This is a genomic window from Pseudomonas sp. NPDC090752 (assembly GCF_055584805.1).
Genome location: NZ_JBVJLI010000015.1, coordinates 108375 through 163634 on the forward strand (window position 1 = coordinate 108375; position 55260 = coordinate 163634).

A 55260-nucleotide genomic window follows, 5' to 3' on the forward strand; every position below is an offset into this window, starting at 1 on the left:
GTTCTTCGACCCGCTGCGCCCGCGGCTGCGGCAGGTCGATGTGCCATTGGCCGAGGACCTGCGCGGGGTGGTCGCCCAGTAGCAGGACCCGGTCGGACAACAGCAAGGCTTCGTCGATATCGTGGGTAATCAGCACCGCGGCGGTGTTGTGCGCGGCGATCAGCTGCAACAGCAGTTGCTGCATGTCGGCGCGGGTCACCTCATCCAGTGCACCAAAGGGCTCATCGAGCAGCAGTACCTCGGGTTGGCGGGCCAGGCAACGCGCCAGCGCTGTGCGCTGGGCCATGCCGCCCGACAGCTGCGCCGGGTAGTGATCGCGCGCATGGGCCAGGCCGACGGCGGCGATCGCATGGTCGATGCGCGCGCGGCGCTCGGCCGCGGCCAGCTTGGGCTGACGGGCAAAATCCAGGCCGAAGGCGACGTTCTTTTCCAGGCTCAGCCAGGGCAACAGGCTGGGGTCCTGAAAGGCCACCGCCAGGCGTGGGTGCGGGCCTTGCAACGGTTCGCCGTGCAGGCTCACGCTACCACCGCGCGGTTGCTGCAAGCCGGCCAGCACCCGCAGCAGGCTGGACTTGCCGACACCGCTGGGGCCCAGAATGGTCACCACCTCCCCGCGCGCCAGCTGCAGGTCAAAGCGCGCCAGCACCTCCTGCCAGCCGCCGTCGCGCGGGTAGCCCAGGCTGATGTTGCGGGCTTCGAGCAACAGGTGGCTCATGCGCTGGCGGCCTGGCGGTGCAGTTCGGCGCGCAGTTGCACCAGGCTCGGGGTGACGATCGGCACGAACGCCGACTCACGCCAGCGGCGCGCGAAACCAGCGCCGAATTCGTCCAGATAAGCCTTGCCACCGCTGGCCTGCAGCTCAAGCTGCACGGCGTCGGAGGCGCATTCAGCCAAGGTGATGCGCAGTTTGAACAACGCGGCGGGCTGGCTCTGAAAACGCCCTTCAAGCACGCCGTGCTTGAGTTCGGCCACGGTGTTTTCCAGGCGTTCCTTGAGGACTTGGCGGTGCTCTTCGAGGAACGAAAGACGCCCGTGCAGGTGCTCATGCACTTCGTCCAGCGAGCGCCGTGCCAAGCCGATGGCCATGCCGCACTGCAGCGCGAGGAACGCCGGGCGCACTTTAGGCAAGAACTCTCGGGCGTTTTCGTGCAGCAGCCAGTCGCGGCTCAGGCCTACCTGATGGAATGCCAATGCGGCCGTATTGCTCGATTGCAGGCCCATCAGTGCCAGATCGTCCGAACGTTCCAGGCCGGGGGCATCGGACGGGATGGCCAGCACGAATGGCGCGCCGCCTGCATCGTCTTCAATGGCCGCTGCCACCACGAAGCCGCTTTTACGCAGGTTGGTCACCCAGTGCAGGCGCCCTTCGAGCGCCCAGCCATCGGCTTGAGGGCGGCCGCGCACCTGCAGTGCCTCGATGCCGGAGAGAAATTTCATGGCATTGGAAAGGCCGGTGGCGCCAGCCTGTTCGCCCGTCAGCAGGCCCGGCATCAGGCGTTCGCGCAGGGCCTGGTTGGGGCTTTGCAGCAGGTATTCGATAAAGGCGCGCTGGCCCCAGCAGACAAACGCTGCGGCAAGTGAATGGCTGGCAATGGCGGCAATGGCCTCGACCGCGTCGGTCACTTCGCCACCGCTGCCACCCAGTGCCGGGGCGACACCGACGCGCAGCAATTGCGACTCGGCGATGTGGGCCAGGACCAGCTGCGGGTCGCACTGGCCCTGGTCGATTGCTTCGGCATTGGCATCCAGCCACTGCGCAAATGCTGCATCAAGCATATCCCTACTCCTTTTGATAAGCAGGCGCCGCGGCACCCTGTGCGGATTACGCAGGCTGCCAGCGGTACTTGCTCAGCTCGTCGTTGAGCGGCGTCTGGGCGAACACATTAGCAAAGTTGCACAGGGTTGCGAGGCTCACACCAAGAATCACCTCAAGCGCGTTGCCCTCGGTGAAACCGGCTTCGCGAAACGCCTGGTAAGTGGCTTCGCTGACATTGCCACGGGTGGCGATGACTTCGCGGGCGAATGCAGCCAGCGTCTCGTAGCGTGCGTCCGGGAGTTCGCCACGGGCGCGCAGCGCATCGACCACCTCCTGGGGCAGTTTCGCCTTGTTCAGGGCCACGGCGGTGTGGCCAGCTACGCAGAAGTCGCAGCCGTGCTGGGTAGCAGCGATCAGTTGCACCACTTCACGCTCGGCCAGGGTCAGCTCGGACTTGCCGTTGAGGGCCGAGACGGTCACGTAGGTTTCCAGCGCCGCTGGGGCATTGGCCAGCACGCCAAGGAGGTTGGGGATGAAGCCCGAGGCCTTCTGGGCGTTTTCCAGGAACGGGCGGGCCGCTTCCGGGGCGCTCTGCAGCGTGTGTAAAGTAATGCGCGAAGACATGGAGTGGACTCCTTAGCTGAGTGTCCCTACAGTCTGTTGGTTATAAGAATTACCCTCCATATTCATCAGTCGCCTTTCCTTGCTCCTGAGTCTTTGCATTAGATGATTTCATCCAGCCATCTTGTCGATTGGTTATTAGAAGGGCTTGAGCTAGACGCCAGCCTGTTCCATGTCGGTCGCTATTGCGGTGGCTGGCACGCCAGCACCCAAGGCATGGGCCGGGCCAGCTTCCACCTGGTGGTGCAGGGGCATTGCTGGCTGCACATTGAAGGCAAGGCCGAGGCCGTGCGCCTGGAAGCCGGGGATGCGGTGTTTCTGCTGCGTGACTTGGCTTATCGGTTGTCCAGTGATCAAAACCCGGGGAGCGCTTGCGCCCAGCCGCGCCAGATAATGCAGCAGCTGAATCCCAACGCCAACGACGGTGTGGGGCTGGTGTGTGGGTTCTTTGATTTCCGCCCGGGGCTGTCGTCGCTGATCGTCGAGGGCCTGGCCGACTGGATCGTGCTTCGCGCGGAGGAGCCGGACACACATGCCGCGCGTGCATTGTTCGAACTGATCCTTGAAGAATGCCGACGCTCGCCCTCGCAAACATTGCTGGAGCGCCTGACACACTTGCTGTTCCTTTATGTGCTGCGCCAGCAGGTACATGGCGGGCATGCGCTCGGCGGGCTGGTCGCCCTCGCCCGCCAGCCGGCGTTCGCAGAGTTGCTGGCACAGTTGATCGAACAGCCCGGGCAGGCCTGGACACTGGAAAGCATGGCGGCGTGCACGGGCCTGTCGCGCTCGGCGTTCTTCAAACGCTTCGTTGATGTGGCCGGGCAATCACCGGGGCAGGTGCTGCTGGCCTTGCGCATGCGTCATGCCTGCCAGCTGCTGCAGGCGGGCAACACCGTTGAGCAAGTGGGTGCTCAGGTGGGGTATCAGTCGGTGGCGGCATTCACCCGCGCGTTTGCCAAAGCGGTGGGCGTGCAGCCAGGGGCGTACCGCAGGCAACACGAGGCGCGCTGAGGCTCCACCGCCTTTTCAAGACTGGCTCGCAGGGATCCGCCGCTCGCCCATCCAGTCGTTGACCTGCTGGCCAAATTCCGCCGGCGCCTTACGCCCGAAGCGCCGCGTCAGGTCGAGAATGGTCTGTTGCGCCAGCGCCTCTTCCATACGCTTCTGCGCGCCCAGCATCACTGCATGTATCGCACAGGTGCCTTCGGTCGCCCAGCCCGGTGGCGAGCCTTCGAACAGCGTGCAGCGCTCGCGGATCTCGCGGCAGTCAAAGATCTTTTTCGGTCCGTCGATGGCAGTGACGATATCCAGCACGGTGATTTCGTCAGACGGTCGGGCCAGGCGAAAGCCCCCGCGCACGCCTTCAGTCGCAGCGACCAGCTTGGCACGGGCCAGCTTGGTGAAGACCTTGGCCAGGTATTCCTGCGGCACGCCCTGCAGCTCTGCCAGATCGCGGACGCTGGACTCGCGGGTGTCCCCACGCTCGTCCACCAGGTACAGCAGGCAATGGATGCCGTATTCGACACCCGCACTGTAGAGCGACATAGCAATCTCCGACTAGATTTGTCGCAAATAGTACGCTGGTCGACAGGTATTGGCAAAGTGTCAAAGCGCCGCCCGTCGCCACCCTAACCCAGTAAGAAACCCATAAACCCTAGATAAACTGGCTTTTCAGCGGTTTCACCAGCGACAAGGCCACGCGTTGAACGCAAAAAAAGCTTGCAGGCAATAACTACGATCAATACAGTCGTAGTTATTCGAGAGACACAAAAGCCTCGAAGCCCCATTACCCAAGGAGCACCTTCATGAAATCGAACATCCTGATCATCGGTGCCGGCTTTGCCGGTGTATGGAGCGCCTTGAGCGCCGCCCGACTGCTCGACCAGGCCCAGCGCGACGACCTGAGCATCAGCGTGCTGGCCCCTCAGCCGGAACTGCGCATCCGCCCGCGCTTCTACGAAGCCGATGTGCATGGCATGAAGGCGCCGCTGGGTGAGTTGTTCGAAGCCGTGGGCGTGCAGTTCATCGAAGGCCATGCCCAGGCCATCGACAGCGCAGCGCGCAGCGTCAGCTTCATTGATGCCAATGGCCAACTGCAGCAGATCGCCTACGACCGCCTGATCCTCGCCGCCGGCAGCCAGGTAGCACGCCCGGCAGTCCCTGGCCTGGCCGAGCACACCTTCGATGTCGACCAAATGGAGTCGGCCGTGCACCTTGAGCAGCACCTGGCGGGCCTGGCTGCCCTGCCCGCCTCGCCGGCACGCAACACCGTGGTGGTGTGCGGCGGTGGCTTTACTGGCATCGAGACGGCCACCGAAATGCCCGACCGCTTGCGCGCCGTCCTCGGCGACGCAGCTGTGCGTGTGCTGGTGGTCGACCGTGGCGCCAAGGTTGGCGAAGCGCTGGGCGCGGGCATCACCCCAGCGATCGTCGCCGCCTGCGAGCACGCGGGTGTCGAGTGGCTGGCCGGTACCTCGGTGGTCGCGGTCGATGCCGGTGGCGTGACCCTGGACAACGGCGAGTACATCGCCAGCAAGACCGTGATCTGGACCGTGGGCGTCAAGGCCAGCCCGCTGACCGCGCAAGTGGCCGGCGAACGTGACAACTTCGGCCGCCTCAAGGTCGACGACCATCTGAAGGTGATCGGCCAGGCACACATCTATGCCACCGGCGACACCGCCTGGGCTGCCGTCGACGAACTGGGCAACCACGCCCTGATGACCTGCCAGCACGCCATCCCCATGGGTCGCCACTCGGGCAACAACGCCATGGCCGACCTGCTCGGCGAACAGCCGGTGATCTACCGCCAGCCCAAGTACGTCACCTGCCTGGACCTCGGTGGCTGGGGTGCGGCTTTTAGCGAAGGCTGGGAGCGCGAACTGAAACTCGAGGGCCAGGAAGGCAAGAACCTCAAGCGCCAGATCAACGGAATGTGGATCTACCCGCCAGCCGCTGATCGCGCCTTGGCACTGGCTGCCGCAGACCCGGCAATCGCCATCGTTTAAGCGCAATTTCCTGACAAAACCGTCAACAAATTACGGTTTTGTCAGTTCTGGTCGTTACATTGAATAACTGGTCAATAATGGTGGCCATGTGGCATCATTCAAATCAAAAACTATTCAAAAGGGTGAGGCACACACTTAAATCCGCAGCGCATCGAGAGCCTGGCATCACCCCGGTGACCCGGCCTTCCGTCCATGCTCTTGGCGCCTGCACGCCACCGTCAAGGAGCATTCCATGCAGTTACGGAATATGAAGATCGGCACTCGCGCGGCAAGCGCATTCGCCCTGTTGGGCGTTCTGGTCCTGGCCATGGGCCTTACCGCACTCTACGAAACCCGGCAGATGGACGAGGCCACGGATGAAATCCGCGTGACCTGGATGCCCGCCGTGGTCGCCCTCAGTGAAATCAGCACCAACCTCGGCCGCGCCCGCGCCGTCACCCTGCGCGCCGCGCTGGATGACAGCCCCAGCGAGCGCCTGCGCAACATCGACCTGCTCAAAGGCATCAACCAACAGCTCAACGATGGCTTGAAGGACTATGAGGCGACCATCATCGCTGCCGATGACCGCGCCCTGTTCACTACCTTCAATGCCGCCCATCAGCAGTACCTCGAACTGCAAGCCCGCGTGCTGCAGGACATTGCCGCCGGCCGCATGGCCGAAGCCAAGCAACAAATTGCCGGCCCGCTCACCCAGTACGCCGACGGCATGATGAAGGCCATGACGGCACTGATCAGCTACAACGGCAACGGCGCTGAGCACGCCTCGCAACGCAGCAGCGACGTGGCCGACGAAGCCTTTACTGCCGTCATTGGCGCGCTGCTGGTGATCATGCTCGCCCTGGCCGCCATTGCCACCGCCCTCACCCGCAGCATCGTCGTGCCGCTGGCCGATGCCGTGGCCGTGGCCGAACGCGTGGCCACCGGCGACCTGACCCAGGACATCCAGGTCACCGGCCGCGATGAGCCGGCTCTGCTACTGCGCGCCCTGAGCCAGATGCAGGCCAGCCTGCGCGACACCCTGCGCAAGATCGCCGCCTCGTCCGACCAGCTGGCCTCGGCCTCGGAAGAACTGCACACCGTGACGGAAGACACCAGCCGCGGTCTGCATCAGCAAAGCGCGGAAATCGACCAGGCGGCCACTGCCGTGAATCAGATGACCGCTGCCGTCGAAGAGGTGGCGAACAATGCGGTGAGCACTGCCGATGCCTCCCAGGGCGCTGACCGCACCACCCGCGATGGCCGCGAGCAGGTCAACCAGGCACTGGCCTCGATCCAGCACCTGGTCGATGACGTCACCGGCACCTCCGCCGAGATCGAGCAGTTGGCTAACAATGCCAACGAGATCAGCCGCGTGCTCGATGTGATCGGCGCGATTGCCGGGCAGACCAACCTGCTGGCACTCAATGCCGCCATCGAAGCTGCGCGTGCCGGCGAGGCCGGCCGTGGATTCGCCGTAGTGGCAGACGAGGTACGCGCCCTTGCTCACCGCACTCAGCAGTCCACGGCGGAGATCGAGCAGATGATTGCCGGGATCCAGAACGGTACCGAGCGTGCGGTGACGGCCATGCACAGCAGTCAGGGTCGGGCGACCGGTACACTGGAAGTGGCGCAGGGCGCCGGGCAGGCGCTGGAGGTGATTGCCGAGGCGATTGCATCGATCAACCAGCGCAACCTGGTGATCGCCAGTGCTTCGGAGGAACAGGCGCAGGTGGCGCGGGAGGTGGATCGCAACCTGGTGAACATTCGCGATCTGGCGATGCAGACTTCGGCGGGGGCCAATCAGACCAGTGCGGCGGCGCAGGACCTGTCGCGATTGGCGGTGGATCTGAATGGCATGGTGGCGCAGTTCAAGGTTTGATCTGAAGCACATGGGGCCGCTCTGCGGCCCATCGCAGGCAAGCCAGCTCCCACAGGTACTGCACAGTTTTTGAATCCAGTGCTTTACCTGCGGGAGCTGGCTTGCCTGCGATGGGCTGCGAAGCAGCGCCAATAGCGACAACTCAACTCTATCAGTCGTTGACGCTAACAGCCCCCACAGCCTTCACGGCCTTGCCCCGTGTGGCCAGGCAATAGTACAGCGGCACCGTCACGATCAAACCAAACAGCCAGGACAGGTCCGCCCCTTCGACAATGTTCGAATACGGCCCCACATACAGCGCCGTATTGGCAAACGGCAGCTGCACCAGGATCCCGCAGGCATAGGCAATGATCGCGTGATGGTTGAAGCGCCCGTAGATCCCGCCATCGGCACGGAAGATCGAGGCAATGTCGTACTGGCCCTTCTTGATCAGGTAGAAGTCGATCAGGTTGATCGAAGCCCATGGCACCAGCACCAGCAGCAGCGCCAGGATCAGCCCGATGAACTGGCCGATGAAGTCCGCCGAAGCGTTCAGCGCAACCAGGCCGCACGCCACCAGAATCACCGCAGCCAGTATCACCCGTACCTTGATGCTGGGCGTCCACTGCGCGGCGAAGGTCTGGATCGCGGTGACGATCGACAGCACCGCGCCGTACAGGTTAAGGGCGTTGTGGCTGATGATGTTGAGCAGGAACAGCACCATGAGAATCGGGCCCAGCCAACCGGTGGCCTGCTTGACCGCGTCCATCGCATCAGTGCCTTGCGGCACGCACAGCACCGCCACCGCACCAAAGCTGAAGCACAGGATGGTGCCCAGGGTGGCGCCGAAGTAGGTCGCCCAGAACGGCTTGGCAATCCCCACTTCCTTAGGCAGATAGCGCGAGTAGTCGGAGGTGTACGGCGAGAAGCTGATCTGCCAGATGGTGCCCAGCGATACCGTGGCAATGAAGCCTGACAGGTTGAACGCACCACGGCTGAAGAAGTCGCCCGGCAGGTCCTGGATGAACATCATGATGAAACCGGCCAGCAGCGCCGACCCCATCACCCAGGTACCAATGCGGTTGAGGATATGGATGAAGCGGTAGCCAATCACACCAATGGCCGTCGCGCTCAGGGCACCGATCACGATCGCCCCCGACATCGGCACGCTCGGGGCAATGCCGTGGATGGTCTTGCCCGCCAGAACGATGTTGGAAATGAAGAAACCGACATAGATCAGCGCGGTGAAGAACACGATCAGCAAGGCGCCGTAACGGCCGAACTGGCCGCGGCTCTGCACCATCTGCGGAATGCCCAGCTGCGGTCCCTGCGCAGAGGCCAGGGCGATAACCACGCCCCCGATCAGGTGGCCCAGCACGATGGCGATCAGCCCCCACAACAGGTTCAGATGGAACACCTGGACCACCATGGCGCCGGTAACGATGGGCAGTGGCGCGATGTTGGTGCTGAACCAGAGGGTGAACAGATCGCGCGCCTTCCCATGGCGCTCGGCAGGTGGAACGTAATCGACCGTGTGATTCTCGACAAACTGGTGTTGCGATGACGGTTGGGACATGGTTTTCAGCTCGAAAGGTCGTTTTTATCTTTGTAAGGAAACCGCGTCTAGGCGGCCTCTCAGCTGCGGACCATATTATGGTATTCCAAGCTTTTGACAACACTGCTTCGGCTTAAAAAACTGTAACTGATCCGGTTCAGCAACCGCAGCCAAGGCGCTACAGTTTGTTGGAGCCCACTATTCATGCGGCTTTGCGCCACTCATCGTGATTCTGCTGCGTTGAGAAATTCCGCTTGCAAATCGAGTATTACGGTATACCATCAGACACATCAACGATAAAAAGCGGTCCACCGCTGCCCCCTTCGAGGTACACGCCATGATCGACGCAACCGTCTACAAGAACGTCCTGGGCTCCTTCCCGTCCGGCGTCACCGTCATCACCACTCTGGACGACGACGGCTCGATCGTCGGCCTCACCGCCAGCGCCTTCTCTTCCCTGTCGATGGACCCGCCGCTGGTGCTGTTCTGCCCCAACTACAGCTCCGACTCCTACCCTGTACTGATCAAGAACAAGCGCTTTGCCATTCACTTGCTCTCCGGTGAACAGCAGGCCGAAGCCTACGCCTTCGCCAAAAAGGGCAAGGACAAGGCCGCTGGCATCGAGTGGACCCTGAGCGCGCTGGGCAACCCTATCCTGGCCGGCGCCACCGCCGTGATCGAGTGCGAGCTGTGGCGCGAATACGAAGGCGGCGACCACGCCATCATGGTGGGCAAGGTGCACAACCTGATCGTCCCCGAGCAAGCCCCACGGCCGATGGTGTACTGCCGCGGCAAGATGGCCAGCCTGCCCGCCTTCGCCTGAAGCGCCTAGCCTTATTAATGACGCCTGGCGCGCCAGGCGAGACTTTCAAGCTCCGAGGAATGCCACATGAAATTTTCGTTGTTCGTGCACATGGAACGTTGGGATGAACAGGTCAGCCACCGCCAGCTGTTCGAAGACCTGACCGAACTGACCCTGATGGCCGAGCACGGCGGTTTCAGCACCGTGTGGATCGGCGAACACCACGCCATGGAATACACCATCTCGCCAAGCCCCATGCCGCTGCTGGCCTACCTCGCCGCGCGTACCGAGAAGATCCGCCTGGGCGCCGGCACCATCATTGCGCCGTTCTGGAACCCGATCCGCGTGGCCGGCGAATGCGCCTTGCTCGACGTGATCAGCAACGGCCGCATGGAAGTGGGCCTGGCCCGTGGCGCCTACCAGTTCGAATTCGACCGTATGGCCAATGGCATGCCGGCCACCGACGGTGGTAAGGCCCTGCGTGAAATGGTCCCGGTGGTGCGCAAGCTGTGGGAAGGCGACTACGCCCATGAAGGCGAGGTCTACAAATTCCCTACTTCCACCAGCGTTCCGAAGCCGTTCAACGCCACGCCGCCGATGTGGATCGCCGCCCGTGACCCGGACTCGCACAACTTCGCCGTGGCCAACGGCTGCAACGTGATGGTCACCCCGCTGATGAAGGGCGACGAGGAAGTGCTGGACCTGAAGAACAAGTTCCAGGCCGCCTGCGACAACAACCCGGACGTGCCGCGCCCGCAACTGATGGTGCTGCGCCACACCCACGTGCACAGCCCGTCCGAACCCGAGGGTTGGAAGGTCGGCGCCCAGGCCATCTCGCGCTTCTACCGCACCTTCGATGCCTGGTTCGGCAACAAGACCGTGCCAGTCAATGGCTTCCTGGAGCCGAGCCCGGAGTCCAAGTTCGCCGAAGTGCCGGCGTTCCAGTTGGAGAACATCCGCAAGAACACCATGATCGGCACCCCGGAAGAAATCATCGCGCGCATCAAGTATTACCAGGAACTCGGTGTCGACGAGTTCAGCTTCTGGTGCGACAACAGCCTGCCACACGCCGAGAAGAAGAAGTCGCTCGAGTTGTTCATCAAGGAAGTGGTACCGGCGTTCGCCTGAATTCCCATTACCTGAAGTAGTTGCGGGATCAGCCCGCTCCCGGCGGCCGTCATGGCCCTCGCGAGCGGGCATTTTTTTGGATTCGCGCTGACCTCTTCGCGGGCAAGCCCGCTCTCACAGGTACGCCACCGCTCTTGGGTTCAGTGGTGAACCTGTAGGAGCGGACTTGCCCGCGAAGAGGCCATTACAGACAGCAACAAAAACCCAGGTACAGCCAACCTTTCGTCCCCCGCCAAGAGATTTTTCCCGCACCCTCTTGCACAACAAATATTATGGTATACCATCAGACAACAAGAGCTGATAACCCTCACCAGGAGCCACCCATGAGTTTCGAAATCCGCAAGATCGTCACCTACTCCGAAGAGACCCGCATCGAAGGCGGCAAGGCCACCGACAAGCCGGTGACCATGGTCGGCCTGGCCGTGGTCATCAAGAACCCATGGGCCGGTCGCGGTTTCGTTGAAGATCTGAAGCCTGAAATCCGTGCCAACTGCTCCGAGCTGGGTGCGCTGATGGTCGAACGCCTGACCGCCGCCATCGGCGGTGCCGACAAGATCGAAGCCTACGGGAAAGCCGCCGTGGTCGGCGCCGACGGTGAAATCGAACACGCCTCGGCGGTCATCCACACCCTGCGCTTCGGCAACCACTACCGCGAAGCCGTGCAGGCCAAGAGCTACCTGAGCTTCACCAACAAGCGCGGCGGCCCGGGCACCTCGATCCAGATCCCAATGATGCAGAAGGACGACGAAGGCCTGCGTTCGCACTACATCACCCTGGAAATGCAGATCGAAGACGCCCCGCGTGCCGACGAAATCGTCGTGGTCTTGGGCGCCGCCGACGGTGGCCGCCTGCACCCGCGCATCGGCAACCGCTACATCGACCTGGAAGAACTGGCTGCCGAAAAAGCCAACGCTCAATAACAACAACCAAGACGGGCCTGGGCGTGGCGTGAATACCCGCCGCGCCCGACCTTCAAGGAGCGCCCTCCATGATTCAGCCTGTCGCTGAACGTACACCGGCCGGCACCAGTTACCTGGTCCAAGGCCAGGGCCAACCCGTGGTGCTGATCCACGGCGTGGGCCTGAACAAGGAAATGTGGGGCGGGCAGTTCGTGGGCCTTGCCAACGACTACCGCGTCATCGCCTACGATATGCTCGGCCACGGCCAGAGTGCACTGCCTGCCGCCGAAACCGGCCTGGAAGGCTACGCCGCGCAGCTGGCCGAGCTGCTCGACCACCTGCAGATTACCCAAGCGACCGTGATCGGTTTCTCCATGGGTGGCCTGGTCGCGCGCGCCTTCGCGCTCAACTACCCGCAGCGCCTGTCTGCGTTGGTAGTGCTCAACAGCGTGTTCAATCGCACCCCGGAGCAGAGCGCCGGCGTCATCGCCCGCGCCGCCCAGGCTGCCGAACAGGGCCCCGACGCCAACGTCGATGCCGCCCTCGACCGCTGGTTCAGCCGTGAATACAAGGCCGCCAACCCGGCGCAGGTCGCGGCGATTCGCCAGGTGCTGGCGAGCAACGACCCGCAGGGCTACCACACCACGTATTCGCTGTTTGCAACCCAGGACATGTACCGCGCCAGCGACCTGTGCAGTATCCAGGTGCCGACCCTGATCGCCACCGGCGAGCTCGACTCAGGTTCCACCCCGGCCATGACCCGCCAGCTCGCAGCCAGCATCCCCGGCGCGCAGAGCGTGGTCCTCGCCGAGCAACGGCATATGATGCCGGTGGAAGCCCCGCGCGAAGTCAACAAGATGCTGCTGGACTTCCTCAAGCACGCCCGCACCCTCACCGAATCCGCCAAGGGGATTGTTGCATGACCCTCGTTCGTTTCCAGATGTGCATCGACGGCCAATGGCTCGATGCCCAGAGCGGCAAGACCTTCGACAGCCTCAACCCGGCCACGGCCCAGGCCTGGGCGCAACTGCCCGACGCCGACGAGGCCGATGTGGAACTGGCCGTGCAGGCCGCCCAGCGCGCTTTCGACAGCAAGGCCTGGCGCAGCATCACCGCCACCGCGCGGGGCAAACTGCTGCGTCGCCTGGGCGATTTGATCACCGAAAACAAAGAGCACCTGGCCCAGCTGGAAAGCCGTGACAACGGCAAGTTGATCCGCGAAACCCGCGGCCAGGTCGGTTACCTGCCGGAGTTCTTCCACTACACCGCGGGCCTGGCCGACAAGCTCGAAGGCGGCACCCTGCCGCTGGACAAGCCGGACCTGTTCGCCTACACCGTGCACGAGCCAATCGGCGTGGTGGCCGGGATCATCCCGTGGAACAGCCCGCTGTACCTGACCGCGATCAAGCTGGCCCCAGCCCTGGCCGCTGGCAACACCATCGTGCTCAAGCCGTCCGAGCACGCCTCGGCGACCATCCTCGAACTGGCCCGCCTGGCCCTGGAAGCCGGCTTCCCGCCGGGCGTGGTCAACGTGGTCACCGGCTACGGCCCAAGCACCGGCGCGGCGCTGACCCGCCACCCGCTGGTGCGCAAGATCGCCTTCACCGGCGGCGCCGCCACTGCTCGTCACGTTGTACGCAGCAGCGCCGAGAACTTCGCCAAGCTGTCGCTGGAGCTGGGCGGCAAGTCACCCAACATCATCTTCGCCGACGCCGACCTGGACAGCGCCATCAACGGCGCCGTGGCCGGTATCTATGCGGCTTCCGGGCAGAGCTGCGTGGCCGGATCGCGGCTGTTGGTGCAGGACGAGGTCTTCGACGAATTCGTCGCCCGCCTGGTCGAGCGCGCCAAGCGTATCAAGATTGGCAACCCGCAAGACGACGCCAGCGAAATGGGCCCGATGGCCACCGCCCAGCAACTGGCTGTGGTCGAAGGGCTGGTCGCCGCCGCCAAGGCCGAAGGGGCCAAGCTGCACCTGGGCGGCAAGCGCGCCGAGGTCGAGGGTGACGGCTGGTTCTACGAGCCGACCCTGTTCGAGTGCGACAGCAACTCGATGACCATCATGCAGGAAGAAGTGTTCGGCCCGGTCGCTGCGGTGATCCGCTTCAAGACCGAGGAAGAGGCCCTGGCGATTGCCAACGACTCGCAGTTCGGCCTGGCCGCCGGCATCTGGACCCGCGATCTGGGACGTGCCCACCGCCTGGCCCGCGACGTGCGCTCGGGGATCATCTGGGTCAACACCTACCGCGCAGTGTCGGCCATGGCGCCGATCGGCGGCTTCAAGAACAGCGGCTACGGCCGTGAAAGCGGCATCGATTCGGTGCTCGCCTATACCGAGCTGAAGACCGTGTGGATCAACCTGTCCACCGCGCCGATGCCCGACCCGTTTGTGATGCGTTGAGAGGTAGCACGAGATGATCGAACCAGGCATCTACAAAGACGTGATGGGCTCCTTTCCGTCCGGGGTCACGGTGGTCACCACCCTGGACGCCGACGGCGGCATAGTCGGTATCACCGCCAGCGCGTTCAGCGCGCTGTCGATCGATCCGGCGCTGGTGCTGTTCTGCCCCAACTACGCCTCCGACACCTACCCGATCCTGCGTGACAGCAAGCAGTTCGCGATCCACCTGCTGTCCGCCGACCAGACCGCCGAAGCCTATGCCTTCGCCGGCAAGGGCAAGGAAAAGGCCAAGGGCATCGAGTGGCACCTGAGCGAGCTGGGCAACCCGTTGCTGGCCAAGGCCACCGCGATCATCGAGTGCGAACTGTGGCGCGAGTACGACGGTGGTGATCACGCGATCATCGTCGGCGCGGTGAAGAACCTGGTGCTGCCGGCCGACCCCGCCACGCCGATGGTCTACCACAAAGGCAAGCTGGGCGCCCTGCCGCCGCTTGGCTGACACCGTGCGGGCCTTTTCGGGGGCAAGCCCGCGCCCACAGGTACTGCAAAGCTCTCGAGAACTGTGCAGTACCTGTGGGAGCGGGCTTGTCCCGCGAAGAAGCCACCACCGATCCCCCTGTTTTTAGGGGCCGCGCGACCCTCTCACCCTCGGTTGCGGCCCCTGTTTTGATTCGGAGCTAGGCAATGAGCAACGAAAAGTACGAGAAAGGCCTGCAGATCCGCACCCAGGTGCTGGGCGAAGAGTATGTGAACCGCTCGATCCAGAACGCCGACGCGTTCACCCAGCCGTTGCAGGAGCTGGTGACCGAGTATTGCTGGGGCCACGTCTGGGGCCGTGATGGCTTGTCGCTGAAAGAGCGCAGCATGATAAACTTGGCCATGATTTCCGCGCTCAACCGGCCCCACGAGCTCAAGCTGCACATTCGCGGCGCATTGCGTAATGGCCTGAGCCGTGAACAGATTCGCGAGATCCTGCTCCAGGTCGGCATTTATTGCGGCGTGCCCGCGGCGGTGGACAGTTTCCGCCTGGCCCGCGAGGCGTTCGCCGAAGCCGATGCGGAGTCAACCCGTTAACAACGGGCTGTTCGAACCACTGCAAGGAGTGCCTCGGTTCAGGGGGCTCCGCGATGTTGGCGCAACAGCCTCATAAAGAGCGCACCTGATGAAACGCCAGCCACTCGACGACAGCTTCAAGGTCAACCGCAACCCCGTTACCCTGCGTGAAATCGTGCTCGACAAGCTGCGCGGCGCGATCATGAACTTCCACCTGCTCCCGGGCGACCGCCTGGTCGAGCGCGACCTCTGCGACCGCCTCGGCGTCAGCCGCACCTCGGTGCGCGAAGCGTTGCGCCACCTGGAGTCCGAAGGCCTGGTTGAATTCGCCGACGCCAAGGGCCCACGCGTGGCCATCATCACCCTGGAAGACGCCCGGGACATCTACGAACTGCGCTGCGTGCTCGAAGGCCTGATCGTGCAGCTGTTCACCCTCAATGCCAAGGCCAAGGACATCCGTGCCCTGGAGCGGGCGCTGGAGGTCAACCGCGAAGCGCTGGAGGAAGGCGAACTGCAACAGGTGCTGGATTCGGTGCAAGGTTTCTACGACGTGCTCCTGGAAGGCTCCGGCAACCAGGTCGCCGCCCAGCAGCTACGCCAGCTGCAGGCCCGCATCAGCTACCTGCGCGCCACTTCGGTGTCGCAGGAAAACCGCCGTGGCGCCAGCAACCGTGAAATGGAAAAAATCGTCGAGGCGATCAAAGGCGGCGACCCGTTGGTGGCCCACCAGGCCTCGGTCGACCACGTCCGTGCCGCCGCCAAGGTGGCTCTGGACTACCTGCGCCAGAAGCAGGACGACAACACCAAGGTGCGCGACATCGTCGAGCCCCTGGCCCTGAAGGAACCTCGCATAGGCCGCTGACCATGCCCAACGCCCCGCGCTACTGCCCGCACTGCACAACGGAGCTCGCCCGGGGCGTTCCCACTGGCGACACCCACGAACGCCTGCACTGCACCGGTTGCGGCTACATCCACTACATCAATCCGAAGATCATCGCCGGCTGCATCATCGAGCGCGATGGCAAGTACCTGCTATGCCAGCGTGCAATACCGCCGCGCCCAGGCACCTGGACCTTGCCGGCCGGCTTCATGGAGGCCGGCGAAACCACCGAGCAGGCGGCGCTGCGCGAGGTGTGGGAAGAAAGCGGCGTGCGCGGCGAAATCGTTTCACCCTACTCCATTTTCAGCGTGGCCAAGATCAGCGAGGTGTACATCATCTTCCGCGCCATCGCTATCGAAGAAACAGGGCAATACGGGCCGGAAACACTGGATTACAAGTTCTTCACACCGGATGAGATTCCCTGGGAAGAAATCTACTACCCGGCGATTCGACAGATTCTCGAACGCTACATTCTGGAGCGGCAAGCCGGAGTGTATGGGATCTACATGGGAAATGACGATACCGGCAAGGTGCACTTCATTCGCTGAGATGCCGCGGCAGGTTAGCAGCGCCTGGTGGCTCCCACGATTCGTGCTGATTCATCCGGTAACCTTGCCAGATTCTCCCCCAGTGGCAGGCTGATAACGTCCTATCGATCGCGGGCAAAACGAGGCCCGCACGTGATGGAGGTGAGTCAGATGCGTCATTGGTTGCCGGTCTTCGTACTGCTGGCAGTATTGCTAGGGCTCTGGACTGCCTGGTTGCCCGGTCGGGTTTTCCTTTCGACTGAACTCACAAACAATACGTCTCGTGCACCCTGGATCAGCGAGCGGTGGACAGCCAACATCGCCGTCGACTCGCTGGCGGAAGATACCGGGCAACTGGACCTGCGGCTTGCCGAATCAGAGCGCCTGATCGCGCACAAGCTACGCGCACATCGCCAGCCTGACGGCACGCTGACGTGGACAGGTGTGCTAAGCGTCGAAGGCAAACCTCTTGCCAGTACGCAAACGCTGGAAGCAGCAATGAACACGGTCATGTTGATCCGTTCGAACGGACAAATGACCGGCACGTTGCGCTGGAACCAGCAGCTCTATCAACTCAAACCTGCTGGAGACGAGCATGTTCTGGTTAAAGTGGTAGAAGACACGCTTGCCCCAGACCACGGTCCAAAACCGCCCCCTGACTTCTTCAGCAGTCAGGAATCCGTGGCAGGCCAGCCAGCGGCGCAAGGCCAGGTAACCGAACAACCGTCAGCCTCCCCAAATAGCCTATGGCGTGCCGATGGGCGATGCCGAAAGCGCCGACAATCGCCGTCTGCTTGAAGAAAACAAATGGATCATGGCTGGCTTTCGCTAACCCTCCGATACCTTTCTTTCGCTGAGCCTGGGCCGGCCCTTTCCGTGGCACAGGCGAAACAATTTCCTCGCCAATTCACCATTCTCAGTGCACCCTTATCCTCCCCGGCTTAAGGATCGGCAAAGCACATGGCAAAGTGGCTAGACGGCGGCGGTCTCATGGCCGAGCGCATCCGCCAGCATGACTGGAGCAACACCTCGCTTGGCCCGCTTGAGGTCTGGCCGGGCCCACTCAAGACCACGGTCGCCCTGTGCCTGGCCTCGCGCTTTCCGCAAGCAGTGCTCTGGGGCGGGGAGCTGATCACCCTTTACAACGACGCCTTCGCCCCGATCCTGGGCAGCAAACCGCTGGCTCTGGGCCGCCCGTTCAGCGAGGTGTGGAAGGAGGCCTGGGGCGACATCAGCGCCATGGCCGACCGTGCAATGGCCGGCGAAGCGGTGTATATCGAAGACTTCCCGCTGATCATCGACCGCAATGGCGGCCCCGAGCGCGCCTATTTCACGTTCTGCTACAGTCCGATCCGTGGCGAGGACGGCAGCGTGCTAGGCATGCTCGATACGGTGACCGAGACCACTACCAGCGTGGTCAACAGCCAACGCCTGAACTTCCTCGACAACTTGGGCCGCGAGGTGGCCAACGCCACCGATCCGGAACGGATCATGGCAATTACCACGCACATGTTGGTGGAGCATCTGCAATTGTCCAGCTGCGCCTATGCGGTAATGGACGCCGACCAAGATGGCTTCAATATCTGTGGCGACGCCGTCGCGAAAGGTTCCCCGCGGCTGATCGGACAGTACCGCCTGGCCGACTTCGGCCGCCTGGCGGTCAGCCATCTGCGGGCGGGTGAGGCGCTGGTGATCAATGACAACCTCGTTGAGCTGGCAGCCGAGGAAGCCGCCACATTCCAGGCCATCGGCATTACTGCGACGATCTGCATGCCACTGATCAAGGACGGCCGCCTGACCGCGTTGATGGCGATCCACGACAAGGTACCGCGCGTCTGGACCGGTTACGAGCTGCGCTTGATCAGCGAAGTCACCGAACGTTGCTGGTCGCATATCCAGCGGGTCCAGGCCCACGCTGAAGTGCGCGAGGCGATGTCCGCGCTGGAGGCGCTCAATGCCACCTTGGAGCATCGTGTCGAAGAACGCACCACTCAGTTGCTGCACACCGAGGCCGTGTTGCGGCAAACGCAGAAGCTCGAAGCCATCGGCCAACTTACCGGCGGCGTTGCCCACGACTTCAACAACTTGCTGACCATCATCCGCTCGTCGCTGCACTTTCTGCAGCGCCCCAACCTCGATGAATCCCGCCGCGAGCGTTACCTGAAGACCATGGCCGACACCGTCGACCGCGGTGCCAAGTTGACCGGCCAACTGCTCGCCTTCGCCCGTCGGCAGGCCTTGAGCCCGCAAGTATTCGAGGCCGGGCCACGCCTGCAGGCCATGGCTGACATGATCGATACGGCCACCGGGGCGCGTATTCGAGTGGCACTGGAGTTGCCAGAAGCCCCTTGCTATATCCGCGCCGACCTCAGCCAGCTGGAGACCGCGGTGATCAACCTGATGCTCAACGGCCGCGATGCCATGGCCGGCGAAGGCACCTTGTGCCTGCGCCTGCAAGGCGACCAGCATATGCCCGGTTTGCGCGGGCAGCCCGCGCAAACCGGGCCGTTCGCGGCCATATCGGTGATGGACAGTGGCGCCGGCATCGCCGCCGAGTTGCTCGATCGCATCTTCGACCCGTTCTTCACCACCAAAGCGCCCGGTGAAGGGACCGGCCTTGGCCTGTCCCAGGTGTTTGGTTTTGCCATACAATCCGGCGGCGATGTCGAGGTGGCCAGCGTCGAGGGCCAGGGCACGACTTTTACCCTTTACCTGCCTCAAGAGGCGCGACCCACCGAACAAGCCGATACGCCCGTGCTCCTCAGCCAGCCCGAGGTGAGCGGTGAGCGACGGCGGATACTGGTGGTTGAAGATAACCCCGACCTCGGCATATTCACCGCGCAAATTCTTGAGGATCACGGCTACCAGATCAGTTGGGCAAAATCGGCGGAAGACGCCTTGGCACAGTTGGCCGGCGAGGCTGGAGATTTCGATGCCGTTTTTTCCGACGTCGTCATGCCCGGCATGGGCGGCCTGGCGCTGGCCCGTGAGCTGCGGCGCCAGTGCCCGCAACTGCCGGTGATCTTGACCTCAGGCTATAGCGACGCAATTGCCGATGGCGGGCACCAGGGGTTCCCATTCCTGGCCAAGCCGTACTCTGCCGAGCAGGTGTGCCAGATGCTTGGCAAGGTCCTGGGGGGCCTTACCAGCCGTTAGCGCTGCCGTGCCAGCAAGCTCGCCACACTCTGCGCCAGCTCGGCGCGCCGGTAGGGTTTGCGCAATACCTCGAAGCCCTTGAGCTCCCGGGGTGTCAGGTTGGCGTAGCCAGTGATGATCAACACCGGCAGGTCAGCCTGACGCTCGCGCATAAGCTGGGCAAAACGAACGCCGGTCATCTCCGCCATGACGTGGTCGGTCACCAGTACGTCCGGCAGCCAGCCCTGCTCCACTCGCTGCAACGCTTCAGCGGCGCTGGCGGCTTCGGTCACGTCGTAACCCAGATCGCGCAGTTGTAGAGCCGTTGCATGGCGCACGATGGCTTCGTCATCCACCAGCAATACCCGGCTGACACCGTCGGCCAGCGGCGCATCGACCATCTGGCAGTCTCGGCAGACCGCCGCGACATCGCTGACCGGCAGCCACAATGTGGCGACGGTCCCCTCCCCCTGGTGCGAACTGATCTCGAAACCACCACCCGACTGCATGGCCAGGCCCTGCACCATTGGCAAACCGAGGCCGGTGCCTTTGCCCACGCCCTTGGTGGAGTAGAACGGCTCGATGCAGCGACGCAGCTGCTCCTCGCTCATGCCGCTTCCACTGTCGCTTACCTGCAGCCAGACCATCCGCCCCGCAGCCATCCCTGCTGGCCTCTGAGGGCCGCTGTCATCGAGACCGGCAACGATGCTCAAGGCACCGCCGTCGACCATCGCATCGCGAGCATTGACCACAAGGTTGAGCACCGCCAGCTCCAGTTGGTGCGGATCGACCACCACTGCAGGCAATGTCGGGGCGATCCGCACCTGCACGGCGAGCGTCGGACCGAGAGAGCGCGCCATCAACTCGCGCATGTCTTCCACCAACGCAGCTAACGACACGGCTTGGGGCTTCAGGGTCTGGCGGCGGGCGAAACTGAGCAAGCGCCCGACCAGATTACGCGCCCGTTCGGCCGCCTGCAGGCCCCCGTCGATCAGGCGCGGAGCTCGCTCGGACTGGGGGTGTCGGCGCATCAGCTCGAACGAAGCGATGATCGGCGTGAGCATGTTGTTGAGGTCATGGGCAATGCCTCCGGTCAACTGCCCGATCATCTCCAGTTTGTGCGCTTCGTGCAGTTGCAGCGTCGCCGCCTCACGCTCAGCCAATGCGGCCGCCACGCGCCCCTCCAGGCTTTCGTTGAGCAGGTGCAAGGCACGCTCCGCGCGGGCATGGGTAATGGCGGCCCACGCTTGCTTGGCAACGTCTTCCACCAGCGTACGAGTGTCTTCGACGCACGGATACGGGTTGTGAAAGTGAACGACGAGCATGGCTTCCAGTCGGCCTGCACGCAGCACCGGCATATGCAGCGTGGTGCGCAGACCGCTGTCAAAAGGCTGTTCTACCACCTGGCCCGCCACCAGCTGCTCGCGCAGGGAGGCGCCGTAAGTGGCATAGCGGTGCAGGCCAACCATCGAAGGCACGCGCTCGGCCCACTCGCACGCCACCCTGAAGCCCGCTCCGTCGCCCTGGTCTTCACCGAAATAGACCTGCGCCGCGCCAAGGTGCTGGGCCAGCCGACACACCGCGTAGGCCTCGATGCGTTCTGCCTCCCCCAACCCTGGCAAGGTCCGGCCCAGCTCCAGCAGAAACGCCTGACGTTGCTGGAAGCGCACTCGCTCAGTGGTTTCGGTGACCAGGCACAAAACCCCACCGACACTGCCATCAGCTTCGCGCACGGCGGAATAGGACACGTCGAAGTACACGGTTTCGCCGACGCCGCGGCGTTCTATGTAGAACGGGCGATCCTTGGCCGAGAACGTCTGGCCAGTATCACGCACGCCTCGCAGCAGGGGTTCGAGGTCGTCCCACAGCTCACGCCAGTTTTCCTTGCCGGGCCGGCCCAGGGCCTGAGGATGCTTGGTGCCGATGGTCGGCGCATAGGCGTCGTTATAAAGCGCCACATAGTCCGCCCCCCAGAACAGCACGAACTGGGCCTGGGCCGGCAGCAAAGTGCTCATCACCGCCTGCAAGTGCGGCGACCAGGCGGCGGGCGGGCCGAGCGGCGAATCGCGCCAGTCCATCGATTGCAGCAGGCTGCCGATGGCGCCACCGTTGAGCAGACAATGCAGTGGCGGATTCTGGGTTTCGGGTTGCTGAAACACGTTCATGTCTGGGAAGTCCCGGCCACATTGCCATCCATCTGAGGATAGGAGATGTGCAATCAACGGTTCGTTCCACAGGATTTCAACGACCGATCAACGGCGTCCTTCGGCCAGCATGCGCAGGGCCAGGCCGGCCAGCACGGTACCCATCAGCCAGCGTTGAACCTGCTGCCACACAGGCCGCCCGGCGAGGAACACGGCAATGGAACCGGCCATCACTGCGATCAACGCATTGACCGTGACACTGATCGCGATCTGCGTCGAACCCAGCACCAGCGACTGGGTCAGCACGCTGCCGTGGCTTGGCACGATGAACTGCGGCATCAGCGACAGGTACATGACGGCGATCTTGGGGTTGAGCAGGCTGGTGGCCAGGCCCATGCCGAACAGCCGCCGCGGGCTGTCCGCTGGCAGGTCGCGCACCTGGAACGGTGAGCGCCCGCCGGGGCGCAGGGCTTGCCAGGCCAGGTACAGGAGGTACAGCGCACCGCCAACGCGCAGTGCGTCGTAGGCGAACGGCACCGCCATCATCAGCGCGGTGATACCCAGCGCGGCACTGCACATGTAGATGACAAAACCCAGGGCCACACCGCCGAGCGATATCATCCCGGCCTGACGCCCCTGGCAGATCGAGCGGGAGATCAGGTAGATCATGTTCGGGCCGGGGGTCAGGACCATGCCCAGGCAGATCAGGGCGAAGGTCAGCAGCTGGGCGGTTTCGGGCATGAGGCAAGTCGCTGTCAGGGGATCAGGAACGCCAAGTGTATCCGCGAATGCGCCTGAAGGCTCAGCCTAGCTGGCCGACGATCAATACCCCTGCCACCAGGATCATCGCCAGCCCCGACACCCGCCCGACCACCTTCGCCGCCCCCGGCCGGGTACTCAATACCGCTTTGGCGCCATAGCCCACCAGCGAATAGACCAGCAGTGAACTGCACAGGTGCACCAGCCCCAGCAGCAGGATCTGCAGCGGCACCGGCCAGCTCGACTGCGGGTCGGTGAATTGCGGCAGCAAAGCCAGGAACAGCAAGAACACCTTGGGGTTGAGCCCACTCACGCAGAAGCCCTTGAATGCCCAGCGCGAGCCACTATCGCCCACACCGCCCTGCCCGGCTTCCGGCACCGCCGGGCTGAGCAGCAGGTTGCCGCCCAGCCACAACAGGTAAATACAGCCCGCCAGTGTCAGCAGCAACAACGCCAGCGGGTGCCCGGCCAGCAGGCTGCCCACCCCTGCCGCCACCACCAGGGTGGCCAGGAAATGCCCGGACAACATGCCCGCCACCGCCGGCATTACCCAACGCCCTCGCATGCCAGCCGAGATGGCGTAGGCCCAGTCGGCACCGGGAGTGATCACGAACAGCAACGACACGGCCCAGAACGCCGTCAGCACACTGATTGCCACTTGAGTCTTCCTTCACACGATTTCGGGATGAAGAAAGCGTACGGATTCCAATGAGGGATTATCTTTCGTATATTTCCTTGAAAACCTTAATTGCTGGAATATTCTTCTCAGTGGACAGAACAGACCGCAAGATCCTTGCCGAGCTGCAAAAAGACGGTCGCCTTTCGGTCACCGAGCTCGCCGACCGCGTGGGCCTCAGCCTGTCGCCCTGCCATCGGCGGCTCAAGGCGCTGGAAGAGACTGGCGCCATCCTCGGCTACCACGCGCGCCTGGCGCCTGCGGCGTTGGGGCTGAACTTCGCCGCGCTGGTGTTCGTCACCCTGCGTGAAGTCACCCGCCAGCCGGTGGCGGATTTCGAGGCGGCGCTCGGCGAAATACCACAGATCGTCGAAGCGCAGCGGCTGTTCGGCGACCCGGATTACCTGCTGCATGTGGTGGCGAAGGATCTGCCAGCGTTCCAGAAGCTGTATGACGAGCAGCTGACCAGCATTCCCAATGTGAAGCGCTTGAGTTCGACCCTGGCCATGAAGGAGGTCATCCAGGACCGAATGTTGCCCATGTAGCCTGCACTTCAATCGCGCACCCCGCACCATCACGACACACCCGTTCGGCCGGGTACCCGCTCGCACACGCCAAGTCCGGGCCTTGCAGCCCGGTGGCCCGCTCCTTGCTACCACTCGTCCCTTAACCTTTTGTCAGCCTTAGGTTTTTTAAGGTTTATGGGCACATATTTACTAATTTCTCGTTCCCCCCGCACCCTCCATCATCGCTCCAACAAGAACGCGTTGCCCTTCGCCGGCACGCACCCGGGCAGCACCCGATGCCCCACCTTGCCTTGGAGTCAGTCATGACCAGTGCAGCCAATTCGGCACCCCTCATAGAAAAACACACGATCGGCTACGTGCCCCCGCAAGACCGCCATGGAAAGGTTAGGGATCTGTTCACCCTGTGGTTCGGCGGCAACATCGCGCCGCTGCCCATCGTTACCGGCGCGCTGGGCGTGCAGCTGTTTCACCTGAACCTGCTATGGGGCATCGTCGCCATCCTGGTCGGCCACCTGGTCGGCGGCGTATTGATGGCGCTGCACTCGGCGCAGGGCCCGCAAATGGGCATCCCGCAGATGATCCAGAGCCGCGCCCAGTTCGGCTCGCTCGGGGCATTGCTGGTGGTAGTGATCGCGGGCGTCATGTACATCGGCTTCTTCGCCTCCAACATCGTCCTGGCCGGCAAGTCGCTGCATGGTGTGGTCGACGCCGTGCCAGTACCGGTCGGTATCGTTGTCGGCGCACTGGGTTCGGGGATCATCGGCATCATCGGCTACCGCTTCATTCACGTGCTCAACCGCATCGGCACCTGGGTATTGGGCATCGGCATCGTGGTCGGCTTCGGCTACATCTTCAGCCATGTGCAGAGCGACGACTTCCTGACCCGGGGCAGCTTCAACCTGGCCGGCTGGCTGGCCACGGTGTCGCTGGCGGCGCTGTGGCAGATTGCTTTCGCCCCCTACGTGTCGGACTACTCGCGCTACCTGCCGGCTGACGTGAAAGTCAGCTCGACCTTCTGGACCACCTACCTCGGGTCTGCCCTGGGTTCGAGCCTGTCGTTCATCTTCGGCGCCGTGGCGGTGCTGGCGATCCCGGTCGGCATGGACACCATGGACGCGGTCAAGCTGGCCACCGGTACCCTCGGCCCGGTCATGCTGGTGCTGTTCCTGCTCAGCGTGATCAGCCACAACGCCCTCAACCTGTATGGCGCGGTGCTGTCGATCATCACCCTGATTCAGACCTTCGCCTACCGCTGGATCCCCACCGCCAAGAGCCGCGCAGTACTGTCGCTGATCGTGCTGGCGGGCTGCAGCGTGGTGGCGGTGTTCGCCTCGGCAGACTTCATCGGCCACTTCGTCGACATGGTCCTGGTGCTGCTGGTGGTATTGGTGCCGTGGACAGCGATCAACCTGATCGACTTCTACGTGATCCATAAAGGTGACTACGACATCCAGTCGATCTTCAAGGTCGATGGCGGGATCTACGGGCGTTACAACCCACAGGCGCTGATTGCTTACGCGGTAGGGATCGTGGTGCAGATCCCGTTCATGAACACGCCGCTGTATGTTGGGCCGATCTCCGAGCACATCAACGGGGCTGACCTGTCGTGGTTGGTGGGGTTGTTGATCACTTCGCCGCTGTACTGGTGGCTGGCTAGCCGTGACAGTGCCTATCGTCGTCGGCAGAGCAGTGCCAAGCTGGCGGCTGCCGCTTAAAACGCCAGGGCTGCTTTGCAGCCCTTCGCGGGCAAGCCCGCTCCCCCAGGTTCAGCGGTGGCTATGAAACTGCACCGTACTTGTGGGAGCGGGCTTGCCCGCGAAGGGCCGCAAAGCGGCCCCAATTGATGAATCAGTACTGGGTTTGGCCCGGCACCCAGGCGGTCCCAGCCAATGGCACCCTGGCCATCGCAGCCGCCTCCACAGTCAGCGCCACCAGGTCCTCGGGATCGAGGTTATGCAGGTGCGACTTGCCGCAAGCCCGGGCCATGGTCTGCGCCTCCAGCACCAGTACCCGCAGATAGTTGGCCAGGCGACGACCCGCTTCTTCGGGGTTCAGGCGCTTGGCCAACTCCGGGTCCTGGGTGGTGATGCCGGCCGGGTCGCGGCCGTTTTGCCAGTCGTCGTAGAAGCCCGCCGCCGAGCCGATCTTCTTCAGCTCGCTGTCCAGGCGCGGGTGGTTGTCGCCCAGGGCGATCAGCGCGGCGGTGCCGATGGCCACGGCATCAGCCCCCAGGGCCATGGCCTTGGCCACATCGGCGCCATTGCGGATACCGCCCGAGACGATCAACTGCACGTTGCGGTGCATGCCCATCTCCTGCAGCGCCTGCACGGCCTGCGGGATGGCGGGCAAGATCGGGATGCCGACATGTTCGATGAACACTTCCTGAGTCGCCGCAGTACCGCCCTGCATGCCGTCGAGCACGATCACGTCGGCGCCGGCCTTGACCGCCAGCTTGACGTCGTAATAAGGCCGGCTTGCGCCGATTTTTACGTAGATAGGTTTTTCCCAGTCGGTGATCTCACGTAGCTCGGCAATCTTGATAGCCAAGTCGTCAGGGCCGGTCCAGTCCGGGTGGCGACAGGCACTGCGCTGGTCGACGCCGATCGGCAAGGTACGCATGCCGGCGACGCGTTCGGTGACCTTCATACCCAGCAACATGCCGCCGCCGCCCGGCTTGGCACCCTGGCCGAGGACGATCTCGATGGCATCGGCCTTGCGCAGGTCGTCGGGGTTCATGCCGTAGCGTGACGGCAGGTACTGGTAGACCAGATGCTGGGACTGGCCGCGCTCCTCCGGGGTCATGCCGCCGTCACCCGTGGTGGTGCTGGTGCCAGCGATGGTCGCGCCACGGCCCAGGGCTTCCTTGGCATTGGCCGACAGTGCACCGAAGCTCATGCCAGCGATGGTCACCGGGATTTTCAGGTGGATCGGCTTCTTGGCAAAGCGGGTGCCGAGCACCACGTCGGTGCCGCACTTTTCACGGTAGCCTTCCAGCGGGTAGCGCGACACGCTGGCGCCGAGCAGCAGCAGGTCGTCGAAGTGCGGCACGCGGCGCTTGGTGCCGCCGCCGCGGATGTCGTAGATACCGGTTTCGGCAGCGCGCTGGATTTCCTGGATGGTCAGGCGATCGAAGGTGGCTGACTCACGCAGTACTGGGGGAAATTGTTCGCTCATGGGGTTGCTCCTGGATCAGTACGCGCTGGCGTTGTCGACTTTGAAGTTGTACAGCTGGCGGGCCGAGCCGTAGCGTTTGAAATCAGCAGCCTTGTGCGCAAGGCCCGCCTCGTTCAACAACGCTTGCAGCTCTTGCAGGTGTTCGGCGCGCATTTCTTTTTCGATGCAGTCCGAGCCCAGCGACTGCACCGTACCTTTGACGTAGATGCGCACCTCGTACAGCGAATCGCCCAGCGCATCCCCGGCATCACCGCACACCACCAGGCGCCCGGCCTGGCCCATGAAGCAGCTCATGTGGCCGATGCTGCCGCCGACCACGATGTCCACGCCCTTCATCGATATACCGCAGCGCGCGCCGGCATCGCCCTCGATCACCAGCATTCCGCCATGGGCGGTGGCACCGGCAGCCTGGGATGCGCTGCCCTTGACCCGGACAACGCCGGACATCATGTTTTCGCCCACGCCCACGCCGACGTTGCCGTGCACGGTGACGCTGGCCTGCTGATTCATGCCGGCGCAGTAGTAGCCGGCGTGGCCGGCGATATCCACCGATACCGCCTGGTCGATGCCCACGGCCAGGTTGTGCTTGCCGTCAGGGTGGGTTACACGCCATTCGCGGTCCTGCACATCGCCATGCAGGGCCTGGTTGAGTTCGCGCACCGAGGCGCTGGAAAGGTCGATCGTTTTCATGAAGGTCTCCAGTGATCCGATGGGGGTCAGGCGCTTTCGCGCTCCCAGACGTACAAGGTGGCCGGTGCCGGTTCCCAGACCTTGGCCTTGTCGATGCCCGGCAGGCTGGCCAGGGCTTGGTACTCGGAGGCCATGGCAACGTAATCCTCGGTTTCGGCGAGCACCGCCGGCTTGCAGGCGATCGGGTCGCGGATCACGGCAAAGCCGTTGCGGGTACCGATGGCGAAGGTGAAGAAGCCATCCAGGTCCTGCAGCGCACCATCCAAAGCCTGAGCCAGGCTGTCGCCCTGCTGCAGGCGCCAGGTCAGGTAGCCGGCCGCCACCTCGGTGTCGTTGTCGGTTTCGAAGCTGATGCCTTCGCGCTTGAGTGCCTGACGCAGGCGGAAGTGGTTGGACAGTGAGCCGTTGTGCACCAGGCACAGGTCGGCGCCGGTGGAGAATGGGTGGCTGCCTTCCAGGGTCACAGCGCTCTCAGTGGCCATGCGGGTATGACCGATGATGTGGCTGCCCTTCATGCCAGCCAGGCCAAAACGGCTGGAGATTTCGGCCGGCAGGCCCATACCCTTGAGAATTTCAATGCTCTGCCCGGCACTCATGATGCGCACGCCTGGCGCCACTTCGTTTACAGCGGCCCGCGCAGCAGCTTCGCTGGTGTTGACCTTGAGCACGGCAGCGCTGGCGTTCTGGAACCAGTCCAGCGAACAGCCCAAGCGCCCTTCCAACTGGCCCATCAGCTCGGCCCAGGGGTAATTGATATCAGTGGCCTGCAGGGTCAGCTTGACCCAGCCATCAGCCACTTCGTCACCATAGATGGCGAAGCCGGCGCTGTCCGGGCCGCGGTCGGTCATGGCTTCGAGCATGGGCTCGAACAGCTTGCCGAGCTGGGCCTCCAGCTCCGGTTTCTTCAGGTATAGACCTACGATTCCACACATGTGATGCTCCTTACTAGGCAGTGGGCGACCGTTGTCGTGCGGGCCGCCCAGGGGATGGGGCGGTCAGAAAAATTCGGTGTAGCGCTGGATTTCCCAGTCGGAAACATGGCGGCAGTACTCCACCCACTCCATGCGCTTGAGCTTGATGAACTCGTCGACGATCTCGGCGCCGAGTACCTCGCGAAACAGCGGGTCGGCTTCCAGCGCATCTGCGGCTTCCTTCAGCGACTGCGGCAAGGTCTTGATACCGCGTGCGGCGATGTCTTCCAGGCTCAGGTTGTAGAGGTTCTCGTTGCACATCTCGCCAGGGTCCAATTGGCGGTCGATGCCATCGAGGCCGGCGGCGATGATCGCAGCGGTGACCAGGTACGGGTTGCAGCCGGCATCCGGCAGGCGGAACTCCAGGCGGCCGTAGGGGATGCGCACCATCGCCGAGCGATTGTTGGCGCCGTAGGCGACGAAGGCCGGTGCCCAGGTGGCGCCGGACAGCGAGCGGCCGACCACCAGGCGTTTGTACGAGTTGACCGTCGGTGCGGCGAATGCACACAACGCCGGGCCGTGGGCCAACAAGCCTGCGGCAAAGTGGTAAGCCAACTTGGACAGCCCCATGCCGCTGCTGTCGGCGGGGTCGTGGAACAGGTTCTTGTCTGTGCTGCTGGCCAGCGACAGGTGGAAGTGCATGCCATTGCCGGCGCGCTTGGGGTCGGGCTTGGGCATGAACGAGCAGATCATGCCCAGGTCGTTGGCGATCTCACCGGCGGCCATGCGGAAGAAGGTGAAGCGGTCAGCGGACTGCATGGCGTCGCTGTAGGTGTAGTTGATCTCGAACTGGCCGTTGGCGTCCTCATGGTCGATCTGATAGATGTCGAAGCCAACCGGCTGCAGGGCTTCGGTCAGGCGTTCGAGGAACAACCGCGAGCGTGACAAGCCTTTGTAGTCGTAGCACGGTTTGTCGAGGTTGTCGGAGGCGTCCACCAGTTGCAGCTTGCCCTGTTCGTCACGGCGGAACAGGCTGAACTCGGGCTCAAGGCCGGTATTCAGGGTCCAGCCCTTGTCGGCCAGGCGCTGCACTTGCTGTTGCAGCACGTAACGGCTGTCGTAAGGCCAGGGCTGGCCGTTGACATGGCCGACACACACCACGCGCCCGTAGCCGGGCTGCCAAGGCACCGGGATCAAGGTAGCCAGGTCGCCACGGGCCATGAAGTCCGGGCCGTGCGGCTCCATGCCCATGCCGCAGATGGCGAAGCCGGCGAACCCGGCACCCTCCTCGGCCACCATCTTCAGGCCCGAGACCGGCACCGATTTGGTTTTCGCCGAGCCATGGATATCGACGAACTGCGCCAGCACGTACTTGATGGCGTGCTGGTCGAGGGTGCGCTGGGTTTCTGCTGGCAACATGGGTTGAACACTCCTAGTTGAGGGGCACTAATTCCACACGGGAAAATTACTTTCCTACCAGGAATGCAATGCGCTTGCCAACACTCGCCAGCGTTGGCCCATTACGGCTAAAGCCGCTCCCACAGGGGCGTGGAGATATGGGAAACTTGTTTTCACCTGAGGAAAGAAGCAGCCATCGCAGCTGCCTTTCGCACTTTCCCAGTGCGAAATCTTTATTCTTGAACTGAAACCGTGCAGGACATTCGATGCCAACCGAAACCGAACCTCGCCTTCGCCTGGAGCAATACCTGGGTATGCAGATCAAGCGCCAGCGCCAGGCGCAGTCCCTGAAACTCGCCGATGTCGCGCGCATCGCCGGTATCAGCCAGGGCATGCTGAGCAAGATCGAGAACGCTCAGGTGTCCACCAGCCTCGACACCCTCAGCCGCCTGTGCGACGTGCTGGGCATGCCCATGGCCAAGCTGTTCAGCCAATATGACCAGCCCGACGGCAATGCGCTGCTGGTCAAGGCCGGCGAAGGGCTGGAAGTGGTGCGCCGCGGCACCGACAAAGGCCATACCTATCACTTGCTCAATCACGCCAGGGGGCCGAAGAAGCATTTCGAGGCGTACATGGTGAGCATGGACGACGCCAGCGAGGAGTTTCCGACCTTCGCCCACCCGGGCACGGAGTTCCTGCATTTGCTGGAGGGGGAACTGGTGTACCGCCATGGCAACCAGCTCTACCGCATGCAGGCCGGCGACAGCTTGACCTTCGATGGCGAAACTCCGCACGGCCCGGAACAGCTGGTACAGGTGCCGATCCGCCTGCTGTCGATCATGAACTACGGAGACGAGTAAGACGGCGCAACGCGGCAATTCACGATGTCGCGATCAGACAAGCACACGTCGCCCGTGATCGGCTTCTTTATGCTGTATACAGAAAGAATACACCCATCGACCAGCCCCGCGCCGTGGGCTGGTGGACGCGGTATTTGCGAGTAAGCAGCCTCGCTTCACAATTCCAACGCTGTGGCGCCTTTTTGCACCGGGCAGTTCGTCCGGGCTCATAACGATAAAACTCCCAGTATTAAAGACCCGCGTCGCGCAGCCGGGAGTGTATGCGCGCGCCACATTGTGAAGACTTGACTGCCATGATCGCGACTTCAATCCCCGTAGCCGGTGCTGCCACCGGCCACCGTAACGCCCTGCTCGTTGCCCACATCGCCGCGGTGCTGTTCGGCCTGACCGGCATCCTCGGCCACCTGATCGAGGCCGACGCCAGCATCATCACCTTCGGCCGCGCCACCTTCGCCTTCATTGCCCTGGGCTTCGTCGCCGGGCTCAAGGGCACCCGCCTGCTTGATGCACTGACCCTGCGCAACCTGCCGATCCTCGGCCTGACCGGCGCCCTGTTGGCCACCCACTGGGTGACCTTCTTCATTGCCGTCAAGGTGGGTGGCGTGGCTGTAGCCACCCTGGGCTTCGCCAGCTTCCCGGCCTTTATCGCGATGATCGAACGCGGCGTGTTCGGCCAACGCATCGGCGCCGTGCAAGGCTTGCTGTTGCTGATGGTGACGGCCGGCTTGGTCATGGTGGTGCCGTCCTTCGACCTGCTCGACAGCGGCACCATCGGCCTGCTCTGGGGCCTGGGTTCGGGCCTCGCGTTCGCTGTGCTGACCGTGGCCAACCGCCGCAATGCATCGAGCATGAACGCCATGCAGGTGGCCTTTTGGCAGAACGTGGTGGTGGCCGCACTGGTCGCGCCGTTCGCCTTCACCCACTTGGCCAGCACCAGCCTGAGCGGCAACGACTGGGTCAACCTGGCGCTGCTGGGCGTGTTCTGCACCGGGCTGTCGCAGTTCCTCTTCGTCAAGAGCCTGGAGGGCCTTGAGGCCCGCACGGCTGGCATGATCATCGCGCTGGAGCCGGTGTACGCGATTCTCGGCGCCTGGTGGCTGTTCGGCGAGCAACCGAGCCTGCGCATGGCGGTAGGTGCCGGGCTGATCGTGCTGGCGACGATCCTGGCGGCAGCACGCAAGGCGCCGGCCGAGCAAGGTGATACCAGCCGCTGCGCGCATTGATTTGCGCGCTTCATGGCTGCACTGGAGGAGCGGCTTCAGCCGCGAACACCGGCGAAGCCGGTGCCATCCACCGCGTCGCTTGCTTCGCGGCCAAGCCCGCTCCCACAGGGAAGGTGTTCAGCCACCCTCAGGCAACAGGCTGCGGTCGAACATGAACGGCCGCTCCCCCTGCGGGGTGTATTGATACAACTGCTGCGGCCGACCCAGCCGCGGCTGATTCTTCTCCCCGGTATCCCTCACCCACCCCAGCTCACGCAGGCGCTCCAGCCGCTTGCGCAGCGAGGTGTTGTTCACCGCCTGCCCCAGGCACGCCTGCACCGCCCCCAACGCATCCAGCACCGTGAACTTCTCACCGAGCAGGTTCAACGGCAGGCTGCTGTATACCGTCTTGCTGGCCAGCCGCTCACGCGCGCGCTCCACCAGCAGGTTGTGATCGAACGGCAGCAGCATCTTGCGGCCCAACACACTGTTCAGGTCGAAAAACGCCAACTGGTCGCCCTCGACCTGTTGCTGCGGGTCGAGCAAGGCCAGATAGTAGGTGCTCAATGACCAGCCGCGTGGGTCACGGAAGGCATTGCCTTCGGTGCCCACTTGCTCCAGGTAACGCGGCAGCACCTCTGCCTTTTCAGTCAAGGCGCGCTCGGCGGCAGCCTCCAGGCTTGTATCCGCGGTGCGGCCATTGACGATCACGCCGGGCAGCGCCCATTGGGCGGCGTGCGGCTCACGTTCGCGGCGGTGCAACAACACTTGCAGATGCTGGGCTTCGGGAGCCAGGCGCAAGGCGACGATATCGACGCTGGCCAGGACTTCGGCTGTATTCACCACATGGCTCCAATAGTCGATTACGCAATATTCCACCAGAGCAGCTAAGTAACCGCAAGCGTAAAAACCAAAATACAGAACGCTTGACACATTTAATACACCAGGTGAATTATATAGGCATTCCAGCGAGGAGAGCCCCATGAAAATCGCCAGTTTCGATGTCGACGCGCAAAACGGCTTCACCGCCAATGCCCCACAGGAACTGCCGGTGCCCGAGGGCAATGAAATCGCCGCCGACCTCAACGCCATGGCCCTGCGTGCCGACCTGCGCCTGGGCAGCAAGGACGCCCACCCCGCCAACGCCGCCTGGGTGGTTGCCGAAGCTGGGCAAATGCTCCAGCCGCTGGCACTGGCCAATGCCGACCTGACCTGGGTCAGCCACTGCGTACCTGGCACTCCCGGCTTCGAGCTGCTGCCTGGCCTGCCCGCCCCTATCGACTACGACTACTTCGTCTGGAAAGGCGTCGAGCCCGACCTGCACCCCTACGGCGCCTGCTATCACGACCTGGCCGAGCGCCGCTCCACTGGCGTGATCGAGTACCTCAAAGTGCAGCAGGTGGATGCCGTGATCGTCGGCGGCCTGGCTCTGGACTATTGCGTGAAGACCACCGCCCACCAGCTGCGCCAGGCCGGCTTCCAAGTGCTCCTTTACCTGCCCGCCTGTCGGGCCCTGACCCATGAAGGCGCCATTACTGCCTGCGGAGCGCTGGCAGCCGAGGGCGTCATCCTCTGCGGCGACGAAGCCGCACTCGACCACCAGCTCTCTCTGATCAAGGAAGCCCGCCCATGAGCGACAGCGTCTTCGGCCCACGGATCATCCAGAACCTGCTGGACACCGACTTCTACAAGATCACCATGATGCAGGCGGTGCTGCACAATTACCCCAACGCCGAGGTGGAGTGGGAGTTCCGCTGCCGCAATGGCGAGGACCTGGCCCCGTACTTGGCTGAAATTCGCTACCAGGTGCAGCAGCTCGCCGAGGTCTCGGTCACCCACGACCAACTGGCGTACCTGGAAAAGATCCCGTTCATCAAGCCGGACTTCATACGTTTCCTGAGCCTGTTCCGTTTCAACCTGCGCTATGTGCAGGTCGGCCTGGATGACGCTGGGCAACTGGCGATCCGCGTGCGCGGGCCGTGGCTGCACGTGATCCTCTACGAGATTCCGTTGCTGGCGATCATCAGCGAAGTGCGCAACCGCTACCGCTATCGCGAAGTGGTGATGGAGCAGGTGGGCGAGCGGCTGTACCAGAAGCTCGACTGGCTCAAGGCAGAGGCCAGTGCCGATGAACTGGCAGGCTTTCAATTGGCGGACTTCGGCACTCGGCGGCGCTTTTCTTATCGGGTGCAGGAAGCCGTGGTCCACACCCTCAAGCGCGATTTCCCAGGCCGCTTCGTCGGCACCAGCAACGTGCACCTGGCCCGCGAATACGCGCTCAAACCCATCGGCACCATGGCCCACGAATGGTTCATGGCCCACCAGCAACTCGGCTCGCGCCTGGTCGACAGTCAAATTGCCGCGCTGGAGTGCTGGGTGCGGGAATACCGGGGGCTATTGGGTATCGCGCTTACCGACTGCATCACCATGGATGCATTCACCCACGATTTCGACTTGTACTTTGGCAAGCTGTTCGATGGCCTGCGCCACGACTCGGGCGACCCGCTGACCTGGGCCGAGAAGGCCATCACCCACTACGAAAGACTGGGTATCGACCCACGCAGCAAGACGCTGATCTTTTCCGACGGGCTGGATTTTGCCAAGGCGCTGGGGCTGTACCGCGCCCTGCATGAACGGATCAATGTGAGCTTTGGCATCGGCACCCACCTGACCTGTGACATCCCCGGCGTCGAGCCGATGAACATCGTGATCAAGATGACCGCCTGCAACGGCGCCCCGGTGGCGAAGATCAGTGACAGCCCTGGCAAGACCCAATGTCGGGACGAGAACTTCGTGGCGTATCTCAAGCATGTGTTCAAAGTGGCGTAATCCCGGCTTGTTGGCCATGAGGCTTTTACGACGCAATACATCCGACTACTAATCCTTTCGTGCACCCCGTCCGGTATTACGAAAACAGTGTGAGCAAGCCTCTGGCTGCCAGCCTCTGAACTGTACACAGCCTTTCTGTGTGAACTTCACGAGGTGCGAGATCATGGCTAACGATCAAGGCAAAGGTGGACAACAAGGCGGCATGCCAGAACAGAATCCGGATCAGGCCACCAATGACCCAAATAAAAAGTGGGACACAGGCCGTCAGGGTGGACAGACGCCGGATGACAAATGGGAAAAGGATTCCCAGCGTTCAGGCGGTGCAGGTCAACAGGGTGGGATGGGGGGCCACGGCGCGGGGAGCAGATCTGACGGCGACCGTGAGCAAGGTATGGACCCCGGCACTCAGGTCAATGACGAAGAAGACAGCGGTATGAGCAAGGACGATCGCTGAGCATCTCAGGCCAGGGTTGCAGGAGCGCCTTGGCCTTCACACAACTCCATGAACCGCGCCGCCGCTCGCGACGGCGTGGCTGCATGCGGCAACAAGATGGAAAAGCGCCGCCCCAGCGGCTCTGGGGCGATATGCAAGCGCCGTAACGCGCCGTCCTCATGCCTGATCGACATCGCCGATACGAAGCCGATGCCCATCCCCGCCCGCACCGCCTCCTTCACGCCTTCCACACCGGCGATCTCGAGCGCCACGCGCATCGCCACACCGCTGCGAGCAAACGCGCGCTCGACGATCTGCCGCACGCCCGAGCCGCTTTCGCGCAGTACCAGCGGGTAGCTGCCAAGCGATTCCAGGGTCTGCTGCTCAACAGCCGCTAATGGATGTCCGCTGGGTACGATGGCAACGATCTCGTCCTCGCGCCAGGGCGTAACACCGGTGCCCAGCGGCAATTCCTGGCCGGGTGGACCTTCGATCAAGGCAATGTCGACGCTGTCCAGCGCCGCGACGATTTCGGCTGTATTGCCGTGGGAAGTGGACACCACTACTTCGGGGTAGCGTGCGTGGAAGTCGGCAATCAAATACGGCAACAGGTAGCTGGCGGGCGTGGTGCTGGCGCCGATTCGCAACGTGCCGCGTTCCAGCCCGCGCATGGCCTCGCGCAACGCCTGGGCCTGGCGGAAGGTTTCACGCAGACGCTCGGCGTGGGCCAACAACTGTTCACCTGCCGCGGTCAGCCGCACACCTCGCCCGGCGCGCTGATATAGGGGCTCGCCAAACGCTTCTTGCAGCAGTTTGAGCTGGCCGGAGACAGCCGGCTGCGACAAATGCAAGGCCAGGGCCGCATGGCTGATGTTGCCATGCTCGGCAACGGTGGCGAAAGTTATCAGCTGTTCCGGGGTCATCCCATCAAAATATCAGCTGCACGGATACTTGGCATCCTGAATTACGATTTTTTATAAGCTTATAACCAAAATAAAATAGGCCCTGTCAAAACGCCTTTTCCGGAGGACTCACATGGCCACGGTTCCGTCCAACCCCGCCTTTGCCCCTACCCTCTCCACCCGAGGGCGGCTCAACGGCATTCTGTTCGTCGCGCTGTTTGCGTTCGCGGTCACCCAACTGGCCGCACTGCCTGCCATTGCCAACGTGGGCATCAGCCCGCTGATCGTCGGCATCGTCGCTGGCGCCTTGTACGGCAATGCCCTGCGTGACGGCGTACCCGCCAGCTGGGCAGCCGGCATCAACTTCTCTGCGCGCGGCCTGTTGCGCATCGCCGTGGCGTTCTTTGGGCTGCGCGTCAGCTTGCAGGAAATCGCCGAAGTCGGCTGGTCCGGGCTGACGGTGTCGCTGCTGGTGGTGGTCAGCACCCTGCTGATCGGCCTGTGGTGTGGCATGAAAGTGCTCAAGCTTGACCGCGACACTGCCTTGCTGACCGCCGCCGGCAGCGCGATCTGCGGCGCCGCCGCCGTGCTGGCGTTCGAATCGGCGCTGCGCAGCGCGCCGCACAAGAGCGCCATGGCGGTCGGCAGCGTGGTGCTGTTCGGCACCCTGTCGATGTTCCTCTACCCGCTGGCGATCAATGCCGGCTGGCTACACCTGGATACCCTGGGCGCCGGCCTGTTCCTCGGTGGCACGATCCACGAAGTGGCCCAGGTAGTCGGCGCGGCGAGCAACGTCAGCCCCGAAGCCACGCACATCGCAACGATCGTCAAGATGACCCGGGTAATGCTGCTGGTGCCGGTACTGCTGGTGGTCGGTCTGTGGATCAGCCGCTCGCGCCAGCCGGGCCAGGCTCAGGGCAACGGCCGCATCGCCATGCCCTGGTTCGCCTTCGGCTTCCTTGGCCTGGTGCTGGTGAACTCGCTGCAGGTCCTGCCAACCAGTGTGACCCAGGCGGTCAACAGCCTCGACACCTTCGCCCTGACCATGGCCATGACCGCGCTGGGCATGGAAACCCGCTTCAGCCAGATCCGCCAGGCCGGCCCGCGGGCGCTGGTCACCGGGGCTATTCTCAACCTGTGGCTGCTGGGTGGCGGCATGGCAATTACGCTGGGTGTGCAAAAGCTGTTCGCATGACTTATGGTGTTGGAAAGAAGGATGTTTTACCTGCACAGGAAAGACTTAGATGCCCCAACGCCATGTCATCAATGCATCCGTCAGCCCCAAAGGCAGCCTGGAGACGCTGTCGCAACGTGAAGTCCAGCAACTGAGCGAAGTCGGTACCGGTACGCTCTACACCCTGTTCCGCCAGTGCGCCCTGGCCATCCTCAACACCGGTGCGCACGTTGACAATGCCAAGACTATCCTCGAAGCCTACAAAGACTTCGAGGTGCGTATCCACCAGCAAGACCGTGGCGTGCGCCTGGAGCTGCTGAACGCGCCGGGCGACGCCTTCGTTGATGGCGAAATGATCGCCAGTACCCGCGAGATGCTGTTCAGCGCCCTGCGTGACATCGTCTACACCGAAAGCGAACTGGCCAGCCAGCGTATCGACCTGGAAAGCTCCCAGGGCATCACCGACTACGTCTTCCACCTGCTGCGCAACGCCCGCACCCTACGCCCAGGCGTGGAGCCGAAAATGGTGGTGTGCTGGGGCGGCCACTCAATCAGCAGTGAAGAGTACCAATACACCAAGAAGGTCGGCCACGAGCTGGGTCTGCGCAAGCTGGACGTCTGCACTGGTTGCGGCCCCGGCGTGATGAAAGGCCCGATGAAAGGCGCTACCATCGCCCACGCCAAACAGCGCATGCACGGCAGCCGCTACCTGGGCCTGACCGAGCCGGGCATCATCGCCGCCGAGGCGCCCAACCCGATCGTCAACGAACTGGTGATCCTGCCGGACATCGAGAAGCGCCTGGAAGCCTTCGTCCGTGTCGGCCATGGCATCATCATCTTCCCCGGCGGCGCCGGTACCGCCGAAGAGTTCCTCTACCTGCTGGGCATTCTCATGCACCCGGACAACCAGGACCTGCCCTTCCCGGTGGTACTGACCGGGCCGCGCAGTGCCGAGCCGTTCCTGCTGCAATTGCATGCCTTCGTCGGCGCCACCCTCGGCGAAGCCGCCCAGCGCCATTACCAGATCATCATCGATGACCCGGCCGAAGTGGCGCGGCACATGGTCGAAGGGCTCAAGGAGGTCAAGCAGTTCCGCCGCGAGCGCAACGACGCCTTCCACTTCAACTGGCTGCTGAAGATCGACGAGGGCTTCCAGCACCCGTTCGATCCGACCCACGCCAACATGGCTGAACTGGACCTGCGCCGGGAACTGCCGCCGCACGAACTGGCGGCCAACCTGCGCCGGGCGTTTTCCGGGATCGTCGCGGGCAACGTCAAGGACAAGGGCATCCGCCTGATCGAACAGCACGGGCCGTACCAGATCCGTGGCGACAGTGCAGTGTTGGAGCCGCTGGGACGCCTGTTGCAGGCGTTCGTCGACCAGCACCGGATGAAGCTGCCGGGTGGCGCGGCGTATGTGCCTTGCTATCAGGTTGTGACCTGAGACCATGGGGCCGCTTTGCGGCCCCATTGCTATCTGGCGGGACTCACTTCCGTGCGGTCAACCAACCGAATGCTGTCACGCCCGCCCCGCTTGGACTGATACAGCGCCACATCCCCCTGTTCAATCAACGCTGCCAGGCTCGCCGGCGGCTGGTCGAACAGACTGGCGCCGATGCTCAGGGTCACCGCCTGTGGGGTGGGCATGGCCTGCTCGGCAAATTGCTGGAATTGGCCGCGCAACACACTGCCCAGTTCCACCACCCGCTCACTGCTGGCAGCGCTGAGCAGAATGACGAACTCATCGCCCCCCAACCGCGCCGCCAGCGCCCGCTCCGGCAGCACCGTGCGAATCATTTCGCTCAGCGCGACAAGCAAGCGGTCACCGGCGGCGTGGCCGTGCAGGTCATTGACCAGCTTGAAGTTGTCGATGTCGATCAGCAGCAAGGCGCCAGGCCGGGCCGGGCTCACGTCCTTGAACAGGTGTGTGGCACGGACTTCCAGCGCGCGGCGGTTGTACAGTGCCGTCAAAGGATCGCGCGCGGCCAGGCGGGCAATCCGTTCTTCACGGCGATAGCGCACGGTACCGGTCATCGACAGGGCGATCAGCATGATGGCCATGGCCCCCTCGACCAGCGATATCTGGATGATCAGGCCACCAAAGGTGGCCAGGTCGATCAGCGTGCCGGGGGTGACTGCGATGATCGCCTTGGCCACGTAGAACAGGCCATGGATCATCAGCACATAACGCAACTGCACCGCCCCCACGCTCAGCGACTTGCCGTGCGGGCGCAGCAGCAAGCTACCCTTGAGCGTGAGCAGCGCCACCAGCAGCGAGTTGGCCATCAGCATGACTTTCGACCACTGCGGCCCCGGTGGCAGCAGCAACAAGGCGAACCACAGTGGCACAATCAACAGCCAGGCCCATGACAGCCGTGCCTGGGTAAACCTCACCACGCCCAGCAGGAAGAACGCGTGCGCCACCACCAGCAGCCCGTTGGCGAACCAGATACCGATCAGCAGCAAGCCGATGCCGCGCAGCAGGGCCAGGGTCGAGCCGACCGTGATGGTGGCGAAACCGGCACTCCAGAACAACAGCGAAGGTTCGCGGACACTGCGCCATTCGATCGCCAGATACAGCGCAGCGGCGGCGGCCAAGGCAACGGTGATGGTCAGCATCGTGGGTGGATCAAGCGCCATAGACGGATTGGCCTGTCGGGTTAACAAAGAAAAGGCGTGATTGTATGCGCTTGAGACGAGTTTTCAGAGGGACGAAGCGACGCGCTGCATGCAAATGAATGTAACGCGTCAAGGCACGACCCGCTCCGTGGCCATTGCCGCCTCCATCAAGCGCACCAACGCCTGGTCTTCCACAGGCTCACTGAGCAGGAAACCCTGCACCTCATGACACTGGTCGACGCAGAGCAGCGCCAGCTGTTGCTCGGTTTCGACGCCCTCGGCGGTCACCGTCATGCCCAAGGCATTACCCATGTTGATGATAGCCTGTACCACGCTGCGATCTCTGTCGCTTTTGCCCAGCGCCTGCACGAAACGCTTATCAATCTTGATACTGTCGAACGGGTAAGTGCGCAGGTAGCCGAGTGACGAATAGCCGGTACCGAAATCGTCCATGTTCATGCGCACGCCCAATTCCTTGAGCGCATTCATGGTGTGCAGCGCGCCTTCGACATCGTTGAGCATGACGTTCTCGGTGATTTCCAGCTCCAGGCGGTGCGCCGGCAGGCCGGTATGTTTGAGCGCTTCGGCAACGTCGCGCACCACATCGCTGCGGCGAAATTGCACAGGCGACACGTTCACTGAAACCATCACCTCCAGCGGCCAGGCGCGGGCGCGGTTGCAGGCGTCGCGCAGTACCCAGTTGCCCAACTGCACGATCAGGTCCGACTCTTCGGCCAGCGCAATGAAGCGGTCAGGGCGCAGCAGGCCGAGGCGCGGGTGATGCCAGCGCACCAATGCCTCAGCGGACGCCACCGTGATGCCATCGACCCTGAAGCGCGGCTGAAAATGCAACACCAGCTCATTACGCGGGATCCCTTCGCGCAGTTCACGTTCGAGGGCGCGCTTTTCCAGCAACGCGGCATTGAGCTGCGCCGAAAAGTAGCGCCAAGTATTCTTGCCGGCCTGTTTCGCATTGTACAGGGCAACGTCGGCATAGCGGATCAGATCGCCCGCTGTGCCGGGATAATCGGCCGAAAGCACCACGCCGAGACTCGCACCGACCTGCGCGCTATGGCCATCCAGCTTGATGGGTTGGCGCAACGTCTGGATCAGCCGACTGCAGAAACGGTCCACGTCCTCGCGCTGGCCAGGGCGCGCCAGTACCACGATGAATTCATCCCCGCCCAGGCGGGCTACCAGGTCGCTATCGCGGGTCACGTGCCCCAGGCGCTGGGCGACTTCCATCAACACTGCATCGCCGGCCGGGTGGCCAAGGCTATCGTTGATCGGTTTGAAGTTGTCCAGATCGAGCATAAGCAGCGCCAAGGGAACGGGCGCGTCTTGTTCGAGAAAACGGAACAACTTGTTGCGATTGGGCAGGCCCGTGAGGGCATCGTGCATGGAAAGGTGCTGAATCTGCGCGTGGGCGGCTACTTCATCGGTGATGTCGCTGCAGGTGCCGCGAAAGCCTTTGCAGATGCCCTGTTCGATGATCGGTCGCGCCGCGATTCGACATTCACGCCGCTGGCCTCGGCGGTCGCGATAGTGGCAGCGCAGGTTAGCGCTCGATTCGCTGGCGGCGAGGCCGTGCAGCCAGGTTTCGATGTGGCAGGTTTCGCACTCCAGCAGTTGGTTGAGAGAGCGCTGCAGCCATTGTTCGACATCATGCCCGGTCAACTCGGCGAAGCGAGCCGACAAATAGGTCATGCGTTGCTGGACATCGGTTTCCCAGATCCAGTCCGAGGCAGCCTCGGCCACCGCCTTGAAACGTGCCTCGCTGGTTTCCAGCGCGTTCCTGGAAGCCGCCAGCTGGCGGTGGCCGCGGTCGATGCCGGCACTGGCGCGCATCGCATGGCGGGCGAACCCGGCCATGAACAAGGCGATAACCAGCACGGCCAGGGCCAGCGGCAGCACCACTTTGCGAAGCAGTTCCGTGCCGGGCTGCTCGATATGCCAGGTCAAGGCATGGCCGCTGCCGTCGAGCGGCAGATAGCCGCGCTCGGCCTCGAACTTCCCTGCGGTGGGAACGGTGAAATCCGCCAGGCCCACCGTCTTGGCCAGGGCGTCGAGCATGGCCGGGTCGAATGCGCGGACAAACACCAGAACCGCAGTGGGCGTTGGCAGATGGTGTGGCAAGGACGGTGGCCGAATGACCGCTGCAGTAAACAACGCCGGCTGGCCTCGGAACAACAAATAGCCGGATGCGGCCTGCTCCTGCTCGGCGGCCTTGCGCGCCTGTTGCCGTACGCGGGCGCTGCTGGCGCTGTAGCGCTCGAAACGCTGCGCGCTCAGCTGCCCATCAATTACCGCGTAAAGGGTGCCATCGTCATCCAGCACAAATACGCCCTCGTAGCCATCTTCGCTGTAGAGGGTCTGCCCGACGTTGTCTTCTTCGTAGGCCCAGTGGCTGTTCACCGGGCCGGCCAAGTGGTCGTAAGCGGCCTGCCAGAAAGCATGGGTCAGTAAAAAGCTGCGCTCGGCTTTCTGCAATTGAACCAATGCCGACTCGGCGAGAAAACGGCTCTGTGCCTGCTCTCGCTCATCCAGGGTCTGGGCGATGCGATATAACGAGACCAGGCCCAGCAGCAGAGCCAGGATCAGCACGCCAAAGAAAGCCAGGGTGAGCTGGCGGATCACATGGCTGCGCGGCGAGCCATTGCCAAGGGTTGCATCCATTCGGGGCGAGCCTTTTGCCAGGGAATTATCAAAGTTGACTGACAATCGGCTGGCAATGATCGCAACAACTGACGACTGGTGCGCCGCAGCGCCGACCTCAGAGCACGCGTTTGATCAACGGTTCCAGTCGGCTGTAGCGCAGGCGCCGCAAGAACTTGCGCACTTCCTTGGGGTGCTCGGCCTGCGCGCCCAATTCATCCGCCGCACCGATCTGCGGTGCATGCCGGCGAATGCTCTCAAGCTCCACCGCTCGCGGCACCAGCCACTGGCCGTGCGGGTCGTCGATCAACAAGCCGTTTTCCAGGTCCAGGTTGAACCCGCGTGGATTGAGGTTGTTGCCGGTCAGCAGCGAATAGCGCTGGTCGACCCACACCCCCTTGGCATGGAAGGTATGCCCCGGGTCGTTCCAGACACGCACCAGCAATTGGCCGCTGGTGATGGCAGCGTGGCGCCGCCGGGCAAAGGCGCGCAGGGTGTCTTCGTAAAGGTAGGGCAAGGCACCGCTGGCGCTGAACGGTTCGCCCGGGGCGATATAGAAGTCGTTGGCGGTACGGTGGCCGACAATCAGTTCGATCCGCACCCCTCGTTCAAGGGCTTGGTCGATCTCGCGCATCACCACCCTTGGTGGGTTGAAATACGGCGTACTGATGATGATCTGCGCACGTGCCGCCGCCAGCAATGCGCACAGCGTGCGGTTGAGCGGATTGCCACGGCCGACGCCAAGCAGCGGAATCACCCGCAGCCCCTGCTCCGGGGTGGCTGCGGGTGCTTCATAGGCCATGCGCCGCAAGCGTGCCCGCAGGCGCCGGATGTCGCCACGCAGGTTGCGGGTTTCGGGTGGCGCGGGCAGGTCCAGGCGCGGTGTGGCGGTGTGGTGAAGCAGGCGCCGCACGAGGTCGACCATGGCATCGGCCAGCCCCGGCGACTGGAACAGGTGGTAGCGATCCAACCGGTAGCGATCGAACCGGTGCAGGTAAACATTGTTGAGGCTGGCGCCGGTGTAGATCACGCAGTCATCGATCACGCTGCCTTTCAGGTGCAGCACGCCAAACAGCTCGCGGGTTTGTACCGGCACGCCATGGATTACCACATCCAGCCCACGCAGCTGGCGCTGGGCCTGGTACCAGGCGGCATTGCCGGGCTGACGCCCTGCCCCCAGCAGGCCGCGCCGGGCACGAAACCAGTCGACCACGATGACGATCTCCAGGCCTGGCCGCGCGGCCTTTGCCAGGTACAGGGCATCGAGCACTTCCTGCCCGGCCTGGTCCTCCTGCAGGTACAGAGCAACGATGACGATGCGCCGGGCCGCCGACGCGATGCGCTCGAGCAGGCAGGCGCGGTAGGCCGCCGCATCCGGCAGCACCTGGATGGCCTCGGGCGCAATGGCGAAACCTGGCAGCACCGCCAGCATGGATTCGGGGTTCACGTCGTTTCACCTTCTGTTTGCATGCAGGTCCACTCCTGTAGGCCCAGCTTGCACAGGAAGCGCGCAATGGTCCACCCGTTCTTGCGCCAAACCTGGGGCGCAAAGCACCCCAGGTTGGTACGACGCTATTTCAGATCAAAACGATCGAGCTCCATGACTTTCACCCAGGCCGCAACGAAGTCCTTGACGAACTTGTCCTTGCCGTCGCTGCTGCCATACACCTCGCTCAGCGCCCGCAACTGGGCATGCGAGCCGAATACCAGGTCGACACGGCTGCCCGTCCACTTCACCTGCCCGGTCTTGCGATCCCGGCCTTCGAAGGCTTCGTTGTCATCTGAGGTCGGCTTCCACTCCACGCCCATGTCCAGCAGGTTGCGGAAGAAGTCGTTGCTCAGGGTGCCCGGCTTGTCGGTGAACACGCCATGCTTGCTGCCGCCATGGTTGGCGCCGAGCACCCGCAGGCCGCCAATCAGCGCGGTCAGCTCGGGCGCGGTGAGGGTCAGCAGCTGGGCCTTGTCCAGCAGCAGTTTCTCGGCCTTGACGCTGTAACGGGCCTTGGTGAAGTTGCGGAAGCCGTCGGCCAATGGTTCGAGCACGGCGAACGACTCGACATCGGTCTGCTCCTGAGAAGCGTCGACACGGCCCGGGCGGAAGGCTACGTTCCCGGTATATCCAGCATCCTTGGCCGCCTTCTCGACAGCGGCGGTACCGGCCAGCACGATGAGGTCGGCCAGGGAGACCTTCTTGCCGCCGTTGTTGAACTCGCGCTGAATGTTCTCCAGCGCCGCCAGCACCTTGTCCACGCCCTGGTTGGCAGCCCAGCCCCTCTGCGGTGCCAGGCGCACACGGGCGCCGTTGGCACCACCACGCTTGTCGGAACCACGGAAAGTCGAGGCTGAAGCCCAAGCCGTGGAAACCAGCTCGCCCACGCTCAGGCCCGAGGCCAGGATCTTGGCCTTGAGCGCAGCGATATCCTGCTCGCTCAACGGTGCCTGATCGGCTTTGGGCAGCGGGTCTTGCCACAGCAGTTCTTCACTGGGCATTTCCGGCCCGAGATATCGCGCCAATGGCCCCATGTCGCGGTGGATCAGCTTGTACCAGGCACGGGAGAACGCGTCCGCCAACTGCTCGGGGTTGTCCTTGAAGCGCCGGGCGATCGGCTCGTAGATCGGGTCGAAACGCAGGGCCAGGTCGGAGGTGAGCATGGACGGTGCGTGTTTTTTGCTCGGGTCGTGGGCATCCGGCACGGTGCCAACGCCTTTGCCCTCTTTCGGCCGCCACTGGTGAGCGCCGGCCGGGCTCTTGGTCAGTTCCCATTCGAAGTTGAACAGGTTGTTGAGGTACTCGTTGCTCCAGCGGGTCGGGGTCGAGGTCCAGATCACCTCCAGGCCACTGGTGATGGTATCGCCCCCCTTGCCGGTGCCGAATTTATTGGCCCAGCCCAGGCCTTGCTGCTCAAGCCCGGCGGCTTCCGGTTCGGCGCCGACGTTGTCCGCAGGGCCGGCACCGTGGGTCTTGCCGAAAGCATGGCCACCGGCGATCAGGGCCACGGTTTCTTCGTCGTTCATGGCCATGCGGCCGAAGGTTTCGCGGATGTCCTTGCCCGATTTAACTGGGTCGGGCTCACCTTCCGGGCCTTCCGGGTTGACGTAAATCAGGCCCATCTGCACAGCGGCCAACGGGTTTTCCAGGTTGCGCTCGGCAGACAGGTCGCGGTTCTGTTCCTCGCCATGCTTGGCCGGCTCGGCCACCAGGTCGCCCTGTCCAGGCGGCTGGGCCTTTACCTGGTCCTTGCCGTAGCGGGTGTCACCGCCCAGCCAGACCTTTTCCGAGCCCCAGTACACGTCTTCGTCCGGTTCCCACACATCGGCGCGGCCGCCGGAAAAACCGAAGGTCTTGAAGCCCATCGATTCCAGGGCAACGTTGCCGGTGAGCACGATCAGGTCGGCCCAGGAGATCTTGTTGCCGTACTTCTGCTTGATCGGCCACAGCAGGCGCCGGGCCTTGTCCAGGCTGACGTTGTCGGGCCAGCTGTTGAGCGGGGCGAAGCGCTGCTGGCCAGAGCCTGCGCCACCGCGGCCATCACCGATGCGGTAGGTGCCAGCGCTGTGCCAGGCCATGCGGATGAACAACGGGCCATAGTGGCCGAAGTCGGCCGGCCACCAGTCCTGGGAGTCGGTCATCAAGGCGGTCAGGTCTTGTTTCAACGCCTGGAAGTCGAGGCTCTTGAACGCCTTGGCATAGTCGAAGTCCGGGTCGGGGCTGGACTTGGACGAGTGTTGGTGGAGGATTCTGAGGTTGAGCTGGTCAGGCCACCAGTCACGGTTGGTGGTACCGCCACCTGCGGTTTGATGGAACGGGCATTTCGATTCGTTCGACATCTGCTATTACCTTTGGGTCGGTTATCCAGATTTCCGGTCTATGCCAGGTGTTCTTTCAGCCGAGCACATGGGCTCATGCCTACCCCTCATCAGGTCAGGTCGGTCACGTTCCGACACGGGGCTGGCGAAGCTGTCACGGTGTGGCGGCAGGGTCTTGCATACACGTGCTCAGGCGCCGCCTGCATGCGCAATTCGCAGGGCCAGAGTCAAGACTAGCCGAGCTTGGGCAGACTTCTAATAGAGTGGCTATTAGGGGGTGATAGGTTGGCTCTGTTACAGGTCCGCACATCCATACAAGGCACAAGGGCCAGCGCCGTGCTTCAATACCCCGCCCCCTCCTTGCCGTGAGCCAAGCACCATGAACCGCAACGACCTGCGCCGCGTCGACATGAACCTGCTGGTGCTTTTTGAAGCCCTGATGATCGAACGCAACCTCACCCGCGTCGGCGAAAAGCTGTTCATCACCCAATCCACCGTCAGTGCCGCCCTCGCCCGCCTGCGCGAACTGTTCGACGACCCGCTGCTGATCCGCAGCGGCCGGGCCATGGAGCCCACCCCGCGCGCGATGCAGATTTTCGCCGAGCTCGGCCCGGCCATGGATGTGATTTCATCGGCGATCAGCCGCGCCCGGGAATTCGACCCGGCCAACAGCTGCAACGTGTTCCGCCTGGGTCTCTCCGACGATGCCGAGTTCGGCCTGTTCCCGGCCCTGCTTCAGGCCCTGCGCGAGGAAGCACCAGAGATCAGCGTGGTGGTGCGCCGGGCCAACTTCCTGCTGATGCCAAGCCTGCTGGCCAGCGGCGAGATCTCGGTCGGCGTCAGCTACACCACCGACCTGCCCGCCACTGCCAAGCGCCGTAAACTGCGCGATATTGGCGTACGCGTGCTGCGCGCCGACGACCGCCCAGGCCCGCTGACGCTCGACGAATACTGCGCCAGGCCACATGTGATGGTGTCGTTCTCAGGTGACATGAGCGGCAATATCGACCTGGACCTGGCGCGCATCGGCCGCTGCCGCAAGGTGGTGCTGGCGGTGCCGCAGTTCGGCAGCCTGCGCGCCCTGCTGCGCAACACCGAGATGATCGCTACCGTGCCGGACTACGCCGCCTGTGCCCTGGCCGACGACGGCAGCCTGCGCGCCGACCCGGCGCCGTTCGAGATCACCGAGGCGGAGTTGTCGATGGTCTGGAGCGGCGCCCAGGACAACGACCCGGCCGAGCGCTGGCTGCGCGAGCGGATTCTGCAGTTCATGGCCCGGTAGCGGTTCACTTACTACGCTGCATCCAGGCGGCACCCAGCCCACTCAAGCAGATGATGGCAATGCCCGCCAAGCTCGCACTGTCCGGCACCTGGCCGTAGATCAGCAGCCCCAGCAACCCGGCAAACACGATCTGGCAGTAGCTGAACGGCGCCAACAATGCGGGCGCGGCATGGCGGAAGGCCTGGGTCAGCAGCAAATGCGCGCTCATGCCGAAGCCCCCTAACGCCAGCATCAGCAATGCATGGTCCCAACGCGGCAGTTCCCAGAAGAACGGCACCAGCGCACTCATCACCAGGGTGTTGCACAGCCCAGCGTAGAAATTGCTGGTGGTCGGGCTGTCGTAGGCCGAAAGGATGCGCGTCAGCAACTGATAGAAGCAGAACCCCAGCGCCGAGCCAAACGGGTACAGGATGGCCGGCGTAAACATCGCGCCGCCGGGGTGCACTACCACCAGCACGCCGATGAAGCCCAGCACCACCGCTACCCATTGCCCTGCAGTCACCCGCTCCTTGAGCAACGGCGCCGACAGTGCGGTGACCAGCACCGGGGCGAGAAAGTTGACCGAAGTCGCCTCGGCCAGCGGCAGGTATTGCAGGCCAGTGGTGAACAGCAGGCTGGTGCTGAGCAGGCTCAGCGCTCGCAAGGTCTGCAGCACCGGGCGCCGGGTGCGCAATACATTGAGGCCGGACTTGGGCAGGAAGATCCCGGCCATCAGCAAGGTGTGCACCACATAGCGGGCCCACACCACCATGACGATCGGGTACAGGCCACCAAGGAATTTGGACAAAGCATCGTGGCTGGCGAACAGGAGCGTCGCCACCACTACCAGAACGATGCCGCGCAGGGGGTGATTGACTCCGGACAGCGGTGTGCTGGAACTCATGGCGTTCTCGATGGCGGCGCGGCGGCATGCAGCGCCAGGTGAAGGCAGGTGCGACAGCAGGGATTCTAGAAGAGATACGACGACTTGAGAAAGGCCAATTGACGCGCCGGTTCAGGGCGCGATGTTTTCCGTTCGCTGATCGACCACTTTTGCGGGTGGTGAGCTCGGGCTTTGCGCCGGACTGGGATAGCTGAGCATCTGGGGCCGCTTTGCGGACCCGCTGGCACTCAACCCGCCGCCACAGCCACTTGCTTCAACCGCTCGCCCGCCGGTACCGGCCGCCCATACAGATACCCCTGGAAGTGCGAGCAACCCTCTGCCCTCAGGCGCTGCATCTGCTCTTCAGACTCGACCCCCTCGGCCGTGGTCTTGATCATCAGGCTGTTGGACAGCTCGGTGATCGCTCGAATGATCGACATTGCCTCACGGCTCTCGCACATATCATGCACGAACGACTTGTCGATCTTGATCCGATCGAACGGGAACGAACGCAGGTAACCCAGCGACGAATACCCGGTACCGAAGTCATCCAGCGAGATCGACACGCCCAGGTCCTTCAGCGCGCGCAAGGTGCGCACATTCTCTTCGCTGTTGCCGAGCAATACCGACTCGGTGATTTCCAGCTCCAGGCGCCGCGCCGGCAGGCCCGAGTCGGCCAGGGCCAGCGCCACGGTCTGCACCAGGTTGGCATTCTTGAACTGCACCGGCGACAGGTTGACCGACACCGTCTGCTCACTGTCCCAGGTGGCCGCCTCCTGGCACGCCAGGTTGAGCGCGCGGATACCCAGCTCGTGGATCAGCCCGGTCTCTTCGGCGATGGGGATGAAGTCCATCGGCATGACCATGCCCCGGGTCGGGTGTTCCCAGCGCAGCAGCGCCTCGTAACCGGTCACGCTGCTGGTCCGTTGATCCACCACCGGCTGGTAATGCAGGTGCAACTGGCCCAGGTGCAACGCGGTGCGCAGGTCGGTTTCCACCAGCCGGCGCTGGCGCGCGGCGACATCCAGCTCAACCTGGAAGCACTCATAGCGATTGCGCCCGTTGCGCTTGGCCTCGTACAACGCCATGTCGGCATAGCCCAGCAGTTGCTCGGCCTGTTCGTTGTCATCGGGCGCGATGGCGATGCCGATGCTCACGCCAACGGTAAACTGGTGGCCCTCGATCTGAAACGGCGGGCAGACCGCGTCGATCAGACGCTGCGCGGTATTGCAGGCGGCATCGCGGTCATCCAGGTGGGTAAGCACCACGGCGAACTCGTCGCCGCCCAGGCGGGCCAGGGTGTCGTGTTCACGCAATTCGCGGCGCAAGCGCTTACCCAGGGCGCGCAGTAGCTTGTCGCCGAAGGCATGGCCGAGGGAGTCGTTGATGTTCTTGAAATTGTCCAGGTCCAGGCACAACGCTGCAGTCAGCTTGTCGCCCTCGTGGCCGCGCACCAGCGCCTGCTTGAGCCGCTCGTTGAACAGCGTGCGGTTGGGCAGGCCGGTCAGCGCGTCGTGATGCGCCATGTGGTGGATCTGCGCGTGGGCGGCCAGCTCTTCGGTGGCATCTTCGGCGACGAACAGCACGTAGTCGGCCTGGCCTTCTCGATGCTGGCTGAGCAGTGCACGGCTGCGCAGCGTACGTGGCCCGCAGGCGGTATCGACGCGGGTTTCAGCGGCGTAGCCCTTGGCATTGCGGGCGCCGCGGCTGAGCTGTTGCTCCAGGTAATCGGCAGCGGCCGGCGCGAGGCATTGGCCCGGGAGCTGGCCGATCATGCTGCTGCCACGCCCGCCGAACAGGCGCTCGGCCTGCTGGTTGGCCAGCAGGATGCGCTGGCTTTCCAGGTCCTGGACAATGACGCTGGCGGGAATATTGGCGATCACCGAATCGAGGAACTGCGACAGCTTGGTCATCTCCTGGCTGTACTGCTCGGCCAGTTCCTTGGCCTGCAACAACTCCAGCTCCTGTTGGCGGCGCTCCGAAATGTCGCGGGTGACCTTGGCGAAACCGACCAATTGGCCGTTGTCATCGCGCACGGCATCAATCACCACATGAGCGTGAAACGCGCTGCCATCCTTGCGCAGGCGCGAGCCGACTTCCTCGAAGCGACCGGTGTGGCGCGCCTGCTCCAGGTTCTGCTCGGGCAGGCCAGCGGCGCGCTCGGCTTCGCTGTAGAACAGCGAGTAATGCTTGCCAACGATTTCGTCGGCAAGGTACCCCTTGGCCCGTTGGGCGCCAGGGTTCCAGTTGGCGACAATACCGTCGGGGGTGAGCAGGTAGATGGCATAGTCCACCACGCTTTGAATCAACAGCCGGTACATGATGTCGGGGCTTGCGACTAGCGACATGAAATTTACCTGAACCTGCAGCGCGCACGAAAAGGAGCCCCAGCCCAGAGCGGCTGAGTCTTGATCAGAAGTGCTGGCATTATGCCGCGTAGGTTGATTTTGTGAAGTGGTTCACAAAATTTTGCTGCTCGCTCAATGCAGCGCGGCGGTGACCTTGTAGGTCAGCAGGTTGGGATCGTCGTCCAGCACGATTTGCTGCACCCGCCGTGGCAGGTCGGCCACCACGGCCGTGCAAAAGGCGACGGCCACGGGGTCCGGCGCGTAACAGCGCAGCAGCCAATCGCCCGGGGCACTGAGCATCTGTTGCGCCACGGCGCGGCCGATGCCCTGGCGACGATAGCGCTTGAGGATGAACAGATCGGCCAGTTCACTGGCGTCGAAGCCTGGTAGCTCGCTGCGCTCGACCAGCACGAAACCGGCAATGAAGCCGTCCACCAGCACCAGGCTGGCGCTCCAGCCTGCGGACAGCCAGTAGCGCTGCAGGTGCTCCTCATGGACGTAGAAGCGCCCATCCACCTCGACATCTTCCTGCTCCCAATCAGAGGATTCGTAGGCGTAGAACTGATAGAGGTTGCGGATCAGTTCGGCCTGGTCGGCGGTGGTCGGGAGCAGTTCGATGGGCAGCATGATGGGCTCGGATGAAAAAGCGATTCTAGGCTGTGTACGAAAAGTTTGAAACGCAGGTTAGGCAAGGCAAAAACCGGCGAGGAAGCGGAGTGGACTGGTTGTCAATGAGCTTTCCGAGCCGGTTTTTAACGCAGCATAACCAAGTTTCAAGCGATTTCGTACATAGCCTAGGGCTGGTGCTCTGTAATTATCGCTGCAACTGCCTCAATCTCAACCAACATCCCATCCAGCGCCAAGCGCGGTACCGGGATCAGTGTGCAGGTCGGCTTCATGTGCGCACCCCAGGCCCGATCGGCCTCGGCCACCCACTGGCGCAAGCGTTCTTCGCTGTGGTCGACGATCAGCAAGGTCAGCTTGCACACCTGGTCAAGCCGAGCCCCTTTAGAGGCAAGGGCCGTCTCGACATTGGCCAGTGCGCGGCGTGCCTGCTCGGCGAACAGCGGCGACAACTGGCCTTCGGTATCTTCGCCCCCTTGCCCGGCAACGAACAGCAACCGGCTGCCGGCGCGTACTTCGGCCACATGGGAATAGGCATTGCCGCTGGGGTCGTACAAGCCTTGCGGGTTGGACAGCTGGAAAGCAGGGATCATGGCGCGCTCCGTCGTGTAAATGAGCACCCGAGTCTGCGACCTTGAGTTAACTGGAGGTCAAGCCGCGTGTAGGTCATTTCTATACGATCGGTCAAACGGACCAACACCGCGTATGTTTGCCCTGCGTGATTTGCTCGTTAGATTGCAGTCTCCGGCACGGAGGCCAGCACTCAGCCAAGGACATTCCATGAGCCAAACACACGCGTTCCAACTGTCGTACACCATCAGCCCTATCAAAAGGATTCATGAACCCGAAGCCGAAAAGGCGCGTGCACACATGCGCGAGAAGATGGGCTGGGCCACCGTCGATGACGTACAGACCACGCTGCTCGGCGAAATCCCCCTGGCGTCGGGTACCCAGACCGAAAAACGCCACGAGGCCCGTAACTGGGTGCGCAAGCAGCTCAGGACCGCGTTCAAGTCGCTGGAGGTCGAACACCTGATCAACTTCTCGGGGAGCTTGATGGTCAGCAGCTTGACCGAGGCCATCGAGGTGGACATTCCCTGACAAGCACCACAGGCATCAGGCACCCAGCACCTGATGCCTTGCCCCTCATTTTTCCTGCAGCACCGCCCTGCCCTTCACCGCTCGCGGCCCGCGCCACGCCCAGAACAGCAACCCGGGGAACGGTGCATAGACCACAAAGACGATCCACAGCATCTTGCGCTCGGCGCGCCGATCGCTGCCGATGATGTGCCAGATGGCGAAGATCTCCAGCAGGATGACCACGGCCGCGACAATGATCCAGATTGTTCCGATTTCCATGAGCACTCTCCCGTTGGCATGTACTGGGTTGGGTAACTGCTCGCGGTGAGGGTTCATTCGGATATCCTGTCTGCACCCGCCCACTTGCCTCAACACGACCTTGAACACGACACTCCCACCCTGGCGATTGTCTTTCCCTCGGCCACCCGCCACACTCTCACGGCCAGCCAGGAAGCGGAGTCCAGAGTGCCCACCCCACGTCAGTTCAGTAAGAAGACTAGCACCAGCAACATGCTGCGGCTCAAATCCGTGGCCGGCAGCCCGCAAGCGCCCTACCGGGTCGACTTCGTCCTGCTCAAACACTTCTCGATGGCGAGCTTCACCGTGGCCATGGACGTGCTGGTCACCGCCAACCTGCTGCGCGCCGACAGCTTCGCATTCACCCCCCTGTCGCTGGACGGCGATCGGGTGCTGAGCGACCTGGGCCTGGAGCTGGTAGCCACCGAGCTTGCCGCCAGCGAATTGAAGGAACTCGACCTGCTGATCGTCTGCGGTGGCTTGCGTACCCCGCTCAAGTACCCCGAACTCGACCGCCTGCTGGATGACTGCGCCGCCCACGGCAAAGCATTGGGCGGGCTGTGGAACGGTGCCTGGTTCCTCGGCCGCGCCGGGGTGCTGGACGACTATGGCTGCAGCATCCACCCCGAACAGCGCGCCAGCCTGTCCGAGCGCAGCCCGCAAACGCGCATCACCCCGGCCAGCTTCACCCTCGATCGCGACCGCCTCAGCGCCGCCAGCCCCAACGGCGCCATGGAGCTGATGCTCGGCCTGGTGCGCCGCCTGTATGGCGACGGCCTGGCCGAAGGCGTCGAAGAAATCCTGTCGTTCTCCGGCGCACGCTATCGCCAGGTCGGCCCAGGCGCGAAAAAGTCCATGAGCCTGCACCTGCGCACCATCGTCGAGCTGATGGAGAACAACCTCGAAGAAACCCTCAGCCTCGACCAGCTGGCCGCCTACAGCGACCGCTCACGCCGGCAGATCGACCGCCTGTTCCAAGCCCAGCTGGGCACCTCGCCGCGGCGCTACTACATGGAACTGCGCATCACCAAGAGCCGCCGCCTGCTGCAATACTCCGACCTGTCGGTGATGGAAGTGGCGGTGGCCTGCGGCTTCGTCTCGGTGTCGCATTTCAGCAAGTGCTATGCGGCCTACTTCGGCTACCCGCCGTCGCGCGAACAACGGCTGGGCGAGTGAAGGGCCTTCAGACCTTGATGTAGCGCATCACCGCTTCGCAGATCACCGCCTTGTGGCGCAGCTTGATCTGCTCGTCGAGCAGGTCGATCTGGAAGATGTCGCCAAAGGTGTGACGGTTCGACACCCGATAGAAGCAGAACGAGCTCATCAGCATGTGCAGGTCGATCACCTCGATGCCCGGGCGGAACACGCCCTCCTGCACACCGCGCTGCAGCGTGCGGCCCAGGGCCTGTAGAACCAGGCTGCTCATCTCGCGAATGACCGGGGTTTTCTTCACGTACTCGCCGTAGTGGATGTTTTCGTTGCAGACCATGCGCACGAAATCAACGTTGCGGTCGTGGTGGTCGAAGGTGAACTCGGTCAGACGCTGGATCGCCTGCACGGCCGGCAGCGACTCCAGGTCCAGGCGATGCTCGGTCTTGCGGATGTCACCGTACAGCTTGACCAGGCACTCGACGTACAGCTGCTCCTTGCTGCCGAAGTAATAGTAGATCATGCGCTTGGAGGTGGCCGTGCGCTCGGCGATGGCATCCACCCGCGCCCCGGCCAGGCCCTGCTGGACGAACTCGTTGATGGCGGCCTGGAGGATGTCCTCGCGGGTTTTCTCGGGGTTGTTCTTGCGCGATTTGCGTGTCCCTTCGGTCTCGGGCTGGCCGAGGGGGGCTACGGGGTGGCTCATGGCTGCTCACGGGATGTTTATTGGGATTTGCCGGGGATTATCCGTGAGGTAGGCGGCGCAGGGAAGCGCGCTGTTGGTCGAGTGGTCAGGATTGGGGCATGAATTATTGAGGCACATGGTAGCGGTTTGAACTTATCGATAGGTGCTGCCCCCTAATCCTGCGTTAGGCCCACAGCTAAATCACAGGAAGGTTTCCAACCATGAAGCGTGAACAGATCGAAGGGATTGTAGAAAAGGCTGCAGGCAAGGCACAGAGTGCGGCGGGACAGTTGTTCGAAGACCCGTCCCTGGAATCCGAGGGTGATGCGCGCCAGGCGTCGGGGCAGCTTACGAAGAGCTATGGTGATGCGGTGAACACTGTATCCACCTTCGTGAGGGAGAAGCCGCTCACTGCACTCGCAGTGGGCGCAGGTATTGTGCTGGTGCTGAATCGCCTGCTACGTCGCTGAGCCCTCCCCGTGGGAGCAACTGTCTTCCACAAAACTTAGAAAGCTGCGCGATCCCTGTGGGAGCGGGCTTGTCCCGCGAACACGGGCGAAGCCCGTGCCATCCA

51 protein-coding genes (1 of these 51 cut by a window edge) are annotated in these 55260 nt (G+C 63.2%); 27 read left to right on the forward strand and 24 right to left on the reverse strand.

The window, feature by feature from the left end; translation table 11 throughout:
* The 3 genes in view from ACZ6YA_RS19625 to ACZ6YA_RS19635 are tightly spaced (at most 46 nt apart) and all read right to left on the reverse strand, a layout consistent with a single transcriptional unit that may run on beyond the window.
* On the reverse strand, positions 1-715 hold the 5' portion of the coding sequence (locus ACZ6YA_RS19625) for an ABC transporter ATP-binding protein (RefSeq protein ID WP_465898750.1). The gene continues 107 nt to the left of window position 1, outside the view; only the first 715 of its 822 coding nucleotides appear in the window; the start codon lies at positions 713-715; its stop codon lies off the left edge, out of view.
* The gene (locus ACZ6YA_RS19630; RefSeq protein ID WP_465898751.1) at positions 712-1776 is read right to left on the reverse strand and encodes an acyl-CoA dehydrogenase family protein; all 1065 of its coding nucleotides are present in this window, start codon (positions 1774-1776) and stop codon (positions 712-714) included. The genes ACZ6YA_RS19625 and ACZ6YA_RS19630 overlap by 4 nt, the downstream gene beginning before the upstream one ends.
* A 46-nt stretch (positions 1777-1822) precedes the next feature.
* Positions 1823-2380, reverse strand: coding sequence for a carboxymuconolactone decarboxylase family protein (locus ACZ6YA_RS19635; protein WP_465898752.1), 558 nt, complete (start codon positions 2378-2380; stop codon positions 1823-1825).
* A gap of 102 nt (positions 2381-2482) precedes the next feature.
* Here ACZ6YA_RS19635 and ACZ6YA_RS19640 point away from each other — a divergent pair, with 102 nt between their 5' ends.
* The gene (locus ACZ6YA_RS19640) at positions 2483-3388 is read left to right on the forward strand and encodes an AraC family transcriptional regulator (RefSeq protein ID WP_465898753.1); all 906 of its coding nucleotides are present in this window, start codon (positions 2483-2485) and stop codon (positions 3386-3388) included.
* A gap of 15 nt (positions 3389-3403) precedes the next feature.
* Here ACZ6YA_RS19640 and ACZ6YA_RS19645 read toward each other — a convergent pair whose 3' ends face one another.
* Positions 3404-3922: an RrF2 family transcriptional regulator gene (locus ACZ6YA_RS19645; RefSeq protein ID WP_465898754.1), complete on the reverse strand. Its 519-nt coding sequence runs from the start codon at positions 3920-3922 to the stop codon at positions 3404-3406.
* A 260-nt stretch (positions 3923-4182) separates the two neighbouring features.
* On the opposite strand from ACZ6YA_RS19645, the gene ACZ6YA_RS19650 reads away from it, so the two are divergent.
* Positions 4183-5382, forward strand: a complete 1200-nt coding sequence (locus tag ACZ6YA_RS19650; RefSeq protein WP_465898755.1) for an NAD(P)/FAD-dependent oxidoreductase — start codon at positions 4183-4185, stop codon at positions 5380-5382.
* A 232-nt stretch (positions 5383-5614) separates the two neighbouring features.
* Positions 5615-7240, forward strand: a complete 1626-nt coding sequence (locus ACZ6YA_RS19655; protein WP_465898756.1) for a methyl-accepting chemotaxis protein — start codon at positions 5615-5617, stop codon at positions 7238-7240.
* A 151-nt stretch (positions 7241-7391) separates the two neighbouring features.
* Here ACZ6YA_RS19655 and ACZ6YA_RS19660 read toward each other — a convergent pair whose 3' ends face one another.
* Positions 7392-8795, reverse strand: a complete 1404-nt coding sequence (locus ACZ6YA_RS19660; RefSeq protein ID WP_465898757.1) for a purine-cytosine permease family protein — start codon at positions 8793-8795, stop codon at positions 7392-7394.
* 316 nt (positions 8796-9111) lie between these two features.
* Here ACZ6YA_RS19660 and ACZ6YA_RS19665 point away from each other — a divergent pair, with 316 nt between their 5' ends.
* From ACZ6YA_RS19665 to ACZ6YA_RS19715, 11 genes are all read left to right on the forward strand, one after another.
* Entirely contained in the window at positions 9112-9597 is a 486-nt protein-coding gene (locus tag ACZ6YA_RS19665) for a flavin reductase family protein (protein WP_465898758.1), read from the forward strand.
* 66 nt (positions 9598-9663) lie between these two features.
* Positions 9664-10704, forward strand: a complete 1041-nt coding sequence (locus ACZ6YA_RS19670; protein ID WP_465898759.1) for an LLM class flavin-dependent oxidoreductase — start codon at positions 9664-9666, stop codon at positions 10702-10704.
* 323 nt (positions 10705-11027) lie between these two features.
* Positions 11028-11624, forward strand: coding sequence for an amino acid synthesis family protein (locus ACZ6YA_RS19675; RefSeq protein WP_003256068.1), 597 nt, complete (start codon positions 11028-11030; stop codon positions 11622-11624).
* Positions 11625-11692: 68 nt separating this feature from the next.
* A complete protein-coding gene (locus tag ACZ6YA_RS19680; protein WP_465898760.1) occupies positions 11693-12526 on the forward strand; it encodes an alpha/beta fold hydrolase in 834 nt (277 codons plus the stop codon).
* The gene (locus tag ACZ6YA_RS19685; protein ID WP_465898761.1) at positions 12523-14004 is read left to right on the forward strand and encodes an aldehyde dehydrogenase; all 1482 of its coding nucleotides are present in this window, start codon (positions 12523-12525) and stop codon (positions 14002-14004) included. Before ACZ6YA_RS19680 ends, ACZ6YA_RS19685 begins: the two co-directional genes overlap by 4 nt.
* A gap of 13 nt (positions 14005-14017) precedes the next feature.
* Positions 14018-14503, forward strand: a complete 486-nt coding sequence (locus tag ACZ6YA_RS19690; protein WP_465898762.1) for a flavin reductase family protein — start codon at positions 14018-14020, stop codon at positions 14501-14503.
* 185 nt (positions 14504-14688) lie between these two features.
* Positions 14689-15078, forward strand: a complete 390-nt coding sequence (locus ACZ6YA_RS19695) for a carboxymuconolactone decarboxylase family protein (RefSeq protein WP_465898763.1) — start codon at positions 14689-14691, stop codon at positions 15076-15078.
* A gap of 88 nt (positions 15079-15166) precedes the next feature.
* A complete protein-coding gene (locus tag ACZ6YA_RS19700; RefSeq protein ID WP_167062359.1) occupies positions 15167-15919 on the forward strand; it encodes a GntR family transcriptional regulator in 753 nt (250 codons plus the stop codon).
* Positions 15920-15921: 2 nt separating this feature from the next.
* Entirely contained in the window at positions 15922-16485 is a 564-nt protein-coding gene (locus tag ACZ6YA_RS19705; RefSeq protein ID WP_465898764.1) for an NUDIX hydrolase, read from the forward strand.
* Positions 16486-16635: 150 nt separating this feature from the next.
* Entirely contained in the window at positions 16636-17262 is a 627-nt protein-coding gene (locus ACZ6YA_RS19710) for a hypothetical protein (RefSeq protein WP_465898765.1), read from the forward strand.
* 162 nt (positions 17263-17424) lie between these two features.
* Entirely contained in the window at positions 17425-19620 is a 2196-nt protein-coding gene (locus ACZ6YA_RS19715) for a response regulator (RefSeq protein ID WP_465898766.1), read from the forward strand.
* Here the strand turns inward: ACZ6YA_RS19715 and ACZ6YA_RS19720 are convergent.
* The 3 genes from ACZ6YA_RS19720 to ACZ6YA_RS19730 all read right to left on the reverse strand — a co-directional run bounded on the left by ACZ6YA_RS19720 (position 19617) and on the right by ACZ6YA_RS19730 (position 23160).
* Positions 19617-21764 (reverse strand): response regulator, encoded by a 2148-nt coding sequence (locus tag ACZ6YA_RS19720; protein WP_465898767.1) that lies wholly within the window; start codon positions 21762-21764, stop codon positions 19617-19619. The two genes, ACZ6YA_RS19715 and ACZ6YA_RS19720, sit on opposite strands and share 4 nt — an antisense overlap.
* 87 nt (positions 21765-21851) lie before the next feature.
* Positions 21852-22484, reverse strand: coding sequence for a LysE family translocator (locus ACZ6YA_RS19725; protein ID WP_465898768.1), 633 nt, complete (start codon positions 22482-22484; stop codon positions 21852-21854).
* Between the two features lie 61 nt (positions 22485-22545).
* Positions 22546-23160 (reverse strand): LysE family translocator, encoded by a 615-nt coding sequence (locus ACZ6YA_RS19730; protein WP_465898769.1) that lies wholly within the window; start codon positions 23158-23160, stop codon positions 22546-22548.
* 110 nt (positions 23161-23270) lie between these two features.
* Between ACZ6YA_RS19730 and ACZ6YA_RS19735 the strand changes: the two genes are divergently transcribed.
* Both ACZ6YA_RS19735 and ACZ6YA_RS19740 read left to right on the forward strand, forming a co-directional pair.
* Complete coding sequence (locus ACZ6YA_RS19735; protein WP_465898770.1) at positions 23271-23723, forward strand: Lrp/AsnC family transcriptional regulator; 453 nt, start codon at positions 23271-23273, stop codon at positions 23721-23723.
* 284 nt (positions 23724-24007) lie between these two features.
* Positions 24008-25420: a purine-cytosine permease family protein gene (locus ACZ6YA_RS19740; protein WP_465898771.1), complete on the forward strand. Its 1413-nt coding sequence runs from the start codon at positions 24008-24010 to the stop codon at positions 25418-25420.
* 133 nt (positions 25421-25553) lie between these two features.
* Here ACZ6YA_RS19740 and ACZ6YA_RS19745 read toward each other — a convergent pair whose 3' ends face one another.
* The 4 genes from ACZ6YA_RS19745 to glnT form a co-directional block, all read right to left on the reverse strand.
* Positions 25554-26879 (reverse strand): FMN-binding glutamate synthase family protein, encoded by a 1326-nt coding sequence (locus ACZ6YA_RS19745; protein ID WP_465898772.1) that lies wholly within the window; start codon positions 26877-26879, stop codon positions 25554-25556.
* 15 nt (positions 26880-26894) lie between these two features.
* Complete coding sequence (locus ACZ6YA_RS19750) at positions 26895-27569, reverse strand: protein glxC (protein ID WP_465898773.1); 675 nt, start codon at positions 27567-27569, stop codon at positions 26895-26897.
* 26 nt (positions 27570-27595) lie between these two features.
* A complete protein-coding gene (locus ACZ6YA_RS19755) occupies positions 27596-28501 on the reverse strand; it encodes a class II glutamine amidotransferase (protein ID WP_465898774.1) in 906 nt (301 codons plus the stop codon).
* 63 nt (positions 28502-28564) lie between these two features.
* Positions 28565-29899, reverse strand: a complete 1335-nt coding sequence (glnT, locus tag ACZ6YA_RS19760; protein ID WP_465898775.1) for a type III glutamate--ammonia ligase — start codon at positions 29897-29899, stop codon at positions 28565-28567.
* A 245-nt stretch (positions 29900-30144) separates the two neighbouring features.
* On the opposite strand from glnT, the gene ACZ6YA_RS19765 reads away from it, so the two are divergent.
* Entirely contained in the window at positions 30145-30738 is a 594-nt protein-coding gene (locus tag ACZ6YA_RS19765) for a helix-turn-helix domain-containing protein (protein WP_465898776.1), read from the forward strand.
* A 293-nt stretch (positions 30739-31031) separates the two neighbouring features.
* Positions 31032-31961 (forward strand): DMT family transporter, encoded by a 930-nt coding sequence (locus ACZ6YA_RS19770; RefSeq protein ID WP_465898777.1) that lies wholly within the window; start codon positions 31032-31034, stop codon positions 31959-31961.
* Between the two features lie 117 nt (positions 31962-32078).
* On the opposite strand, the gene ACZ6YA_RS19775 is transcribed toward ACZ6YA_RS19770, so the two are convergent.
* Entirely contained in the window at positions 32079-32783 is a 705-nt protein-coding gene (locus tag ACZ6YA_RS19775; RefSeq protein WP_465898778.1) for an NUDIX hydrolase, read from the reverse strand.
* Positions 32784-32922: 139 nt separating this feature from the next.
* On the opposite strand from ACZ6YA_RS19775, the gene ACZ6YA_RS19780 reads away from it, so the two are divergent.
* From ACZ6YA_RS19780 to ACZ6YA_RS19790, 3 genes are all read left to right on the forward strand, one after another.
* Positions 32923-33573 carry a nicotinamidase gene (locus tag ACZ6YA_RS19780; protein ID WP_465898779.1) on the forward strand — a complete coding sequence of 217 codons (651 nt, stop codon included), beginning with the start codon at positions 32923-32925 and terminating at the stop codon, positions 33571-33573.
* Positions 33570-34769, forward strand: a complete 1200-nt coding sequence (gene pncB / locus ACZ6YA_RS19785) for a nicotinate phosphoribosyltransferase (RefSeq protein WP_465898780.1) — start codon at positions 33570-33572, stop codon at positions 34767-34769. The genes ACZ6YA_RS19780 and pncB overlap by 4 nt, the downstream gene beginning before the upstream one ends.
* Positions 34770-34932: 163 nt before the next feature.
* Positions 34933-35223 (forward strand): stress-induced protein, encoded by a 291-nt coding sequence (locus tag ACZ6YA_RS19790; RefSeq protein WP_465898781.1) that lies wholly within the window; start codon positions 34933-34935, stop codon positions 35221-35223.
* 5 nt (positions 35224-35228) lie between these two features.
* Here ACZ6YA_RS19790 and ACZ6YA_RS19795 read toward each other — a convergent pair whose 3' ends face one another.
* Positions 35229-36125: a LysR family transcriptional regulator gene (locus ACZ6YA_RS19795; protein WP_465898782.1), complete on the reverse strand. Its 897-nt coding sequence runs from the start codon at positions 36123-36125 to the stop codon at positions 35229-35231.
* A 112-nt stretch (positions 36126-36237) separates the two neighbouring features.
* Here ACZ6YA_RS19795 and ACZ6YA_RS19800 point away from each other — a divergent pair, with 112 nt between their 5' ends.
* Positions 36238-37299 (forward strand): YeiH family protein, encoded by a 1062-nt coding sequence (locus ACZ6YA_RS19800; protein WP_465898783.1) that lies wholly within the window; start codon positions 36238-36240, stop codon positions 37297-37299.
* 49 nt (positions 37300-37348) lie between these two features.
* Complete coding sequence (gene ppnN / locus ACZ6YA_RS19805; protein WP_465898784.1) at positions 37349-38722, forward strand: nucleotide 5'-monophosphate nucleosidase PpnN; 1374 nt, start codon at positions 37349-37351, stop codon at positions 38720-38722.
* A gap of 29 nt (positions 38723-38751) precedes the next feature.
* Here the strand turns inward: ppnN and ACZ6YA_RS19810 are convergent, their stop codons facing one another.
* From ACZ6YA_RS19810 to katG, 4 genes are all read right to left on the reverse strand, one after another.
* Positions 38752-39918 carry a GGDEF domain-containing protein gene (locus tag ACZ6YA_RS19810; protein WP_465898785.1) on the reverse strand — a complete coding sequence of 389 codons (1167 nt, stop codon included), beginning with the start codon at positions 39916-39918 and terminating at the stop codon, positions 38752-38754.
* 108 nt (positions 39919-40026) lie between these two features.
* Positions 40027-42573 carry a bifunctional diguanylate cyclase/phosphodiesterase gene (locus ACZ6YA_RS19815; protein WP_465898786.1) on the reverse strand — a complete coding sequence of 849 codons (2547 nt, stop codon included), beginning with the start codon at positions 42571-42573 and terminating at the stop codon, positions 40027-40029.
* A 97-nt stretch (positions 42574-42670) separates the two neighbouring features.
* Positions 42671-43999 carry a CDP-diacylglycerol--serine O-phosphatidyltransferase gene (gene pssA / locus ACZ6YA_RS19820; protein ID WP_465898787.1) on the reverse strand — a complete coding sequence of 443 codons (1329 nt, stop codon included), beginning with the start codon at positions 43997-43999 and terminating at the stop codon, positions 42671-42673.
* 125 nt (positions 44000-44124) lie between these two features.
* On the reverse strand, positions 44125-46380 hold the full coding sequence (gene katG, locus ACZ6YA_RS19825; protein WP_465898788.1) for a catalase/peroxidase HPI: 2256 nt from the start codon (positions 46378-46380) through the stop codon (positions 44125-44127).
* Between the two features lie 358 nt (positions 46381-46738).
* Here katG and ACZ6YA_RS19830 point away from each other — a divergent pair, with 358 nt between their 5' ends.
* A complete protein-coding gene (locus ACZ6YA_RS19830; RefSeq protein WP_400794787.1) occupies positions 46739-47641 on the forward strand; it encodes a LysR family transcriptional regulator in 903 nt (300 codons plus the stop codon).
* A gap of 4 nt (positions 47642-47645) precedes the next feature.
* Here the strand turns inward: ACZ6YA_RS19830 and ACZ6YA_RS19835 are convergent, their stop codons facing one another.
* The 4 genes from ACZ6YA_RS19835 to ACZ6YA_RS19850 form a co-directional block, all read right to left on the reverse strand.
* Positions 47646-48524 (reverse strand): DMT family transporter, encoded by an 879-nt coding sequence (locus ACZ6YA_RS19835; protein WP_465898789.1) that lies wholly within the window; start codon positions 48522-48524, stop codon positions 47646-47648.
* Positions 48525-48751: 227 nt separating this feature from the next.
* Positions 48752-50851 carry a putative bifunctional diguanylate cyclase/phosphodiesterase gene (locus ACZ6YA_RS19840; protein ID WP_465898790.1) on the reverse strand — a complete coding sequence of 700 codons (2100 nt, stop codon included), beginning with the start codon at positions 50849-50851 and terminating at the stop codon, positions 48752-48754.
* A 132-nt stretch (positions 50852-50983) separates the two neighbouring features.
* Positions 50984-51478 carry a GNAT family N-acetyltransferase gene (locus tag ACZ6YA_RS19845; RefSeq protein WP_465898791.1) on the reverse strand — a complete coding sequence of 165 codons (495 nt, stop codon included), beginning with the start codon at positions 51476-51478 and terminating at the stop codon, positions 50984-50986.
* A gap of 167 nt (positions 51479-51645) precedes the next feature.
* Positions 51646-52068, reverse strand: coding sequence for a RidA family protein (locus tag ACZ6YA_RS19850; RefSeq protein WP_465898792.1), 423 nt, complete (start codon positions 52066-52068; stop codon positions 51646-51648).
* A 187-nt stretch (positions 52069-52255) separates the two neighbouring features.
* On the opposite strand from ACZ6YA_RS19850, the gene ACZ6YA_RS19855 reads away from it, so the two are divergent.
* Positions 52256-52576 carry a hypothetical protein gene (locus tag ACZ6YA_RS19855; RefSeq protein ID WP_465898793.1) on the forward strand — a complete coding sequence of 107 codons (321 nt, stop codon included), beginning with the start codon at positions 52256-52258 and terminating at the stop codon, positions 52574-52576.
* Positions 52577-52621: 45 nt separating this feature from the next.
* Here ACZ6YA_RS19855 and ACZ6YA_RS19860 read toward each other — a convergent pair whose 3' ends face one another.
* A complete protein-coding gene (locus ACZ6YA_RS19860; RefSeq protein ID WP_465898794.1) occupies positions 52622-52834 on the reverse strand; it encodes a PLDc N-terminal domain-containing protein in 213 nt (70 codons plus the stop codon).
* Positions 52835-53020: 186 nt separating this feature from the next.
* Here ACZ6YA_RS19860 and ACZ6YA_RS19865 point away from each other — a divergent pair, with 186 nt between their 5' ends.
* Entirely contained in the window at positions 53021-54028 is a 1008-nt protein-coding gene (locus ACZ6YA_RS19865) for a GlxA family transcriptional regulator (RefSeq protein WP_465898795.1), read from the forward strand.
* 7 nt (positions 54029-54035) lie between these two features.
* Here ACZ6YA_RS19865 and ACZ6YA_RS19870 read toward each other — a convergent pair whose 3' ends face one another.
* Positions 54036-54707, reverse strand: a complete 672-nt coding sequence (locus ACZ6YA_RS19870; RefSeq protein ID WP_465898796.1) for a TetR/AcrR family transcriptional regulator — start codon at positions 54705-54707, stop codon at positions 54036-54038.
* Between the two features lie 200 nt (positions 54708-54907).
* Between ACZ6YA_RS19870 and ACZ6YA_RS19875 the strand changes: the two genes are divergently transcribed.
* Positions 54908-55156, forward strand: a complete 249-nt coding sequence (locus ACZ6YA_RS19875) for a CsbD family protein (protein ID WP_465898797.1) — start codon at positions 54908-54910, stop codon at positions 55154-55156.
* Positions 55157-55260 lie beyond the last annotated feature (104 nt).

What these genes read in the sequence shown, in the direction of transcription:
- ACZ6YA_RS19630 (WP_465898751.1), bottom strand. Translation starts at nt 1,776, where the DNA reads ATGCTTGATGCAGCATTTGCGCAGTGGCTGGATGCCAATGCCGAAGCA.
- ACZ6YA_RS19635 (WP_465898752.1), bottom strand. Translation starts at nt 2,380, where the DNA reads ATGTCTTCGCGCATTACTTTACACACGCTGCAGAGCGCCCCGGAAGCG.
- ACZ6YA_RS19640 (WP_465898753.1), top strand. Translation starts at nt 2,483, where the DNA reads ATGATTTCATCCAGCCATCTTGTCGATTGGTTATTAGAAGGGCTTGAG.
- ACZ6YA_RS19645 (WP_465898754.1), bottom strand. Translation starts at nt 3,922, where the DNA reads ATGTCGCTCTACAGTGCGGGTGTCGAATACGGCATCCATTGCCTGCTG.
- ACZ6YA_RS19650 (WP_465898755.1), top strand. Translation starts at nt 4,183, where the DNA reads ATGAAATCGAACATCCTGATCATCGGTGCCGGCTTTGCCGGTGTATGG.
- ACZ6YA_RS19655 (WP_465898756.1), top strand. Translation starts at nt 5,615, where the DNA reads ATGCAGTTACGGAATATGAAGATCGGCACTCGCGCGGCAAGCGCATTC.
- ACZ6YA_RS19660 (WP_465898757.1), bottom strand. Translation starts at nt 8,795, where the DNA reads ATGTCCCAACCGTCATCGCAACACCAGTTTGTCGAGAATCACACGGTC.
- ACZ6YA_RS19665 (WP_465898758.1), top strand. Translation starts at nt 9,112, where the DNA reads ATGATCGACGCAACCGTCTACAAGAACGTCCTGGGCTCCTTCCCGTCC.
- ACZ6YA_RS19670 (WP_465898759.1), top strand. Translation starts at nt 9,664, where the DNA reads ATGAAATTTTCGTTGTTCGTGCACATGGAACGTTGGGATGAACAGGTC.
- ACZ6YA_RS19675 (WP_003256068.1), top strand. Translation starts at nt 11,028, where the DNA reads ATGAGTTTCGAAATCCGCAAGATCGTCACCTACTCCGAAGAGACCCGC.
- ACZ6YA_RS19680 (WP_465898760.1), top strand. Translation starts at nt 11,693, where the DNA reads ATGATTCAGCCTGTCGCTGAACGTACACCGGCCGGCACCAGTTACCTG.
- ACZ6YA_RS19685 (WP_465898761.1), top strand. Translation starts at nt 12,523, where the DNA reads ATGACCCTCGTTCGTTTCCAGATGTGCATCGACGGCCAATGGCTCGAT.
- ACZ6YA_RS19690 (WP_465898762.1), top strand. Translation starts at nt 14,018, where the DNA reads ATGATCGAACCAGGCATCTACAAAGACGTGATGGGCTCCTTTCCGTCC.
- ACZ6YA_RS19695 (WP_465898763.1), top strand. Translation starts at nt 14,689, where the DNA reads ATGAGCAACGAAAAGTACGAGAAAGGCCTGCAGATCCGCACCCAGGTG.
- ACZ6YA_RS19700 (WP_167062359.1), top strand. Translation starts at nt 15,167, where the DNA reads ATGAAACGCCAGCCACTCGACGACAGCTTCAAGGTCAACCGCAACCCC.
- ACZ6YA_RS19705 (WP_465898764.1), top strand. Translation starts at nt 15,922, where the DNA reads ATGCCCAACGCCCCGCGCTACTGCCCGCACTGCACAACGGAGCTCGCC.
- ACZ6YA_RS19710 (WP_465898765.1), top strand. Translation starts at nt 16,636, where the DNA reads ATGCGTCATTGGTTGCCGGTCTTCGTACTGCTGGCAGTATTGCTAGGG.
- ACZ6YA_RS19715 (WP_465898766.1), top strand. Translation starts at nt 17,425, where the DNA reads ATGGCAAAGTGGCTAGACGGCGGCGGTCTCATGGCCGAGCGCATCCGC.
- ACZ6YA_RS19720 (WP_465898767.1), bottom strand. Translation starts at nt 21,764, where the DNA reads ATGAACGTGTTTCAGCAACCCGAAACCCAGAATCCGCCACTGCATTGT.
- ACZ6YA_RS19725 (WP_465898768.1), bottom strand. Translation starts at nt 22,484, where the DNA reads ATGCCCGAAACCGCCCAGCTGCTGACCTTCGCCCTGATCTGCCTGGGC.
- ACZ6YA_RS19740 (WP_465898771.1), top strand. Translation starts at nt 24,008, where the DNA reads ATGACCAGTGCAGCCAATTCGGCACCCCTCATAGAAAAACACACGATC.
- ACZ6YA_RS19745 (WP_465898772.1), bottom strand. Translation starts at nt 26,879, where the DNA reads ATGAGCGAACAATTTCCCCCAGTACTGCGTGAGTCAGCCACCTTCGAT.
- ACZ6YA_RS19750 (WP_465898773.1), bottom strand. Translation starts at nt 27,569, where the DNA reads ATGAAAACGATCGACCTTTCCAGCGCCTCGGTGCGCGAACTCAACCAG.
- ACZ6YA_RS19755 (WP_465898774.1), bottom strand. Translation starts at nt 28,501, where the DNA reads ATGTGTGGAATCGTAGGTCTATACCTGAAGAAACCGGAGCTGGAGGCC.
- glnT (WP_465898775.1), bottom strand. Translation starts at nt 29,899, where the DNA reads ATGTTGCCAGCAGAAACCCAGCGCACCCTCGACCAGCACGCCATCAAG.
- ACZ6YA_RS19765 (WP_465898776.1), top strand. Translation starts at nt 30,145, where the DNA reads ATGCCAACCGAAACCGAACCTCGCCTTCGCCTGGAGCAATACCTGGGT.
- ACZ6YA_RS19770 (WP_465898777.1), top strand. Translation starts at nt 31,032, where the DNA reads ATGATCGCGACTTCAATCCCCGTAGCCGGTGCTGCCACCGGCCACCGT.
- ACZ6YA_RS19780 (WP_465898779.1), top strand. Translation starts at nt 32,923, where the DNA reads ATGAAAATCGCCAGTTTCGATGTCGACGCGCAAAACGGCTTCACCGCC.
- pncB (WP_465898780.1), top strand. Translation starts at nt 33,570, where the DNA reads ATGAGCGACAGCGTCTTCGGCCCACGGATCATCCAGAACCTGCTGGAC.
- ACZ6YA_RS19790 (WP_465898781.1), top strand. Translation starts at nt 34,933, where the DNA reads ATGGCTAACGATCAAGGCAAAGGTGGACAACAAGGCGGCATGCCAGAA.
- ACZ6YA_RS19795 (WP_465898782.1), bottom strand. Translation starts at nt 36,125, where the DNA reads ATGACCCCGGAACAGCTGATAACTTTCGCCACCGTTGCCGAGCATGGC.
- ACZ6YA_RS19800 (WP_465898783.1), top strand. Translation starts at nt 36,238, where the DNA reads ATGGCCACGGTTCCGTCCAACCCCGCCTTTGCCCCTACCCTCTCCACC.
- ppnN (WP_465898784.1), top strand. Translation starts at nt 37,349, where the DNA reads ATGCCCCAACGCCATGTCATCAATGCATCCGTCAGCCCCAAAGGCAGC.
- ACZ6YA_RS19810 (WP_465898785.1), bottom strand. Translation starts at nt 39,918, where the DNA reads ATGGCGCTTGATCCACCCACGATGCTGACCATCACCGTTGCCTTGGCC.
- ACZ6YA_RS19815 (WP_465898786.1), bottom strand. Translation starts at nt 42,573, where the DNA reads ATGGATGCAACCCTTGGCAATGGCTCGCCGCGCAGCCATGTGATCCGC.
- katG (WP_465898788.1), bottom strand. Translation starts at nt 46,380, where the DNA reads ATGTCGAACGAATCGAAATGCCCGTTCCATCAAACCGCAGGTGGCGGT.
- ACZ6YA_RS19830 (WP_400794787.1), top strand. Translation starts at nt 46,739, where the DNA reads ATGAACCGCAACGACCTGCGCCGCGTCGACATGAACCTGCTGGTGCTT.
- ACZ6YA_RS19835 (WP_465898789.1), bottom strand. Translation starts at nt 48,524, where the DNA reads ATGAGTTCCAGCACACCGCTGTCCGGAGTCAATCACCCCCTGCGCGGC.
- ACZ6YA_RS19840 (WP_465898790.1), bottom strand. Translation starts at nt 50,851, where the DNA reads ATGTCGCTAGTCGCAAGCCCCGACATCATGTACCGGCTGTTGATTCAA.
- ACZ6YA_RS19845 (WP_465898791.1), bottom strand. Translation starts at nt 51,478, where the DNA reads ATGCTGCCCATCGAACTGCTCCCGACCACCGCCGACCAGGCCGAACTG.
- ACZ6YA_RS19850 (WP_465898792.1), bottom strand. Translation starts at nt 52,068, where the DNA reads ATGATCCCTGCTTTCCAGCTGTCCAACCCGCAAGGCTTGTACGACCCC.
- ACZ6YA_RS19855 (WP_465898793.1), top strand. Translation starts at nt 52,256, where the DNA reads ATGAGCCAAACACACGCGTTCCAACTGTCGTACACCATCAGCCCTATC.
- ACZ6YA_RS19860 (WP_465898794.1), bottom strand. Translation starts at nt 52,834, where the DNA reads ATGGAAATCGGAACAATCTGGATCATTGTCGCGGCCGTGGTCATCCTG.
- ACZ6YA_RS19870 (WP_465898796.1), bottom strand. Translation starts at nt 54,707, where the DNA reads ATGAGCCACCCCGTAGCCCCCCTCGGCCAGCCCGAGACCGAAGGGACA.
- ACZ6YA_RS19875 (WP_465898797.1), top strand. Translation starts at nt 54,908, where the DNA reads ATGAAGCGTGAACAGATCGAAGGGATTGTAGAAAAGGCTGCAGGCAAG.